We start from the raw sequence: 57,671 nt of genomic DNA on the forward strand, positions 1-57,671 counted from the left end.
CCACAGGCTTTCAACCGCCTGTGCCATCTGGCTTGCCGCCTTGCCGGCGCCGATGACGACCGTGCGGCCTTTTGGTCGCACTGGGAGATGGGCGCGGATCGCCTCCAGCGGATCGGCCGCGCGAACGGCGGCGTGGAAGAGCGACGCGAGGAATGCGCGCGGGGTCTCGATGGGCATCAGGGTCTGACCTTCCTGGGCGTGACGACACCTTTTTGTGGCAAAGCCGACGGCAGAATGCAAAGCCGCATCATCGGCTCAGCGAACATGCGTGCGCGCACGGGGGCGCTGGTCGTTGCGCTCGTCGGCAAAGATCGTCGCCGGCAACGGATCGAGCCCGCGAATGATGTCGGCACCTTTCTCTCCGACCATGATGGTCGGGGCATTGGTGTTGCAGGAGGGCACGCGCGGCATGACGGAGCTATCGCAGACGCGTAAGCCCTGCAACCCTCGCACGCGCAGGTCGAGCCCCACGACCGCATCCGCCCCGGTGCCCATTCGGCAGGTGCCGACGGGATGGTGATCGGTCTTCGCGTTCGCGCAGCCATAATCGAAAAGCTCGGCCTCCGTGCGCACCTTCGGCCCGGGCAGGCGCTCGGCCAGAATATAGGGCTTCAACGCCGCCTGCTCGAAGATCTCGCGGGCGATCCGCAAGCCTTCCAGCGACATCTTCCGGTCATGCGGGTCCGACCAGTAGTTCGGGTCGATCAGCGGGGCTGCGGCCGGATCGGACGCGGAGAGCCGCACCGTGCCGCGCGATCGCGGATGCAGATAAGCCGAATTCAGCGTCACCCCGGCATTTTTCAACTTTTCCACGCCCGCCTCGATGCCCGAGCCGAGACCGAGATGGAACTGGATATCCGGGGATCGCGCGTCCGGATCCGCATACCAGAAGCCGCCGGTTTCAAACAGCGACGAGGCGACGGGGCCTGTGCGGAACAGCACGTATTCGAGGCCGGCCCAGAGCGTGCGATGCAGCTTCGCAACGCCGTCATAGGTGTGGTCGCCGGTGCATTCGGCGATGACGAAGAGGTCCAGATGGTCCTGCAGATTGCCGCCGACGCCGGGCAGGTCATGCGCCACGGGAACGCCGACGGACGTCAGATGATCGGCCGGGCCGATGCCCGATTGCAGGAGCAGCTTCGGCGAACCGATGGCGCCCGACGTTACGAGCACCTCGCGCCCGCAGCGCACGATCTCGCTGCCCCGGCTGGTGGCGATCTCGACGCCGACAGCCGTCGTGCCCTCCAGCACGATGCGCGACACGCGGGCGCCCATGCGGATCGTCAGGTTCTTCCGGTCCTTGATCGGCGAGAGGTAAGCGAGCGAGGTGGAAGAGCGGCGGCGGTTGCGCTGCGTCAGCTGGTAGAAGCCGACGCCCGCCTGCTGGCGCCCGTTAAAGTCGTGATTGTAGGGAATGCCGAGCTCCTGCCCCGCCCGGATATAGGCGTCGCAGATCGGCAGCGCGGACACCGGCATGGAAACGCCGAGTGGCCCGCCATAGGCATGATAGTCGTCGGCAAAGCGCTGGTTGTCCTCGGCCCGCTTGAAATAGGGCAGCACGGAACGGTAGTCCCAGCCCTCGCAGCCGTCTTCGCTTGCCCAGAGATCGTAATCGGCGGCATTGCCCCGGGTGTAGAGCTGCGCGTTGATGGACGAGCCGCCGCCGATGACCTTGGCCTGTGTGTAGCGCAGGACACGACCGTTCATGTGCTTCTGCGGCACGGTCTCCCAGCCCCAGCTGGCCACGCCCTTCGTCATCTTGGCAAAGCCGGCCGGCATGTGAAAGAGAGGATTCCAGTCCCCGCCGCCCGCTTCCAGCAGCAGCACGGTGACATCGGGGTCCTCGCTCAGCCTGTTGGCGAGAACGCATCCGGCGGGCCCTGCCCCGGTGATGATATAGTCGAAGCGCATGGTTTCCATTCCTGTCACAGACGCGGGATCGAAAGGCCGCCATCGGCATCGATCACGGTCCCTGTTGCAAAGGCGAAGCTGCCCGAGGCGAGCGCTGCGCAGATGGCGCCGATATCGCCGGCTTCCCCCCAGCGCCGCATGGGCACCAGGCCCCCGGCGATCAGGGCATCGTATTTCGGCGTGACGCCGGCGGTCATGTCGGTCCGCACGATGCCAGGCCGTACCTCGAAGACCGCGACGCCATCGGCGGCAAGCCGCAATGCCAGCCCTTGCGAAAAGGCCGCAAGCCCCGCTTTGCTGATGCAGTAGTCGAGGCGCTCGGGGGAACTCGCCTGCGCCGAGACCGAGGTGATGTTGATGATCGACCGGGAATGGTCGGGCGCGGTCGCCAGCATCGCCTTCACCACGGCCTGGGTGAAGAAGACCGTCCCTTTCAGGTTGGTGGCCATGATCAGGTCGTAGTGGTCGGGCGAAAGGCCGAGGAAATCGCCGCGCACGACAGAAGCCATGCCCGCATTGTTGACGAGGCAGTCGATGCGGCCGAATCGGGCCATGACGTCGTTGACCGTCGCTGCGTGTCCGGCGACGTCGCAGATATCGGCTTTGATGTAGATGGCGTCCGCCTGGCCATCGGCGCGGAGCTCCGCCAGCGCGTCCTTTGCCGTTTCCGGACCGCCGATGCCTGTCACGACGATGTCGTAGCCGGCAGCGGCAAGGCACGAGGCGATACTGAGGCCGATCCCCCGCCGTCCGCCGGTCACCACCGCCACCGGTCTTTGCCGCCGTTCGCTCATCATTGCAGGTCCTTCGAGACGATGTGATCTGCGACCCGCAAGGCTTGGGCCGCAACCGTTAGCGCCGGATTGACAGCGGCCGAGGTCGGCAGGCAGCTCGCATCAACGACGAACAGGTTGTCGTGGTCATAGGCGCGGCAGAAGGGATCGAGCGGCGCCGTTGCGGGATCGTTGCCGATGCGCACCGTGCCGCACTGATGGGACGGCGTGCGTTTGTCGAACGGCCTCGACAGCACGAGGGGAAAGCCGATCGAGCGGAGAACGGCCTTGAGTTTTGCCACCAGCGACAGATGCGCGTTCCAGTTGGTGCGATGCCATTTGAGGACGATCCGCTGGCCATCGACCATGACCCGGCTTTCAGGGTGCGGAATATCCTCGCTCATGGCGTAGAAATCGATCGCATGCGCCGACATTCGGTCGAGCAGCCGCTCCGGGATGCGCGGCAGGCTGCTTTTGAGGATCGCCCCGGACACGCGGCCGAGAAGCTGGACATTGCCGAGTGGTGGCCCACCCTCGCCATCCGACAGGTAGAAGTCGTTGAAGGCGAAGGTCTTCTGATAGACCGACGTGTTCCGGTAACGCGGCGACAGAGCGAGCACGGCGGACGAATTGTGGTTCATGAAGTTGCGCCCGACCTGGTCTGAGCTGTTGGCAAGGCCATCGGGAAAGCGCGCATTGGCCGAGCGCAGCAGCAGGACGGCCGACTGGACCGCGCCGGCGGCGAGCACCACGAGCTTCGGCGAGACGCTGCTTGTGTCCCCGGCCACGGTATAGACGACGCGCTCGATGCGGCCGCCGGAGGCGCCCGTTTCGAGCAACCGGACGATCGCGCCCGTTTGCAGCGTGACATTGGGATAGCCAAGCGCGACGGCGAGGGCGGCACTTTCGGCATCCATCTTGCCGTCGTCGGAATTCGGATGGGCATCCCACGGCGTGCGCCCCTTGGCGAGCCACCGGTCGATATCGACGCCGAGCGGCAGGGAGAACGGGTGGAGCCCCTTCTGCTTCAGGCGCGCGCGGACGTCGGCAATCGACGGTTCGTCCGGCACCGGGGGAAAGGCGTAAGGCGTGGAATGTTCGGGCTCGGTCGGGTCGTCCCCCAGCGCGCCGCGCACCTGATACATCCGCTCGGCCGCCCCGTACCAGGGCTCGAGCTCGGCGTAGGGAAACGGCCAGGCGGGGGAGACGCCCTCCTGATGCTGCATCTCGTCAAAATCCTCGCGCCGGTAGCGCGACAGTACCGCCCCGTAGAATTTCGAGTTGCCGCCGACATTGTAGTAATTGCCCGGGTTGAACCCCCTGTGCTCCCTCTGGCTCTGGCCCTGCCATTCGTACCAGGTCTCCTTCGGGCGGAAATACCCCCGCTGGAAGATCGCGCGCTGGTCGCGGTTCACAGGCGTGTCGGCAATGTGCTGGCCGGCCTCCAGGATCAGGATCTCGCAGCCGGACGCGGCAAGGCCGGCGGCCAGCGTCGCCCCGCCGATACCGGAGCCGATGATGACGATGTCGGGGGTTCTGCTCATCTCGGTCCCCCCGCTCACGCGATGCGCTGCTGGCTTTGCGGATCGAAATAAACGGCCTTGTCGAGGTTGAAGGCGAGCCTTGCCGTCTGTCCCGCATGGATACGGGCATCAGCCCGCAGGCGCGCGACCACTTCCTTGCCGCCGAGCCGGGTAACGGCGAAGGTGTCGGCACCGGCCGGCTCCACGACCTCGATCAGGCAATCGCCTTCCGCGATCGTGCGCGCATTGCGGTCCGCACCGTCGATGTCGGTCAGCGCCTCGGGCCGGATGCCGAAGACGATCTGGCGGCCGAGATGGCTCTCCAGTCGCTCCTGCCCTGCCGCCACCGGCAGTTTCACCAGCGCGCCGTTCGGGCGGGCAAGCGAGACGGAAAGGCCGGCCGAATCCTTCTCCACGGTTGCCGAGAGCAGGTTCATGGCGGGCGAGCCCATGAAGTCGGCCACGAACATATTGGCCGGATTGTTGTAGATTTCCGCTGGCGAGCCGAACTGCTGCAGAACGCCGTCCTTCAGCACCGCGATCTTGGTCGCCAGCGTCATCGCCTCGATCTGGTCGTGGGTGACGTAGACGATGGTCGTCTTCAGACGCTGGTGCAGCCGCTTGATCTCGGTGCGCATATCGACACGTAGCTTTGCGTCCAGATTGGACAGCGGCTCGTCGAACAGGAAGACCTGCGGATTGCGCACGAGCGCGCGGCCCATGGCGACGCGCTGGCGCTGGCCGCCGGAAAGCTGGCTCGGCTTCCGGTCGAGCAGATGGCCGATCTGGAGGATATCGGAGACCTCCTTGATCGCCTTCTCGCGCACGTCCTTCGGGACCTTGCGGATCTCCATGCCGAAGGCGATGTTGCCGGCCACCGTCATGTTCGGATAGAGCGCATAGCTCTGGAACACCATGGCGATGTCGCGCTGCGACGGCGGCAGACCCGCAATCGAGCGGCCCTTGATGGCGATCTCGCCGGACGTGATCGGCTCCAGCCCGGCAATCGTGTTCAGCAGCGTGGACTTGCCGCAGCCGGACGGGCCGACCAGCACGAGAAAGCCGCCTTCCTCGATTTCGATGTTGATGTCTTTCAGGATTTCCAGCGCGCCATAGGATTTGCGCAGATGCGAGATTTTGAGAAACGACATGATGATCAGCCTTTCACGGCGCCGGACATCAGGCCGCGCACGAAGTAGCGACCCGAAATGATGTAGACGATGAGGGTGGGCAGGGCGGCGAGGATCGCGCCGGCAAAGTGGACGTTGTATTCCTTCACGCCCGTGGATGACTGCACGAGGTTGTTGAGCGCGACCGTCATCGGCGTCGAATTGGCGCCGGCAAATGAGGCGCCGAACAGAAAGTCGTTCCAGATATTGGTGAACTGCCAGATGACCGAGACGACGATGATCGGACCGGACGAGGGCAGCAGGATGCGGCGGAAGATCTGGAAGAACGTCGCGCCGTCGATCTGCGCCGCCCGCACGAGTTCGGTCGGAAAGGCCTCGTAGTAATTGCGGAAGTAGAGTGTGGTGAAGCCGAGACCGTAGACGACATGCACCAGCACGAGCCCGGGAATGGAGCCGGCAAGGCCGAGCATGCCGAGGATGCGCGCCGTGGGAATGAGCACGATCTGGAACGGGATGAAGCAGGACAGGAGCAGCATGCCGAAGACGATGTTCGACCCGCGGAAATGCCATTTCGTCAGCACATAGCCGTTGAGCGCACCGACCACGGTCGAGATGGCCACGGCGGGGATGACCATAAGGATGGAGTTGATGAAGAAGGGCTTGAGGCCTGTCGGCTGGATGCCGATCTGCGCGGTCGACCAGGCCGACAGCCACGGCTCGATGGTCCAGACCTGCGGTAGATTGACCATGCCGCCCTGGCGGATTTCTTCCAGCGGCTTCAGCGAGTTCACCACCATGACGTAAAGCGGCATGAGGTAGAACATCGCAAAGGCGATGAGCGCGGTATAGATCAGGGCCCGGGTGAGAAGGCTGTGCGACATCGCGTTCTGCGGATTGGCGGCGCCGCTCATCAGCGTTTTCCTCCACGGATTTCGGAATAGAGATAGGGAACGATGATCGAGAAGATCATGACCAGCATGATGATGGCGGAGGACGCGCCGATGCCCATCTGGTTGCGGGTAAAGGTGTAGGAATACATGAAGGTGGCCGGCAGTTCGGTCGCCTGCCCCGGGCCCCCGCCGGTCAGGGCGACGATCAGGTCGTAGGCCTTGATGGCCAGATGGGCGAGCACGACGAAGGCCGACAGGAAGACCGGGCGCATCAGGGGAATGATGATCCGGCGGTAGATCGTCACGGTGCCCGCACCGTCGATCTGCGCGGCCTTGATCATCTCGTTGTCGACGCCGCGCAGGCCGGCGAGGAACATCGCCATGATGAAGCCCGAGGACTGCCAGACGGCGGCCAGCACGACGCAGTAGATCGCCATCTTGCTGTCCTTGATCCAGGTGAAGGCGAAGGTCTCCCAGCCCCAGAGATGCATGGTGTTCTCGATGCCGATGCCGGGATCGAGGATCCACTTCCAGGCGGTGCCCGTGACGATGAAGGAGAGCGCCATCGGATAGAGATAGATCGGGCGCAGAAAACCTTCGCCGCGGATCTTCTGGTCGAGCATGATCGCCAGGAACAGGCCGAGCACCGAGCAGATGAGGATGTAGAGCGAGGCGAAGATCGCCAGATTGGCGATGGCCCGCCACCAGTGCGGCAGGGCCCAGAGCTTGCTGTAGTTCGACAGGCCCACGATGTTGTAAGACGGCAGCATCTTGCTGTCGGTAATCGACAGGAACCCTGTATAGGCGATGAAGCCGTAGACGAAAATCACGATGACCAGGAAACTCGGCGCGAGCACGATTTTCGGCAACTGGTCCTGTAGGAAGCTGCGGCTCTGCATGGCTTTGTTCCCCTCCCCTCGCCCGGAATGCGGGTGCACGGCCTCAGGCGCCGGCCATCATGGCCGGCCTTTCGGCGCACCCGGTATCCCCGGCAGTCTTGACGTATCGGATGGTGTGATGGCGGGAGCTGCGGGCGCGAAGACCCGCAGCTCCCAGCCCTTACTTTGCGGCTTCGACCGCGCTGACCAGCTCGGTCACCGCGTCGTCGGCCGTCAGGTCGCCGTTGAACTGACGGGTCACGACGTCGTAGATCGCGTTCTTCACGGCTGCCGGATTGGCGTGGCCATGGGCCATGGAGCCGATGAGCTTGCCGCTCTTGTCGGCTTCGGCCGCATCCTTGATGGCCTTCTTGCCGCAATCGTCGAAGGCGGCGTCCGACACGTCGGTGCGCACGGGTGCCGAACCCTTGACCACGTTGAAAGCCGACTGGAATTCAGGGCTTTCGATAGCCGTGGCCATCTCCATCTGTGCCGGCACCTTGGCGTCGGCGACCTTGAACATGACGAACTGGTCGGTGTTGAAGGTGACTGCACCCTGCGTGCCGGGGAAGCGCATGCAGACATAGTCCTTGCCCGGCGTCTTGCCGGCCTTGGAGAATTCGCCCTTCGCCCAGTCGCCCATGAACTGCACGCCGGCCTTGCCGTCGATGACCATGGCGGAGGCGAGGTTCCAGTCGCGGCCCGAGAAGTTGGGATCGACATAGGAGCGCAGCGTCGTCATGCGGTTGAAGGCTTCCTTCATCTTGTCGCCGCCGAGCGCCTTCGGGTCGAGATCGATGAAGGCGGACGTGTAGAAATCGACGCCGAGCGACAGCACGACGGCGTCGAAGACGGTCGCGTCCTGCCAGGGCTGTCCGCCGGCGGCAACGGGGATGATGCCCTGCGCCTTGAAGTTGTCGAGGAGGGCGATCAGCTCTTCCCAGCTCTGCGGCTCCTTGCCGCCGGCCTTGTCGAGCGCCGCCTTGTTGATCCACATCCAGTTGGTCGAATGCAGGTTGACGGGTGCCGCGATCCAGTGGCCGTCATATTTCGAGAACTTCTGAAGCGCCTTGGGGATGACGTTGTCCCAGTTCTCCTTGGCCGCGACCGCATCGAGGTTGCCGAGCGAACCTTCCTTGGCCCAGTCGAGAATGTCGAAGCCGAGCATCTGCACCGCGGTCGGCGCGTTGCCGGCCGTGACGCGGGCGCGCAGCACCGTCATGGCTTCCGTGCCGCCGCCGCCGGCGACCGGCATGTCCGTCCAGGAGATGTTCTTGGCTTCGAGGTCCTTCTTGAGCACTTCCAGCGCCGAGGCCTCGCCGCCGGATGTCCACCAGTGAAGCACCTCCACGTTTTCGGCAGCCTGCACGGCGCCGGCCATCAAAGCGAGACCCAATGCAGTCGATGTCAGAAACTTGCGCACGATGTTTTCCTCCCATGAGCACAGTGAAGAGCGAAACCCATTTCCGCTCCCGTGCCGCCGCCCTCCTCGAGCGTCGGCGTCAGCCGGCTTGTTCAGCCGCATCCCGTCTTCCCGACCGCGTGTTGCGCGCCCGGGCGGGATGCTTCAGGCCAGCTTTTCCGTCTGCGGCATCCACCAGTTCGTGCGGCCGCCGATATGCATGTTGAGCGTCTTGGTCTCGGTATAGTCCTCCACAGCGTGGCGCCCGAGTTCGCGGCCGAGACCCGACTGCTTGTAGCCACCGAAGGGCAGTTCGGAGGCGCCGTCCATGAAGGTGTTCATCCACACGGTCCCTGCCCGCACCTGCCTTCCGATCGTCAGGCACGTGTCGAAATCCTTGCTCCACACCCCGGCAGAGAGCCCGTAATCGACAGCATTGGCGATCTCGATCGCCTGCGCCGTGGTCTCGAAGGTGAGCACGGAGAGAACCGGGCCGAACACCTCCTCGCGCGCGACCGGCATGTCCGGCGTCACATTGGCAAGGATCGTCGGCGCCATGAACTGGCCGCGGCCGAGATCGAGCGCCTTGCCGCCATGGGCCACGTCCGCGCCACCGTCTGCTGCCCCTGAAATATAGCCGGCGATCTTCTCCAGATGCTGCGGTGTGATGATCGCGCCGACCTGCGTCTGCGGATCGAGCGGATCGCCGACCCGCACCTTTTCCGAAAGGGCGGCCACCCGCTTCACCACGTCCTCGGCGATGCTCTTGTGGAGGATCAGCCGCGAGCCGGCATTGCAGCACTCGCCGGCGTTGAAATAGGCGCCGAACACGGCGGCATCGATGAAGCCGTCGAGATCGGCATCGGGAAAGACGATCTGCGGGTTCTTGCCGCCAAGCTCCAGCGACACCTTCTTCAGCGTCTGCGCGGCATTCGCCATGGTCAGCTTGCCGACGCCGGTGGAGCCCGTGAACGAGACCATGTCGACATCGGGATGCGACGTCATGACCGCCCCCACCTCGGCGCCCGTGCCCGTGACGATGTTGACGACGCCCTTTGGAAGGCCGGCTTCCTCGAGGATCTCGCCGAGCACGACGGTCGAGCCGGACGAGAGTTCCGATGGCTTGACGACCGTGGTGCAGCCGGCGGCCAGCGCGAAGGGCAGCTTCTGCCCGACGATCAGGAAGGGGAAGTTCCACGGCGTGATGATCGAAACGACGCCGATCGCCTCGCGCAGGACCACGCCCAGCGTGCCGTCGCCCAGCGTATTGTAGCTCTCGCCATGGAGATCGCGGGCAAGGGCCGCGGCATAGCGCCAGATATCGACCGAACCGGCGATTTCGCCGCGCACCTGTGAGATCGGCTTGCCGGCTTCCACCGCATCCAGAAAGGCGAGTTCCTCGGCACGCGCGGCAATGAGATCGGCGGCCTTCAGCAGGATGCCGGAGCGCTCCGACGCCGTCATCCGCGGCCAGGGTCCGGTGTCGAAGGCCTTGCGGGCTGCAGCGACGGCGCGCTCGGCATCCCCCCGCGTTCCCGCCTGGAACCGGCTGACGACGACGCCATGGCCGGGCGCGACCCGCTCGATCGGATCGGCCGCCCCCTCGCTCCACCGGCCGTCGATCAGCATCTTGAAGTCGCGCGGGACATGATCCACGAGCGCCTTCGGGTTTACCAGAACCGTCATTACCATTCTCCCTTGAACTGTGCGGCACGCTTCTCCTTAAAAGCGGAAACGCCCTCCTTGAGGTCGGCCGTCTTGGCAGCAAGGATCGACCCCAGCGCCTCCACGGCCGTCCCGTTGTCCTCCCCGTTGGCGCTTGCGATCATCAGCTTGACGATTTCCAGCGCCGCCGGCCCGCGCGCGGCGATGCCTGTTGCCATGTCTTTTGCAGCGGCAAGCGCATGTCCGGTCGCGGTCACCCGGTCCACGAGCCCGAGTGACAGGGCCTCCTGCGCCGTAAAGATCTCGCCGCCAAGCGCCATCCGCCGCACGGGCTGAGCGCCGAAGCGCTTGACCAGCCGCTGCGTGCCCGACCAGCCCGGCACCATGCCGAGGCCCGTTTCCGGCAGCCCGATCCGGATGTGTTCCTCGGCGATGCGGATGTCGGCGATGCCGGCAAGCTCGAGACCGCCGCCGAGCGCGTGCCCGTTCAGCGCCGCGATCAGCGGCATGCGCAGCGTTGCAAGCCGCTCGAACACGCGGTGCCCGTAGCGCACCCAGCCATGGCCGAACGCGTCCGGCCGCATGCCGCCCCAGGCGGTGATATCGCCGCCGGCCGAAAACCCCGACCCCTCGCCGGTGAGGATCGCGACGCGAACGCGCGCGTCCGCTTCCACCGTATCGGCCACGGACACCAGCGCCTTGAGCATGTCGAGATCGAGCGCATTGCGCTTTTCAGGCCGGGAAACGGTGAGGATGGCGATGGGGCCTGCGATGTCGAGGCGTACCTCTCCCTTAGACATGGGCACCCTCCAGAACGCGCGGCGCCTTGGTGAGCAACGAAAGGCCGATGCGCGCCTCGCCAAACAGCGCGGCATCCATCAGCTTCAGGTCCGGCGAGACGATCAGCGGGAATTCGGACTGATCGAGCACCTGCGTCTGCAGGTCGACGCCGGGTGCGATTTCGCTCAGCACCAGCCCTTGCCGCGTCAGCTTGAGCACGCAACGCTCGGTAACATAGGTGATGTCCTGCCCCTGCGCGATGGCTCGGCTGCCGGAGAAGGTGACGTGCTCGACCGCCTCGACCAGCTTCTTCAGCTTGCCTTCCTTCTCGATCACCAGCTTGCCGTTGACGATCGACAGTCTGGCGCCGGCATTGAACATGCCGGAAAAGACGATCTTGCGGGCGCGGGCGGTGATATCGACGAAGCCGCCGGCGCCGGCCGTCACATGCGGACGGAACGACAGACGGGAGACATTGACCGAGCCGTCGCGGCCGATTTCGAGGAAGGAGAGCAGCGAGGCATCGAAGCCGCCGCCTTGGAAGTAGGTGAACTGGTAGGGCGAGGGCATGTAGGCATCCGCATTGGACGCGCAGCCGAAGGCAAAATCGAGCAGCGGCACGCCGCCGACGGCTCCCTGCTCGATGACCCAGGTGACCGCGCCGTGCAGGCCCTCCTCCAAGAGGATACGCGGCACGTTGGCGGAGATGCCGAAGCCGAGATTAACGCAGCTGCCGGCTTGAAGCTCCTGTGCCACCCGGCGCGCGATGACCTTCTGGATGTTGAAATCCGGCACGGAGAAGCTTTCGAGCGGCCGGAAGATCTCGCCAGAAATGGCCGGATCGTAGTCCGTCAGCGTCGTCTGCTTCTGGTCGGGATCGACGATGACGTAATCGACCAGCATGCCGGGAACCCGCACGTCGTGCGGCTTCAGCGCGCCCTGCTTGGTGATGCGCTTGACCTGCGCGATGACGATGCCGCCATTGTTGCGCGCCGCCAGCGCCTGGTCGAGCCCGCCGAGCGTTGCACCCTCGTGCTCATAGGTCAGGTTGCCGTGCTCGTCGGCCGTCGTTGCGCGGATGATGGCGACCTGCGGCACGATGGCAGGGAAATAGAGCCAGTCCTCGTTCTCGAACGACACCCGCTTGACCACCGGCGTCTCTGCTGCCAGCGCATTCATGGCGCAGCCCTGCCGCTCAGGGTCGACGAAGGTTTCGAGCCCGATCTTGGTGATGACGCCGGGACGCTTGGCCGCGGCCTCGCGGTGCATGTCGAAGAGGATGCCCGAGGGGATGTTGTAGGCCGGGATTTCGTTGGCCGTAATCATCTGCCAGATCAGCGGTGGCTCGGATGTCGAAGGCCCCGACGGATAGGAGCCGGCGAGGATCCGCTTGAGGAGACCCTTCCTTGCAATATGATCCACACCCTTGATGCCGCTCATGTCGCCGGCTGCGATCGGGTGCAGGGTGGTGATCTCGCTTGGATGACCCGTCGCCGCGAAGTGCTCGCCGATCGCCTTCAACATGAGATCGGGGCAGCCGAGCCCGCTCGAGGAGGAGACGGAGACGACGGCGCCGTCGGGGATCATGGCGGCTGCTTCGGCCGGAGTGATGTGCTTGCCCATGATCTGACTCAAAGCCCCGTCTCAACCGTGACGGCGCGGCCGGACCGTGCCGCCTCGACGACGGCAAGCCCTGTTGCCAGCGACCAGATGCCGTCTTCCGCCGTTGCGGCCGGAGATCCCCTGCCGGCTATTGCCGCATGAAAGGCCGCAAGGCCCGTCTCATAAAGGTTGCGCCCGTCAAGCGGCAGCGTCTGTTCGCCCTGCGCGTCGCGCAGCACCACCGTGCCAACGGGCCGCTGCGTCATGACGTTGCGGGCAATGAGCGATCCCTCGGTTCCGTGAACCTCGAAGCCGGTCTCGGCATATTTCGTGGTGAACCCGTCATGGAACTGGGCGATCAGCCCGTCCGCAAACCGCATGACGCCCATGACGGCATCTTCGAGCCCTGCCTTGCCGAGCCCGCCGGACTGGCCAAAGGCCGTGACCTCCACCGGGTCCTGCCCCAGCACGAAGCGCAGCGTATCCGTGTCGTGCACGGTGATATCCAGGATGACGCCGCCGCCCGCCTTGGGATTGTCGAGCCGCCAGCCCTGCAGATGCGGCGGCAGATAGACCGCGTGGAAGACCCGTGCCGAAAGCGGCTTGCCGATCCGCCCGGCGGCGACCGCATCCCGCATCGCGATATGGCTGGCCGCATTGCGCAGGTGGTGGTTCGTCGCCAGCACCACGCCGGCCGTCCGTGCCGCGTCACGCATGCGGTGGGCATCCTCCAGCGTCATCGCCAGCGGCTTTTCGCAGAGAATATGCTTGCCGGCCCTGGCGGCAGCGATTGCCTGGTCGCGGTGAAGCTCGTTGGTGGTCGAGATATAGACCGCATCGATATCGGGATCCGCGAGCACGGCATCGAGATCCGAAACGGCCTTGCCGATCCCGTTTTCCGAGGCGTAGGTCGCGGCACGCTGCGGGCTGGAACTCATCACGGAGACGACCTCCCCGCCCGTCGCGCGGATCGCGCCGATCACCCATTCCCGTGCGATCGTGCTTGCGCCGATCAATCCCCAACGGTTCGTCATGCAGATCGCCTCCCCGGCTTCATTCTGTTCACGCCGCAGCTTTCCCGCACGACCAGCCGTACGGGCGTCACCACGGCCTCCGCCTCCGCCTTGCCGGCATTGATCTGCTTGAGCAGCAGCTGGGCGGCACGCCGGCCCATGCCCTGCGGATCCACCGCGATGGTGGTGAGCGCCGGCACGGATGTGCCCGCCTCGATCACGTCGTCGAAGCCGACGATCGCGAAATCGACGCCCGGCTCCAGCCGCCGCGCCCGCAATCCGTCATAGACGCCGAAGGCGACGGCATCGTTGAAGCAGACCCCGCCCGTCGGCCGGTCGTCCGCCGCCATCGCCCGCGCCACGGCCTTTGCCCCTTCCGCCCGCGAGGGTGCGCAGGCAAAGACGAGGCCTTCGTCATAGCCAAGCCCCGCCGCCGCGATCCCGTCGCGATAGCCGGCAAGCCGCTCCTGAAAGATCGCGGTATCCTCGAACCCGCCGAAGAAGGCGATGCGCGTGTGGCCGAGCTTGGCCAGATGCTCGACGGCTGCGAACATTCCGGTGTGGTTGTCCGACATGAGCGAGGACACCTTGGCACCCGGCACGGGGCGCACCACGGCGACGACCGGCATGCCGGCCGAGACCAGCGCCTTGAAATCGATGGCCCGCGAGCCGCGGGCGGGCGACACGACGAGGCCGGAAATGCCGTGCTCGCGCATGGAGGCGATGACCTCCGTCTGCCGGTCGAGGCTCTCGCTGGTATTGGCGAGGAACTGCACGAAGCCCGCATCCTGCACGACAAGGTCGATGCCGACGGCAAGCTCGGCAAAGAAGCTGTTGGTCAGATCGTTGACGACGACGCCGATGATCTTCGACTTGGCGCTGGACTGCCGGAGATTGGCCGCGCCGCGATTATAGACATAGCCGAGATCCCGCATGACGGCATTGACCTTGGTCCGCGTGCCCTCGTTGACGAGCGGCGAACCCTGTAGGACGAGCGAGACTGTGGATTTCGACACCCCCGCCGCCTTCGCAATATCGATGACCGTGACCCGTCCGTTCGCCATGAACTCTCATGCGCCTCCATCTTGACCCTCTCAATATTTGGATCGTTCCAAAATATCAAGGGCCATTTCCGGGGTGTTTGCAGATTCTTTGAAAGACCTGTCTCAAAGGCATATAGGCTCCATTTGATGTGCATTGCAGCATTTACAGTGCATTTCACCCGTCATTGGCTGCAATGTCGATGATCATCCATCGGAAAATAGAGCCTTGCAATTTGGATCGATCCAAATTATCCGGTTGACATTCCGAGGAGGCATCATGACTCAGGTTCTCAATCTGCCGACATCCGCAGGCGCGGTCGAAGCGTATCGCCTTGTGGGCACGCCGATCGCAAGGCCGGCAACGACCCCCGTCTTCAACCGCATCGCCTATGCCGCGGCGCATGTCGTTTCCGCGCCCGAGCGGGACGCCGATCCATGGAACCGCCCGGCCATCGACTGGGACACGACGCTTGCCTTCCGCCATCATCTCTGGAGCCTCGGCTTCAAGATCGCCGAGGCGATGGACACGTCGCAGCGCGGCATGGGTCTCGACTGGGCCGGCGCGCAGGAGCTCATCGCCCGCTCGCTCGCAGAAGCGCGCACGGTGGAGGGAGCCGACCTTGCCTGCGGCGCCGGCACGGATCATCTCGACCCGACCGACGCCCGCACGCTGGACGACGTGATCGGGGCTTACGAGACGCAGATCGAGCATATCGAAAAGCATGGCGGCCGCGCGATCCTGATGGCGAGCCGGGCGCTCGCCCGCATCGCACGCTCGGCCGACGATTACGCCAAGGTCTATGGCCGCATTCTCTCGCAAACGAAGGACAAGGTGGTGCTGCACTGGTTGGGCGACATGTTCGACCCGCAGCTACGCGGCTACTGGGGAAGCACCGACTTCGAGCCGGCGCTCGATTGCGCGCTGCGGATCATCTCAGAGAATGAGCGCAAGATCGAAGGCATCAAGATCTCGCTGCTCGAACACGAAAAGGAAATCGCCCTGCGCGACCGGCTGCCGGAGACCGTGCTCTGCTTTACGGGCGACGATTTCAACTATGCCGGCCTGATCGAGGGCGACGGGCGGCGCCACAGCCATGCGCTGCTCGGCATCTTCGACGCCGTCGCACCGGCTGCCTCGAAGGCGCTGGCAGCGCTTGCCGCGGGCGATAGCGCGACGTTCCGGGCGGTAATCAACCCGACGGTTCCCCTCTCCCGCAAGATCTTCGAGGCGCCGACGCAGTATTACAAGGCCGGCGTGGTTTTCCTCGCCTGGCTCAATGGCCACCAGTCGCATTTCAGCCTTCCGGCCGGCATGCAGTCGGCGCGCGGCATCAACCACTATGCCGATATCTTCCGCCTTGCCGATCAGGCCAATATTCTCGACAGGCCGGATCTGGCAGCCGAACGCATGCGCCACTTCGCTGGCGTCTACGGCATCGCCTGATGGCCGCACGCTGCGCGCGACGGCAAAAGGCCGTGCATCCCGCAAGGACGCACGGCCATCCGCATCGCTCGCTCCCCTCCCGAAGCCGGTGCCGGCGTCAGGACGAGCGCAGGAGGCTCAGCTCCAGGCGTGGAGCGGTGGCTTTTCGCCGTTGAGGAAATACTTGCCGAGGATGGCGTATTTCCAACGCACCGGATCGTGCAGCGTGTGGGTGCGGGCGTTGCGCCAGTGGCGGTCGAGGCCGTGCTCGGCAAGCGTCGAGCGCGTTCCCGCCAGCTCGAAGAGCTTGTTGGTGGCGGCGATGGCGATCTCGGTGGAGAGGATCTTCGCCTCCGCCGTGACGATCTGCGCTTCCGCCACGCTCTCGGCATTCGGGTCGAGGATCGCCCGGTCGATGGCGTATCCGGCCTTTTCCAGAAGCGCCTGCGCCGCATGCAACCGCAGCGTCAGGTCGCCCACCGCCTGGATCGTGTAGGGATCGTCCCAGGCATTGTCGACGCCCGAATCCACCCAGGCGCGGCTCTTGGTGCGCACGAAGGACACGGTCTCGTCGATCGCAGCCTGGGCAATGCCCGAATCCACCGCCACCTGGATGATCTGGAAGATCGCGCCGTCGGCGGTTGGAACCTCGTAACCCTTGTAGCCGGGCACGAGATGGGTCTTCGGCACCTTCACATTGTCCAGCAGCACGGTGCCCGACAGGGTCGTGCGCTGACCGAAGGCGGACCAGTCGTCGATGACGGTCAGGCCCGGCGCATCGCGCTCGGCAATCGCGTACCAGGCCCGGCCCTCGTCATCGAGCGCGACGATCGGCACGAGATGGGCGAGCAGAGCGCCCGAGGCGTAAAACTTCTGCCCGTTGACGACCACATGATCGCCGGCATCCACGAAGCGGGTCTCGAAATCCACCGCGCGCTTCGATCCGAACTCGGAGAAGGCATTGCCGAAGCGGGTGCCGCGCAGCACCTCGCCAAACAGCAGCGCCTGTTGCGCTGGATCGGACACGGTGCGGATGGCGGCGACGACGCCCAGATGGTTCTGCGCGACCTGCCCGATGGAGGGGTCGGCCGCCGAGATGATCTCGATCACCCGGGCGAGCGTCGCATAAGACAGCTCCGGCCCGCCGAAGGCCTTGGGCACGTTGATCGACCAGAGGCCGCTCTGCGAGAAGGCATCCAGCTCCTTGACGGGCCAGATCCGCTCGCGGTCGCGCAGGGCCGCCTCCTTCACGAAGTCGGCGGCGAGCTGCTTGGCAATCGTGATCGCCTCGGCATCCGTCGAGATGATGTGGGCAGGCTCTGAGGGGCGCGGAACCGGTGGAACGGCTTTGGCGGCATTCTCTGTTTTGATGTTGGAAATCGTCATGTCGATATCTCCTTTGACATCTGTTAGCCGGCGAAAGCCGGGGGTGAGGACGCTACGGATGTGGACGGCCCTGGGGCCTTGTGGCCGAGGTAGAAGGCCTTGATGTCGTCGCGGGCCTTCAGGTCCGAGGCCGTACCGGAGAGAACCGTGACGCCGTTTTCGAGCACGATCGCCCGATGCGCGAAGCGCAGCGCCACGGCCGCGTTCTGCTCGGCCACCAGAATGGAAAGCCCCTCCTCGCGGTTGAGCCGGCGCAACGTCCGGCAAATGTCCTGGACGACGATCGGGGCGAGGCCCGTGGAGGGTTCGTCGAGAACGAGGAGGCGCGGGCGCGACATCAGCGCCCGGCCGATGGCCGTCATCTGCTGCTCGCCGCCGGAGGTGAGGCCGCTCAAGATCCGGCGCTTCTCGGTCAACCGGGGAAAATGCGCATAGACCTTGTCGAGGTCGCTTGCGATCTCCCGCCGCGTGGCGCCGCGCCCGAGACCGCCGGAGACGAGGTTTTCCTCCACCGTCAGGCTCGGGAAGCAATGGCGGCCTTCCAGCACCTGCACGAGACCCGCGCGAACGAGATCTGCGGGCCGTGTGCGGGTGACGTCGAGGCCGGCAAAGCGGATGTGGCCACCCGTGATCTGGCCGCGCTCGGCGGGAAGCAGGTTCGACAGGGCCTTGAGCGTCGTCGTCTTGCCGGCCCCGTTGGCGCCGAGCAGCGCCAGGATCTCACCGCGTGCAAGCGTAAAGCCGACGCCGTCGAGCGCCGTGATCGCGTTCACATAGGTCGCCTTCAGGCCTTCGACGGCAAGGAGGGAGGGGTCAGACATCGTGGGCGTTCCTCTGCCGCATGGTGCGGGCCGGATGGGCGGGAATGAAGGGTCCGCGCCGTTGCCGGCGCGGAGGTGCCGCGCCGTTGCCGGCGCGCCGGGATGGCGATCAGTTCAGGGCCGCTTCGGCCTCTTCCGCGGTGCGCAGTTTGATGCCCTTTTCCGCCGCATAGGCCTGCGAGGATTTCTCGATGATCGGCCGCAGCAGCGCCCAGTCCGGAGCGATCCAGTCGGAGACAACCTTCCATTTCGCGCCGTCCCACTGCTGGAAGGTCACGTAGCCATTGCCCTCGTGATTGTCCCAGGTGACGTTGATCGAGTGGAACAGCCCCTTGGCGCCCAGCGCCTCGACACGCGCAGGGTCGAGCTGCAGGTGCTCGAAGCCCCAGCGGACCTCATCGCCGGTCAGCGTGCGGTTGCCGAACTTCGCCTGCGCGATGCGGATCGCCTCGACGTTCAGGATGCCGTTGACGATGCCCAGATTGTGGTAGACCGAGCCGATGCGCTTCTTGTCGTCGAGATTGCCTTTGCCGGCGTCATAGACCGTCTTCACGATCTCCTGCACCACGGGATATTCCGTGCCGGAGGCCTGGGTGGTGATCGCGGTATAGCCCTTGGCGGCGGCGCCTGCGGGAATGGCGTCTTCTTCCGAGTTCGACCAGACATTGCCGATGATATGATCGACCGGGAAGCCGGTCTTCGCCGCCGTCTTCAGCGCCACCGGGTTCATCACGCCCCAGCCGCGCAGCACGACGTAATCGGGCTTGGAACGGCGGATCGTCAGCCATTGCGACTGCTGCTCGTTGCCGGGATGGGGAACCTCGATCTGCTGCAGCTCGAAACCGTATTTCTGCGCCAGCAGCTCATAGATCGGAATGGTTTCCTTGCCATAGGGCGAGCCGTGATAGAGCACGGCAATCTTCTTGCCCTTCAGCTTCTCCAGCCCGCCTTCCTTGCCGGCGATGTAGTTCACGATGCCGGATGTCTCGCTGTAGGGGTTGAGCAGCAGCGGAAAGACATAAGGGAAGACGCGGCCGTCGGTGGAGTCCGTGCGGCCGTGATTGATGGTGATCAGCGGCACCTTGTCGGCGGTTATCCGGTCGATCATCGCATAGGCGATGCCGACGGACAGCGGGTTCCAGGCGGCAACGTTCGGGTTGCTCTTCAGCCGCTCGTAAGCCTCGACGCCGCGCTCCACCTCGTACTGGGTCTCGGCCTCCGACCATGTCAGCTTGACGCCGTTGACGCCGCCGTCGCGGGTGTTGATCAGGTTGAGATAGTCGATGAAGCCCCCGAAGAAGCCGGTGCCGCCGGCCGCATAAGGCCCGACGCGGTAGCTCTGCAGCGGGAAATACTGCTCGTCGGCATGCGCGGCCGGCATGCCGGCTGTGAAGCCCACCGTGAAGGCGAGGCCCGCGGCAAGCGTCGCGGTTCTGAATTTGCTGAGGATGGTCATGTCTGGGCACACTCCTGGTATCGGCCGGCGCGATGCCGGTCCTGTTTGCGTTTGAAAGTCTGGTGTTGACGTAAAGGCGCGGTCAGCGTCGCCTGAGGGCCGTGCCGATGCGGCGCCGGAGGCGATCCGCCAGCGCTGCGAGCCCGTCGGGTTCCAGCACCAGAAAGAGAATGATCAGCGCGCCGAGCACGATGCGCTGGCTCATGTCGAGCACGCCGGAATCGAACACGTCGCCGAGCAGGAAGGATCCGAAACGGGAGAGCACGAGCGGAAAGGCGACGATGAGGGCCGCGCCAAAGAAGGCGCCGCGAATGGTGGCGAGCCCGCCGATGATGACGATGAAGAGGATCTGGAACGACCGGTCGAGATTGAAGCCGGCCGGCTCCACCGTGCGCAGATAGGCGAATGCCCAGAGCACGCCGGCAACCCCGATGATGAAGGAGGAGACCGCAAAGGCCAGAAGCTTGGTCTTCAGCACGGGAACGCCGATGATGCGTGCCGCCGTTTCGTTGTCGCGCACCGCGATGAAGTTGCGGCCCGTCTGCGAGATCACCAGCCGGTAGCTGAGAAAGGTCAGCACGGTGACGACGGTGAGCGCGAAGAGATAGCGCCCGACAGGCCCCTCCACGGTCAAGCCCGCCACATGCAGCGGCGGCGCATCGATGACGCCCGAGGCGCTGTCATTGGAGAACCAGCTGAATTTCGTCAGCGCCCATTGCACGAAGAACTGGGCGGCGAGCGTAGAAACGGCGAGATAGAAACCCTTCAGCCGCAGGCTCGGCAGGCCGAAGGCGAGCCCGATGGCGGCGGCCGACAGGCCCGCGAGCACGATGCTGCCGATCAGCGGAAGCCCCTCGACGCGCAAATTGAAATTATACGCCGCATAGGCGCCAACGGCCATGAAGGCGGCACTGCCGAGCGAGACCTGGCCTGCATAGCCTGTGAGAATATTGAGCCCGACGCCGGCCAGCGACAGCGCCAGAAAGGGCAGAAGGATCGCCTCGAAGAGGTAATTCGTCGCAAGCAAAGGCACCGCGAGATAGGCCACAGCAAGCGTTGTCACGGGCAAAGCCCAGCCGGGCAGGCTGCGCGAGAGGCGGGTTTCGGGCCGGCTTCCTGGAATGAGATCGGTCGCAAAGGCGGTCATGGTCACACCCTTTCCACACGCTTCTGGCCGAACAGGCCGGCGGGCCGCACGAGCAGCACGACGAGCGCCAGCACATAGGCAAACCAGCTCTCGATGCCGCCGCCGAAATAATCGCCGAGATAGACTTCCGCGAGCTTCTCGGCCGCGCCGATCAGCAGGCCGCCGACGATGGCGCCCGGAATGGAATCGAAGCCGCCGAGCACCAGCACCGGCAGGGCCTTCAGCACCACCAGCGACAGGGAGAACTGGACGCCGACGCGCGCGCCCCAGAGAAGCCCCGCCACCAGCGCGACAAGACCTGCCGCCGCCCAAACGGTCGCCCAGATCACGGGCAGCCGCAGCCCGACGGCGAGTGCCGCGAAGGGATCGTCCGCCACCGCCCGAAAGCCGAGGCCGATGCGGGTATAGCGGAAGAAGACCGAAAGCACGGCCACCAGAGTGGCGGCGACGGCGGCGGCGAACAGATCGAATTGACTGATGAAGACGCCGCTGACATCGAAGGGTACATCCTCGATGCCGAGATCGAGCCCGTGCACCTGCGTGCCCCAGATCAGCTGTGCCGCACCCTCGATGACGTAGGACAGGCCGAGCGTCGCCATGAACAGGGTGATCGGTGGCCGGTTCGTCAAGGGCCGCAGCACCGTCCGCTCGATGGTGATACCGAGCACGACCATGATCGCGAAGGTGATGGCAAAGGCGAGCGGAAACGAGATGCCCCGTTCCGTCAGGCTGACGAAGGTCAGCGCGGCAAAGAGCAGCATGGCCCCTTGCGCGAAATTCAGCACGCCGGAGGTCTTGTAGATCAGCACGAAACCGATCGCGACCAGCGAATACATCACGCCGGAAAGCAGCCCGCCGACAAGAACCTCGAGGAAGAACAGCCCGTCGAACCCCTCCATCACAGGTCCTCCCCGCGCGCGACGTCGTCGTCCCCATCATCGGCATCGGCGATGCCGAGATAGGCATCGATGACACGCGGGTCGCGCTGCACCTCGGCCGGCGTTCCCAGCGCGATGTTCCGGCCGTGGTCGAATACGGCGACGCGGTCGGACAGGCTCATGACGACGCCGATGTCATGCTCGATCAGCACGACCGTCGTGCCGAACCTGTCGCGCGCGGCCCTCACGAAGCCCGCCATCTCGTTCTTCTCGGTCGCCGTCATCCCGGCCATCGGTTCGTCGAGCAGCAGGATATCCGGCTCGGCGACGAGCGCGCGGGCGAGTTCCACGCGCTTCTGCAGGCCATAGGGCAGCGTCCCGACCGGGCGATCGACAAGGGAAGAAAGCTGCAAGAAATCAATGACATCGATGGCTCGCGCCCGTGCATCGAGCCTCTCCCGCCGCGCCCGACCGAAGCCTGCGATCTGCTCGATGAAGCTGGAGCGCACCCTGTGCGCCCGGCCCGCCACCACATTGTCGAGAACGCTGAGACCCGGAAACAGCGCGAGGTTCTGGAAGGTGCGGGCGACGCCGAGACCCGCGAGCCTTTGTGTCGGAACCTGCCCGTAGCGCTGCCCCTTGAGGAGAACGTGGCCGCGATCCGCCCGGTAGACGCCGCTGATGATGTTGACGATCGAGCTTTTGCCGGCCCCGTTCGGCCCGATGATCGCCAGGATCTCGCCCCGCCGCACCGAAAGATCGACCTCCGACAGCGCCGAGACTCCGCCGAAGGAAAGGGAGACGCCGACGAGCTCAAGCACGGCATCGCCCGCACTCGGAGCGACGCCGACCGGCAGCTTGGCAGCGGGATGCACCTGCGCATCCGCATCCGCATCTGCCGCCAGGCTCGGCCGTGCGCGCGGCGCCGTCTCGAAGGCCACGGCAGAGGCCGCGATCCAGGCCCCGGCCGAGGCTCCTGTCAAAACCAGTGTCATCGCGTCCGCGCCCTTTGCCCGAAAACGCGCTGCCGACAATCCGAACTGGGCTCGTCGCGCGCGCAAAATCCCCTTCGCAGGGCCTCGTGACCCTGCGTCTTTCAATGTTCCGATTGTCGGATGCCTGTCGCGGCGACCGTCAGCCGGCCGCCGCTCTCATGGCGTCATTCCGCCGCGATGGCGCTCGCCGCCTCGGCATTCTCGATCTCCCGCACCAGCGGAATGACGTGTTTACCGAAATATTCGACCTCTTCCTGGAAGTGGAGGAAGCCGAGAAGGATGAGATCGGCGCCGGCGCGCTTCAGGTCCACCACGCGCTGCGCCACCTGTTGCGGCGTGCCGATGAGGTTGGAGCGGAAGCCGTCATTGTACTGCACGAGGTCGTCGAAGGAGGATTTCGCCCAGTTGCCCTCGCCCTCGGGCGATGACTTGCCGGCATTCTTCACCTCGTGGCCGAAGGCGTTGACGGCCTCCGGATTGGCCTTCTCGATGATTTCGGCAAGCACCGCCCGCGCCTCTTCCTCGGTATCGCGCACGATGGCGAAGGCGTTGACGCCGACGCGCACGCTGTGGCCGTTCTCCTTCGCCTTGCCCTGGATGTCGGCCACCTGCTTGCCGATTTCCTCCGGCGTATTGCCATTGGTGAAGTACCAGTCCGACACGCGCGAGGCCATGTCGCGGGCGGCGCGCGAGGAGCCGCCCTGGAAGATTTCCGGCTGCGGATCGATCGGCTTCGGCTTCAGTGAATAATCGTTGAAGCGATAGAAATCGCCGTGGAAGGTGAAGTTGTCTTCCGTCCAGATGCCGCGAAGCGCCCGGATGAACTCCTCGGAGCGCCGGTAGCGCTCGTCATGGTCGAGCCAGTGCTCGCCGATGGCATGGAATTCGCCGCGAAACCAGCCGCTGACGACGTTGACCGCGACGCGGCCGTTGGTCAGATGGTTGATCGTGGCAATCTGCTTGGCTGCCAACGTCGGGTTCCACGGCCCCGGCAGGATCGCCGCGATGACCTTCAGCGTCGTCGTGGATTCCAGCAGCGCATGGCTGAAGGAGACCGACTCGTGCTGGAACTCGGCGCCGTAGCCGGCGGTGAAGCGGATCTGGCTCAGCGCGTATTCGAACCCGTTCGCCTCGGCGATCTGCGCCAGCTTCCTGTTGTAGTCGATCGACCAGCTCGTCCGCTGCTCGATATCGGAAATGACGAGACCGCCCGAGACATTGGGCACCCAGTAGGCGAATTTGACCGGCTCTCGGCTGGTATAGGACATGGTGTTCTCCTCTTGAAATCGATTAAGCAGACGCCGCGCTCAGCAGCGGACGCGATGTGCGCCCCGCATCGGTATGGACAGTGTCGGCATGGGCGTGGGTCGCATCGGGGGGCAGCACCCGTTCCAGCTCCGAAACGGCCCGTCCGATCCGGGTCCGCAAAGCGGGATTGGTGATGGTGTGGTCGGTAAAATCGGCCTCGGTGGCATAGATCGCCGTCGGCAGCGTCAGCGCGTTGAAGAAGCCGAACAGTGGCCGCAACTGGTGCTCCGTCATCAGCCCATGCAGCGGCGTGCCGCCGGTGGCCGCGAGAATGACCGGCTTGCCGGCCAGTGCGCGGTAATCGACAAGGTCGAACAGATGCTTCAGAGCGCCAGTATAGGACGCCCGATAGACCGGAGATCCCACCACCAGCACATCCGCCGCCTCGACCGCATCGATAATCGCCTGCCCTTCGTCATCAAGCTGGTCCGCCCGCAGCGCCCGGAACAGAACCGGCGCCGCATCGACAAGCTCGATGACGCGCGATACAGCGCCCCGCGCCTGCCCTCGCACCCCAACGGCATCCACGATTGCCGTGACGAGGGCCGCAGTGCGTGACGGCCGTTTGATATTGCCCGACAGGCCCAAAATCTTCATCGCTGGAAACACCTCATTTGCCCCCATACTCTATGGATTTTATATTTTTCGGGTAACAATCGCTTGCTAATGTTCCGGTCGATTGTGGAATAATGATCTCGCGCCGCAGAGCCGAAAGCGGATGATTAAACTCCGCCCGCTGGAAACGGCGATGTGTGGTGATGGCGGAGCCCATACCCACCGGACCTCATGGGACCAGACGGTTTCTCGTCAAATCGCCTCCCCCTGCGAAATATCCGCATCATGGCGCGCCGTCCCAGCCCCCTGCTCATCCCAAGGCCTTCAACATCGGGGTGATCGAGAAGCGTCCCTGTTCGGCCTTGGCGGTGAGGTCGCGCAGATAGCCGCCCGGCGAGCGGATGACGGTGCTGCGTTGCAGGATGGCGGCAATGACGATGGCGGCGGCGATGTCGCCCATGGCGGCACGGGCTGCGGCCATGGCGCTGGGACTGATGCGGAGCATAGAGCGGACGACCTCGGCCGCACCGATCACATCCTGCCAGCGGGAAATGCCGCCACGGGCGTAATCGGCGATATCGGGGCAAAAGTTGAGAAAATCCTTCAGCGCAAGGCCTGTCGATGTCCGCTTCGGCGCCATCGGTTCTCCGACTTCGTCCTCTGTTTTCCGTCTTTGGCCGTTTTTATCAAAAGAGAGATCTGATTCTGAATTCTGAATATGGTGCTCAGAATGACGCTCACTGGCGCTCATTTCCTCGTCGGTAAGTGCGTTGAGATAACCGGTTTCCACCTCCGCACGCAGCCGCACAAGCGCGTTGCAGCGGGCCGACAGATCCGCTTCCGTGCCGTTGCGCTGGACCCGGCCGGAGAGGTCACGCAGCCGTTCGACGAACCCCTGCCAGCGATCGGCACAGCGTTCGGTCCGACCTTCGGCAAGGGCGGCAGCGATGGTCTTGGCGATATCGCGCAGGTGCAGCGTGATTTCGGCGCGCAGGCGGGAGATGCGGCGGGCAGCGTCGCGGGACGTGGCAGCGGTTGCGAGAATGTCTTCGGCCCGCAGCGCCAGCGGTGCGAGATCGAAGCCGAAGGCGGTCTCGACGTCGCCGTGATCGTCGCGACGGCAGTAACGCTTGCCGTTGGCGCTATCGCGGCGCAGGATCAGTCCAGCCTCCACGAGGCTTGCGAGATGGCGCCTGAGCGTGGCGGGCGACATGCCGCGTGCCCGGAGCGACAATTCGGCATTGGAGGGGAAGACGATGATCGGCGCGCGACCGTCGAGATGGCGGTCCTGATGAAAGCTCGCCAGCGCCTCAAGCACGGCGATCGCCCGGTCGGAGAGGTTCCAGACAGTGCGGGCTTCACTAAGCGCCCGGATGATCTGGTATTTCTCCGCCTGGCCGGTCGCATTGCCGCCCGCGCCGTCTCTTAAACGCGCCTGTCGCTTCTCCAAGTCGGCCCGAAGCGCAAAATTGCGCGCAGTCAACCGTGCGCCGCCGAAAGGCGTCGTCGCAAATTTTTCCATCTCTCCATCTCCGTTGGGAGGCAAGCCTCCCCCGGCACGGCACACGTCTTCCTTCGCTGACACCCTTGTTTTCAGGCGTTCAGGCACGGATGTCCTCGATATCAGAAGGCTTCACCGGACGACCGAAAACGTTCGGTCAAAGCTCCGCCGTTCGGCATTTCTACCGCTGACTCTTGACTTTGATGACTGGAAGTGATTCTCTCGAACTGCTTAGATTGAAGAGGGCTTCCATGACGGTGACGTTTTGGGGGCCTTTTTTCTTGCTCTCTTGGTCGTCCTTTTCTGGTTCATGTCGTTTGAGGCCGCCCCGGTGTTCGAGGCGGCAAGGTCGTTGCGCGTTGGGCTCAGCTTTCGCCGTCCGCCTCGCGCTCGAAGGTTTCATGCGCCTCGGCCAGAAGAGCCGCAGCGGCATCGATAAAGGCCGGCGGCGTGCCCTCGGCAAATTCGATCCGCGTCGCGCCGTTCTCCACCTTCAGTCGGGCAAAGACCCGGCCACGGGCATCCGTCAGCGATCTCACATCTCCGCTCTCAGCCTGCCCTGCCCTGCGCTTGGTCTTCATCGGCTTGCCCAGGGCGTCGAGATGGGAAAACAGGATCTGGAAGCGCCGGTCGCTGTCGGCCGCCTTGAACCGGTCGGAATAGACGACGTCGAGGGCCTGTACCTGCCGGGCGTCTTTCGAGAGGATCTCGCCGAGCTTCATCCAGCGCTCCCGCCCGACCTTCGGTGCCGGACCGATGAAGCGGATGAACCGGTCGGGCACGCCCTCGGCCACCTGCATCAGCCGCGAAAGCTCGCTCTTCTGCACGGCCAGCGCATCGCCGATGGTCTTGCGGTCGAAACCGCGTTCCGTGAGGTTGCGGGCAAAGAGCGCGCGCTCGATGAAGGAGAGGTTGCGGCGCTCGGCATTTTCCTTGCCTTGCGCCAGAACCAGTTCGTCGTCGGTCAGCGCGCGAATGATCGCCTTAACCGGACGACCGAGGCGGGCGGCAGCGCGGATACGGCGGTGACCATAGGCCGTCTGGTAGACGCCGTGCTTCTCCGGGTGCGGGCGCAGAAGCACCGGCACCTGCTGACCCGCCTCGCGCACGCTTTCCACCAGCGCTTCGAAATCTTCGTCCGCCGGCCCGTCGATCACGAGCCGATCCTCGACGAACGAGGCCTCGATCCGTGCGGGGTCGATGCCGACGACGTGCTCGCCTTCCGACAAAGCTTGCCGCAGCGCGCGGGCTTCCTCCGCCTCGCGGGTGATCGCGTTCAGCGAGAGGCCCATGACCTTGACCGCGCCGGATGCGCTGCGCGTGTGGGGTGTGAGCGGCACACCCTCCCCCGGTGTCCCCGGTGTCCCCGGGTTTGTAGGGTTCTCGGCCGATTTCTGTTCAGGCGCCGGGCCTTCGCTCGGACCAGGCTTTTGCGCTTCCGCCGCACGCACGACGTCGGCCGGGCTCAGCCCGCCCCCAAACAGCGCCTTCAGTTCGCTCTTGCGGTTCCCCGCCATCATCCGATCCCTTTCCGCGTTCCCGGCCCGAAAGCCGCTCGCTCAACTCGTCTGCAACAGCGAAGCGCCCTGCGGCCGCTTGCCCATTCCCGTCCCTGACCCCGTCAGCGGTTCCACACCGCGTGCACCAGCGTTTCGATCTCGCTGTTGACGGCATTCATCGATTCCACCGCGCGGTCGTAGGTCGCGCGGGTAAAGTTCTCTCGGCCGACCTCGTAGAGCGTCTGCTTGGTCAGACCCGCATCCGACACGGCGGTCGATTTCACCATGGGTGCCGTCAGCACGCGCTCGCCGAAAAGCGAGCGCATGAAGCCGACGATCTGCGCTTGCGGCCCGTCATTCGGCTCGAAGCGGGTGACGAGGTAGCGGAGGAAATCGAAATTCAGCGTGCCCCCGGCGTCCCGCACGACGGACAGCAGATCGGCCGTCATGAACAGGAACTGGTTCATCGAGGCGATGTCCAGCATCTGCGGATGCACGGTGACGATGACGGAGGTCGAGGCGCAGAGCGCCGACAGCGTGAGATAGCCGAGCTGCGGCGGGCAGTCGATCACGACCACGTCGTAGTCGGTCTCCACCGTTTCCAGCACCGCCTGGATCCGGGCGAAGAACAGGGGACCGCCCCCCGTTGCCCCTTCCCGGCCGGACTGCCGGTCGGCCAGCGCCTGCGGCGTTACATGCTCGAATTCCTGCAGCTCGATATTGCCGGGCACGAGATCGAGGCCGGGGAAATAGGTCTGGCGGATGACGTCGGACAAAGGCCGCTGCTCGGCATCGTAGCGGATGGCACCATAGAGCGTGTCGTTGCCGGTCAGGTCCAGTTCCGGCTGGTAGCCGAAGAGCGCCGACAGCGAGGCCTGCGGATCGAGATCGATGGCGAGCACCCGGTGGCCGGTCAGCGCCAGATATTGCGCCAGATGCACGGCGGATGTCGTCTTGCCGGAGCCGCCCTTGAAATTGGTGACGGAGATGACCTGCATCCGTTCGCCGGCCTCCGCATCCCGCCGCGGCAGGTAGCCCCGCGCCTTGGCGGTATTGCCTTTGGCGAGCGCCTGTTCCGACAGGTGCAGGCGCAGCGCGTTGATATCGGACAGCGAATAGAAGCGACGACCGCCCGCGCCGGTTTCCGGCTGCGGCCCCTCGCCGGCCAGAGACAGCTGGCGCAGATAGCCATCGGAGACGCCGATCAGCTTGGCGGCCTCGCCGGAGGAGAACGACCGCAACGTCTTCGTCGCGGTCGGCGGAAACAAACGCTCGCGCATCGCCTTCAGCTGTTCCGACAGCGCGCTCGCATCCGCCGCAATCGTCAGATCCGCCGATGGTGTCGGCGCCGCATCTTTCGGGCCGGTGCGTGTCGTGTGGGCCGTTGGGGCCATGTCGTTTCTTTCCTCAATGTCTGGCCGGCGTGCCGCCGGCTTGCGGACGGGCTGCGTCCGGGGGATGGTCGATGTCTGCCATGTTCTCGCCCGCGCGGCGGCGATTCTCATGCGTCAGTGTATACGTCGCGCCATCACATATACAGAGGTGGCGGCCTGTTACGCCGGAGGCGCATGTATCTGCCTCCAACCGTTAGAGGTTGAGGGCTGTTGCTGAGTCGCGTCAAGCGATATTTGAAACGTGAAATCCGAATCATTCTTCCTGTCCACAGTGCCTCTTCGCGGCCATTCCGTCGTGGTGGCGCGCTGAGAATAGACGAAAGGGTGAATGCGGGGAGAAAGAGGGGTAGGCGACATTGAAACGGAAGGCTGATTCCGCCGTTTTATCCCCGCCTCCCGCCGCTGGGAAACGCGAGTTGACAGCTGTCAACTTTTGAATTGGGGTGAGTCGCGTGTTAGGCCAAAGTTGACAGCTGTCAACTCGCCCGCGCCACCGGACGCAAACCCCACTGCCCCACCATGTACCCCCGCGCCCGCTTCTGCCGGAGAAGCGCCATCATGGCCGCCGTCGCCGCCCGCTCGTCCGCGAAGAACTCGACACGAGATCGCCCCGCAGATCCGATCCGGCCCCAGCGACGAACGAGCACAATCTCGCCGAAGAGCGAGGGCTCCAGCGAGAGCGCGTAGAAACGCGCCATGTTGCGCGATGGGTCGCAGCGTTCCAGATGCAGGCGATAGGACGGGGTTTTCATGCGCGCAGAGTCTCGCTCTGGGGAGGCGACGTCCAACGAGACTTATGAATCGATCCGGCGTGATCGATTCATAGCTGTGATCGAACGGACCTCTCTCATCCTCCGTGCTGCCGAAAAGGCGCGGCTAAAAGCCGGCTTGACCGCGGCCACGGCTCCATGCAACCTTCCGCATATTCACCAGGGGGGTCCCGGCAAGGGGCTGAGATACTGCTATCGCGCGCAGTGACCCGTTGAACCTGATCCAGCTCATACTGGCGGAGGGACGGTGCGATGCTTGCAGGCTCTTGGGTGGATCTCCGCCTGGTAGCCGGCATGCGTCTTCTCATCATTCCAACACTGGGACTGGGTCTCCAACCTCGGAGAGCCTTGCCATGACTGTTGCCACTTCCAAATCTGTGCCGAGCGTCACCACCGGCCCACTGCCGGCCTCAACCAAGGTGTTCAAGCCTGGGCTGCTTCACCCCGGCATCCGTGTGCCGATGCGCGAGATCGCGCTTCACCCCACGGCCGGCGAACCGCCGGTCACGGTCTATGATCCCTCCGGCCCCTATACCGATCCGGCCCATGCCGTCTCCATCGATCGCGGCCTGCCGCGCATTCGGGAAGCGTGGCTCAGCGCGCGTGCCGACACCACGGCTTATGAGGGGCGGGCGGTAACCTCGGCCGACAATGGCTTCGTTGCGGGCGACCGCCTGACGCCCGAATTTCCCGTCCGGGCCACGCCGCTGAAGGCTGCGGGATCCCGCGCCTTGACGCAGCTGGCCTACGCCCGCGCGGGCATCATCACCGCGGAAATGGAGTTCGTCGCGATCCGCGAGAACCTCGGGCGGCAGAGGCAGTGCCAAGCTCTTGCGCGGGACGGGGAGGGTTTTGGCGCCGAGGTGCCGGATTTCGTCACACCGGAATTCGTCCGCCGCGAAGTGGCGGAGGGCCGGGCGATCATTCCCGCCAACATCAACCACCCCGAGCTTGAGCCGATGATCATCGGCCGGAACTTTCTCGTGAAGATCAATGCGAATATCGGCAATTCCGCCGTAACCTCCTCCATGGCGGAAGAGGTGGACAAGATGGTCTGGGCCATCCGCTGGGGTGCCGATACGGTGATGGACCTCTCCACCGGCCGCAACATCCACAATATCCGCGATTGGATCCTCCGAAACGCCCCGGTGCCCATCGGCACCGTACCGCTCTATCAGGCGCTGGAGAAGGTCAACGGCATTGCCGAGGCTCTCACCTGGGAGGTCTATCGCGACACGCTGATCGAACAGGCGGAGCAGGGGGTGGACTATTTCACCATCCATGCCGGCGTGCGGCTTTCCTATATCCCGCTGACCGTGAGCCGGGTGACCGGCATCGTCTCGCGCGGCGGCTCCATCATGGCGAAGTGGTGCCTGCATCACCACCGGGAGAACTTTCTCTACGAGCATTTCGAGGAGATCTGCGAGATTGCACGCGCCTATGACGTCTCCTTCTCGCTCGGCGACGGTTTGCGGCCGGGCTCGATTGCGGACGCCAACGACGCCGCGCAGTTTGCCGAGCTGGAAACGCTTGGCGAACTGACGAAGATCGCTTGGGGCCGCGATTGCCAGGTGATGATCGAAGGGCCCGGCCATGTGCCGATGCATAAGATCAAGGCCAATATGGACAAGCAGCTCGCCGTCTGCGGCGAGGCGCCGTTCTATACGCTCGGACCGCTCACCACCGATATCGCGCCCGGCTACGATCATATCACCTCCGGCATCGGAGCAGCGATGATCGGCTGGTTCGGCACGGCCATGCTCTGCTACGTCACGCCAAAGGAGCATCTGGGCCTGCCGGACCGCAACGACGTGAAGACCGGCGTCATCACCTACAAGATCGCCGCCCACGCCGCCGATCTCGCCAAGGGCCATCCGGCCGCGCGCCTGCGCGACGATGCGCTCTCCCGCGCGCGCTTCGAGTTCCGCTGGGAAGACCAGTTCAACCTCTCGCTCGACCCCGACACCGCCCGCGCCTTCCACGACGAGACCCTGCCGAAGGACGCCCACAAGGTCGCGCATTTCTGCTCCATGTGCGGCCCGAAATTCTGTTCCATGCGGATTTCTCATGACATCCGCGCGGAAGCGCAGAAGGAAGGTCTGGAGGCGATGGCCGCGAAGTACAGGAATGGCGGCGATCTCTACATGCCCGTGGGAGAGGACGCGGGGAGGGAAGGGGAGGCGTGAGACGGCTTCGGGCGGATGCCTTGGGGATGAGGGGGGCTTCGGCATCTGCCTCTAGGGATGGTTTGAATGAGGGTCCCCGCACGCTCTGTCATTTCCGTTCCCGATCCCGTGTCGGAACCCGCGCAGCCTTGCCTTTCTCCCGCTGCGAGGGTTCAATGCTGAACGGTCCGAACCTTGCGAAAGGCTGTCATGGGAACCCTCGTCGCCGCCGTCTTCCTGCTCATCTTCCTGTTCGGCTGCCTGCGGTCTCCCGGCCAGGCGACCATACTCGCGGGTCTTCTGATCTTTGCCGCGGGTCTCGTGCCCCTGGCGCTGATCACCGACATCCACCCCTATTTCCTCCTCGCCGTCCTGCAAGCCCTCACGACCACCCCCGCCGTTCCCATCGGCATTGCGCTGATGGCGCTCGGCCGGCTGGTCGTTCAGGCCGAACGACGCGAGGCGGCGCGGCAGCGCGATCGTCCTTGAATATCGGTCGCGGGCATCTGGCTTCGGCAACAAGAGGGGAGGGCCCCGCAGGATGTCTCTGTGGCAGCGCCGAGTATTTCTACAGACGATCCACAGGCCGCGACAGACTTGTCTTACCCTAAATATCGGGTAGACAGCGCTTCATCACGTTGAGCCCCGCGTCACGTCTTGACGTCATCACGACGCGGCGGTTCCGTTAAACGTATTTCAACCAAACCTTTGTAAAACAGGGAGAATGGACAGCACTGTGCCGTCCCGACCGACTGTGTGCCCGAGTTTATCGCCGACCCGTTGAAGCAAAGATCGCGTTTGGAGACGCCGGATGTTCCCAAAAACGGCCACGGGCCGCAATATGTTCGCCATCGTCGCCACGGGGGTCGCCACCACGGTGGCAACGGCGGGCATTCTTCTCTACCTCGCCTATCACGAGGTCCGTGCGCGTTCGATCGCCGAAATGACCAATGCGGCCGCCACCAGTGCTGCCAATGTCGAGACCCGCTTCGGCGCACTGAAGACGCTCAGCTTCAACATGCGGTCGTATCTCGTTGCCGCAGCGCAGGGCGGCGCGCCCTCCCGCGAGGCGACGGATGCGTTTCTCCGCCAGCTCCTGGTCGATAATCCCGCGGCCGTCGGCGTCAGTACCGGCTGGGAGCCCGACGCCTTCGACGGCAAGGATGCCGACTACAAGAGCAAGCCGGGCCATGACGCGACGGGTCGCTACGTTCCCTATTTCGCACGCTCGGGCGAAACGATCCTGCACGATCCGCTGGTCGACTACGACAAGCCGGGTGCCGGCGACTATTATCAGGTGCCCAAGCAGACCGGCCGGGACTTCTTCACCGAACCCTATCAATACGCCATCGACGGCAAGAACGTTCTCATGACCTCCTTCATGGTGCCCCTGTTGAAGGACGGCCGCTTCGTCGGTGTCACCGGCGTGGATACCGCCCTCGACAGCCTGTCCAGGGACCTTTCGGGCCTGAAGCCGCTGGGGGCGGGCTTCGTCGCGCTGATCAGCCAGGGCGGCAGCATCGTCGCCTATCCCGACCAGGCGCTGCTGGGGAAATCGCTTAAGGATTCCGGGCTCGATGCCGCGGCCTGGGATCAGGTGGTCGCCCATCCCGGCACGCCGGTGGAAATGACCAATGCCGACGGGTCGCAGAACCTCGCCGTCGCCGTGCCGGTCAACATCATTCCGGGAACCACATGGTACACGGTCGTCTCCGTGCCCGTTCCCGCCCTTTTTGCCGGGCTGAAAAGCCTTGCCATGACCTCGCTGATCGTCGTCGGCATTGCCACCGTGCTTCTGGTCGCCGTCGCCACCGCACTTGCCAACCGCTTCCGCAACCGTCTCGGCAAGGTGATCGCGGCGACGAATTCCATCGCGGCCGGCCGGTTGGAGGCGGCTCTCTTAGACACGACGGCCAAGGACGAGATCGGCGACATGGCGCGATCGCTGGAGGTGCTGCGCGACAGCAATGTGGCCCGGATGCGGCTGGAGCAGGAAGCCGCGGCCCATCGCAGCCTGAGCGAGGAAGAACGCCAGAGCAAGGCCGAGGCCGATCGTATCCGCACGGCCGATATGGCGCAGGCCACGGCGGGTCTCGGCAAGGGGCTGAAGCATCTGGCGGACGGCGATCTGACCTTCCAGCTTGCCGACCCCTTCGCAGCCGATTTCGAAACGCTCCGTGCCGACTTCAATGCCGCGGTGACGCAGCTTTCGCAGACGCTGCGGGACGTGGCGCAGGCAACGGACGCCATCGACACCGGCAGCCGGGAGGTCAGCAGCAGTGCCGACGACCTCTCCAAGCGCACCGAACAGCAGGCCGCATCGCTTGAGGAGACGGCCGCCGCGCTCGACCAGATCACCGTCAACGTCGCCAATTCGTCCAAGCGCGCCGACGAGGCCCGCAAGGTCGCCGTTCTTGCCAATGACAGTGCCGCCCAGTCAGGTCGCGTCGTCGCCGATGCGGTGGACGCCATGCAGAAGATCGAGGCGTCCTCGAACGAGGTCTCCAACATCATCGGCGTCATCGACGAAATCGCCTTCCAGACCAACCTTCTGGCGCTCAATGCGGGCGTGGAAGCCGCGCGGGCAGGGGAGGCGGGCAAGGGCTTCGCTGTCGTCGCACAGGAAGTGCGCGAACTGGCCCAGCGTTCGGCAAAGGCCGCAAAGGACATCAAGGACCTGATCCGCATTTCCTCCAACGAGGTGCAGAACGGCGTGAAGCTGGTCAGCGACACGGGCGAGGCGCTGAGGATGATCGAGGGTTACATCATCACCGTCAACCAGCACATGGCCTCGATCGCGACATCGGCCGGAGAACAGTCCGTCGGTCTGGCCGAAGTGAACACGGCCGTGAACCAGATGGACCAGGTGACCCAGCAGAACGCGGCGATGGTCGAGGAAACCAGCGCGGCCGGCGCGACGCTCGCCACCGAAAGCAGCCGACTGCGCGAACTGGTCTCCCGCTTCCAGCTCGGCAGCACGCACCGCCACACTGCCACCCTCATGGCGGCAAGCCCGGTTCAGCGGCAACCTCAGCGCCCTCTCGCCTCACCCGTCAGTAGGCCTGGCGGAAAGGTCACCCGCTCCATCGCCGGCAATGCCGCCGTGCAGGAAAGCTGGGAAGAGTTTTAAGAGACGGCAGCATCCGCCGGACCGCTGTAAAAGCCATTGAATGAGACGTCAGGACCGCATGCCGTGTCGCACACAAAGGCCGGCATTCTTCTCTATCGCGCCGGTCACAAGGTCCGGTCTCCGTCAAAACCTTCAGTCCTGACGGTGGCACAAGCTCACGGCTATCTCGGCATCCGGGCCGAGACCGAACCGTACGCCGCCCTCTTGCAGGGCATTGCGAATGGCCTCGACGTGAGGAAGCCTCGTCCGGTTTCCCGTGCCATGTTCCAGGCGCCGGATCGTCGAGACGGAGACGCCGGCCTTGAGCGACAGGTCTTCCACGTTCCAGTCCAGAAGCGCCCGCGCCGCGCGAATATGCGCTCCGTCCAGTGCCTTGACGGCATCGACGGGTGGCGCGGGCACGGTCGAAGTCAGCGGTGCTGTCTCGATGAGGACACCAATCCACTCCCGCACCGACCCATCTGCGTTGCAGAGCGGCGCACCGCGCATCAGGTAGCGTCGAAAGCCTCCAGCCAGACACCGGATACGAAGATCGATGGAATAGGGTTGGCCGGTCCGTGTGCACTCGGCCCAGAGCGCGCGAATGCCATCCCGCTCATCCGGGTGAATGGCCTCCAGCCATCCCCAGTTGTCCGCCGCCTCCAAGGTCTGTCCAGTGAGGTCTTCCCATCTCAGCAAGGACAGGATCTTGCCATTGGGTAGAATGCGCCATTTCACCTCGGCAATGGCCGATATCAGGCGTTGATAGCTCTGCCATCCTTCGCCCGCCAAGATCCGCGCCTCATATTTTTCGGTGACATCCGTCAGCATTCCGAGCGCGCGCGTGGGAACGCCGTCCGGATCAACGAGCGCCTCAGCCCTGTTCTGGATCCAGCGCAGGGTTTTATCGGGACGGATAATGCGAAATTCCCGTTCGATCGCCTGACCCGAGCGGATGATCGCCATCATATCGGCGTTCGCGCCCCGGTCGGCCGGATGGATCATCCGGATCACATCGGCAAATTCGAGCCTGGTGAAAGGCAAAAGCCCCAAGAGCCGGAAGAGCCCCACCGAACCGTTGATCTGACCGATGTCGAAATCGATCGACCAGAAGCCCACCCGGCCCTGATCTTCCAGCAGCTTCAGGAAATGCCGCGAGGAAATGCCCGACAGACGGTGACCACGCGTCTCCTGACCGAAGGCCGCACCGGTCGCGTCGTCTCCCAACAGGCTCGTCGTCGGCATACCGCTCCATCCTTCCCGGCCGCTTTGGCGTTGATGAAGGGGTGCGTGACCGTTTTTCGCTCAGTTTCAGCTTAGGTCCGGCATCGTCCGTCGAAAACCACCAATTCCATGCGTCAAAAGCGCAAATCGCGTATTTTCTTAAATCAATGATTATATGAAACACAACAAATTTATTGAATAATCAGACATTGCGTTCAGCGAGGGGCAGAGCGTTTCAAGTCGATCGCCAGAAAGACACGTCCTTAAACGTGCCTGCCGAAGCGCCTTGAAGCAGAGCCATCATTCCTAGCGAATTGCGATACGGACATGATCTCCGTGTTTCCCAAAGCCTCTGGCAGAATGACTTTGCCTCTTGGCGTTTGTCCATCGGACACGACACAGACATACATCGACTGGAGATCCTTATGTCAGTACTGCAGAATGCCAAGGTCGGAACCAAGTTGCTCGTATCATCGGGGATCGGCATTCTGCTGATCCTTGGCATGATCACCAATCAGCAGGTCTCCAGTCATCAGGTCGACGAAGCAAACGCGGTCGTCGGACGCGAACAGACGATTCTCAGTGGCGTTGTCAACGCAGAGCTCGCGCTCGCCCGGATGCGCTATGCCGCAACACGCATGAATCTTGCCCGGACCAAAGATGAAGCGGACACAGCCCTTTCGAATGTCAAATCGGACTTCGAAGCCGGCTGGGACGGTCTTGCGCAACCCATTGCGCTGGCGATGATCCCGGACGTTCTCGTTCAGATCCGGGACGGGCTTAAAAGCTACACGGACGCCACGGAAAAACGGGCAACGTTCGTTGTGGCGTCCTTCCAGAAGAAGGCAGACGGTCAGATCTCGGCAGAGGACATGAACAAGGCACTCGTCGCGTCTGCCGCCGAAAGCGGAAAAATTGCCGATGACACGGGGATAGCAATCGACAAGGCGAAGAAGAATGCCACCGGCTTCACGGCCGGCGCGAGAGAAACCCGGAATGCCACGGTTGCACAGGCAAATTCGGTGGCGCTCGGCATCGGTCTTGCGATCGTGCTCGTCCTTGTCCTATCCGCCATCATTCTCATCAAAAGTGTCGGTCAGCCCATTCGCGTCATGACGCAGGCCATGCGGAAGCTCGCGGACGGTAACACCGACGTCGATCTCGCCCATACGAACAGAAAGGACGAGATCGGTGACATGGCCAGCGCCGTCGAGGTGTTTCGCCAGGCAGCGATCAACAACAAGCGTCTCGAGCAGGACGCCGAAGCGGCCCGCCTTCAGGCGGAAAAGGATCGCGTTCGCCTGACCGCGGATGCGGAAGCCGCTGCGAGAGCGCTCCTCCAGGAAGCGACGTCCGGCCTTGCCTCCGGTCTTCGTCGCCTTGCCGCCGGCGATCTCGGTTTCCAGCTCAACGAAGCCTTCGCGCCCGATTTCGAGGCCCTGCGTCACGATCTGAACGGAGCAATCGCACAGCTTGCGGAAACGATGCGGGCTGTGGCCAATGCCAGTACGCAGATCGACACCGGCACGCGCGAGATCAGCGCCAGCACCGAGGATCTTTCCAAGCGGACCGAACAGCAGGCCGCCTCGCTGGAGGAAACCGCTGCGGCGCTCGACGAGATCACCGTCAATGTCGCCAACTCCTCCAAGCGCGCCGAGGAAGCCCGCAAGACGGCCCTGCTTGCCAATGAAAGTGCGGCACAGTCCGGCGCGGTCGTCGCCAATGCCGTCGATGCCATGCAGAAGATCGAGCAGTCCTCCAACGAAATCTCCAACATCATCGGCGTCATCGACGAGATCGCCTTCCAGACCAACCTGCTGGCGCTGAACGCGGGTGTCGAGGCGGCTCGGGCGGGCGATGCAGGCAAGGGCTTTGCCGTCGTCGCGCAGGAAGTTCGCGAACTCGCCCAGCGCTCGGCCAAGGCCGCCAAGGAGATCAAGGATCTGATCCGCAACTCCTCCCAGGAGGTGCAGAGCGGTGTCAGGCTGGTCAGCGAAACCGGTCAGGCGCTCAAGACGATCGAAGGCTATATCGTCACCGTCAACCAGCATATGGACGCCATCGCCACATCCGCCCGCGAACAGTCCGTAGGCCTTGCCGAAGTCAACACAGCCGTCAACCAGATGGACCAGGTGACACAGCAGAACGCCGCCATGGTCGAGGAAAGCAACGCCGCCAGCGCGACGCTGGCCACTGAAGCCCAACGCCTGCGCGAGCTGATCTCGCAGTTCCAGCTGGGCGGAGCGCTGCGCCAGACCGCAGCTGCCATGGCGGCAAGCCCGGCCCATCGCCCAGTGGCCTCGCCGGCGAAGCGACTGGCGGGCAAGGTCGCGAAGGCCTTCTCCGGCAACGCCGCGATCAAGGAAACATGGGAGGACTTTTGATGAGCGGTTTGAACCCATCCACATCCGGCACCGGCGGCACGCTTGAGATCATCGCCTTCAGGCTGCACGGGCAGGAATTCTGTGTCCGCACGACGACCATCCGCGAGATTCGCGGATGGGGTCCGGCGACCCCGATCCCGCATGCCCCGCCGGATGTCATCGGCGTGATGAACCTGCGCGGCACGGTGATCCCGATCATCGATCTGGCCAACAAGCTCGGTATGGCCAGCACCGAGCCGACCCCACGCAGCGCCATCGTCGTGGCCGAAATACACGGCATGGCGATGGGCCTCATCGTCGATGGCGTCTCCGACATCCTGACGGTCTCCGAAAACCTGCTGCAGCCGGTCCCCGAAATCAGCATTTCCCCCGGCATGCACTATGCCGACGGTATCATCGCCCAGCCGGACGGAATGATCTGCTTTCTCAATCTGGAACGCATGTTCGAGAAGGGGGAGACCGCAGAGATGGTCGCGGCGTAAAGCCTCCGATCTGGCGAACGCCTAAGAAGGCTTTCGCCAGATTTCGACTGTGCATTCGCTACTCGTTACGGAAAAATAGCACGCCTCACGGAAGGGGCGTCAAAGACACGCCCGTTTCTGCATCGAACAGATGCATCTGGTTCATGTTGACGGAGAGAACGATGTCCTCTCCCGCCCTGGCGGCCGCTTCGGGGTCGATGCTGGCGCAGAGGGTGGTCGTTCCCACGTCGAAATAGATCATGGTCGAGGGACCGAGCGGCTCCACAAGGTCGATCCGGGCGGTCAGCGCTGCGTAGCCCGAGCGCTGCTGTGCGGCGCTCACGGCTTCCGGGCGGATGCCGAAGGTGACCGGGCGACCTGTTCTGGACGCGTAAAGGGCGGCGCGTTCCGACGGCACAGGCAAATCGGTGCCGTCTTCGAGGCGAACGACGAGCTGGCCTGCGACGTCGACAAGTCGAGCCTCCAGAAAGTTCATGGCGGGCGAGCCGATGAAGCCGGCGACGAAGCGGGTGGCCGGGTGATGGTAGAGACGCTGCGGCGGGCCGCATTGCTCGATCAATCCGCCATTCATGACGACGACGCGGTCCGCCATGGTCATCGCCTCGATCTGGTCATGCGTGACATAGACCGTGGTGGTCGGCAAGACTTGATGTAAGCGCTTGATTTCGGTGCGCATCTGCACGCGGAGCTTGGCATCGAGGTTCGAGAGCGGTTCATCGAACAGAAACACTTTCGGATTGCGCACGATCGCCCGGCCCATGGCGACGCGCTGGCGCTGCCCGCCCGAGAGCTGGCCGGGGCGGCGGTCGAGAAGTTCCTCGATGTGCAGCGTGCGCGCGGCGTCAAGGATCCGCGTCTCGATCTCGCTCTTCGGCAGTCGTTGCTGTTCGAGGCAAAAGGCGATGTTCTCGCGCACGGACATATGCGGGTAGAGTGCATAGTTCTGGAACACCATGGCGATGTCGCGTTTGCCCGGCCCAAGGCGGTTGACCACCTGATCGCCGATGATGATGTCGCCGCCGGTGATGTGCTCGAGCCCGGCGATCATCCGGAGCGTCGTCGATTTGCCGCAACCGGACGGGCCGACAAAGACGACGAACTCCTTGTCCTCGATCTCCAGATCGATGCCGCGCACGGCCTCGTAGATGCCATAGGATTTGACGACGTTTCGCAGTTCGAGCCGGGCCATCGTCTGTCTCCTACTTCTCGTTCAGCCACACGAGCATCGCGCCAGGGTCGCGGTTTGCCCAGAGATGGTAGGGAATCGCCTTGAAGGCGCGGGGTTTGAGCGCCGGCGGGGCCGTGCGGTAGAGCCCGTTCCAATCGCTCGTCTCAGCCTCCAGCGCTTCGCCCGTCAGCACGGCAGCGCCGCCCAGCAGGTTCGGATCATAGGCAACGTCGAGCCTTGCCTCCGCCGGTAGCCGTAGCCGCTGGGGCTCGGTGCCGATGTCGGTCTCCTCGACGCAATAGACCACGGGACCGCGCTTCAGCGCCACCCGACCGGCGTCCTCGCCGACGGCCGGATGCGCATAGAGCCGGTCGACCGGCATGTCGAGGGACAACCGCACCTCGTCGCCATCCGCCCAGGGGCGCCGGATCGCGACATAGCCTTTTGTGACGGCCGCTTTCACATCGACGGCCTCGCCATTGACCGTCACCCGTGCCGCCCGGCACCAGCCGGGGATGCGCAGATGCAGCGTGAAGGACGAGGGTGTATCGAGCCCGAGTGCGAGCCGGATATCGCCATCCCAGGGATAGCGCGTTTCCTGCGTCAGCCGGACGATGGTCTGCCCAAGCGCTATCTCCGCCGTGTTGGCGCCGTAGAGATGAACTGCCAGATCCGCATCCGTCGCGGAATAGACGTACTGGCCGAGCGAGGTGATGAGGCGGGCGATATTGGTCGGGCAGCAGGGGCAGTAATGCCACTTCCAGCGGCGGTTCTGGCCGTGGCTCTCCAGCACGTTTTCGTAGAAATAATGCTCGCCGTCGCGCGAGATACCGGACAGCGCGCCGTTGAAGAGCACGGTTTCCAGCTTGTCGGTGTATTTTGCATCCAGATCGAGCTGCGCCATGCGGTGGCTCCAGAACCCGAGCGCGACGGCAGCGCAGGTTTCGGCATAGGCCGTCTCGTTGGGCAGGTCGTATTCCCGCGTGAAGCCCTCGTTGGAGGCCGACGGACCGAGCCCGCCCGTGACGTAGAGCTGGCGGCCGGTGAGGTTGTCGAACAGCCGCTCGCAGGCTGCCTTCAGGGTCGGATCGTCATTCTCATGCGCGAGATCGACCATGGCGGAGAAGAGATACATGGCGCGCACGGCATGGCCAACGACCTGTGTCTGCTCGCGCACGGGCATGTGCGCCTGGCTGTAGGCATAGGTCTGGTAGACGTAATCCTCCGGGTTCTCACCGCGATGGCGGGCCTCCTCGTCGTAATAGGAGGGCATCTGGCCGCGCTCGTTGACGAAGTAGGTCGCAAGGGCCAGATGGCGTGGATCGCGCGTCACGCGGTAGAGCTTGACGAGCGCCAGTTCGATTTCCTCATGGGCATCATAGCCGCGCAGCTTGGTGGGCTCCGGGCCGAACGTGTCGATGATGTGATCGACGGCGCGGATCATCACGTCGAGGAAGCGTCGCTTGCCGGTCGCTTCGAAATAGGCGACGGCGCCCTCGAGCAGATGCCCCATCGAATACATCTCGTGAAGATCGCGCAGGTTCGTCCAGCGTTTCTCCGGCTCGCGGCGGATGAACCAGCTGTTGAGGTAGCCGTCGGCCATCTGCCCTTGTTCGAGCTTCTCGACGATCGCATCGATCTTTTTCTCGATATCGGCGTTCGGATGCGCTTTCAGCGTGTAGCTTGCGGCCTCGATCCACTTGCCGAAATCGCTGTCGAAGAAATGCTGCATCGACAGCCCGCTCGGCTGGATGCGGCGCACCAGCGGCGAGGGCGGCTTGTCGAAGTCGAGGACTTCCAGAAAGCCTTCCTCTTCCAGCCGCATATGCTGGGTGGGGATGGTCACGTCTCGCACGGTGTTCGACCAGCTTTCCCAGAACCCGCCGGTGAAATCCACGCGGGTATGATCGACGGGGATGAAGCGGCGGGGCGGGGTCAACGGCTGGACGCGCGGGGAGGCGGGCGTGGACGACATGGGAGAAGCCTTTTGGGAATGCACGATGCTCATTTCACGGCGCCGGCGGTGAGACCGCGCACGTAATAGCGTTGCAGGAGAAGGAACAGGATGATGCAGGGGACCATGGTGACGGTTACGCCCGCCTGCAGCGCACCCCAGTCGATGATGCCGTAGATGCCGGAAGAGACGTTGACCAGCATGATCGGCAGCGTGAACTTGTTCTGGTCCGACAGGAAGATCAGCGCGGCAAGGAACTCGTTCCAGGAATTGAGGAAGGCGAACATGGCGATCGTCGCGACGCCGGGCAGGGCGATCGGCAGCATGATCCGCCTGAGAATCGTCCATTGCGACGCCCCGTCGATCCGCGCCGCCTCGATCAGGGCGCGGGGCACCGCATCGAAGGCATTGCGCATCATGAAGATCGAGAAGGGAAGCTGAAAGGTCACGTAGATCAGCACGAGGCCGAACAGATTGTTCTGAAGCTTCAGCACCTTGAGAATGAGGAAGAGCGGTGTGAGGATCGACTGGAACGGGATCATCATCGTCGCCATCACCACGATGAAAAGTGCGGACTGACCGGGAAAGCGGAACTTCGAGAAGCCGTAGCCGGCGGGAACGGCGACGAGCACTGTCAGCACCACGGTTCCGAGCGCAATCATGACCGAGTTGCCGGCATAGACGGTCCACCCGGCACCGACGGTATTCAGCCGCCTGTAGTTCTCCAGCGAGAAGGCCTTGGAAAACAGTGCGACGGGATGGGCCAGAGCCTCGGCCGCGGGCTTGAAGGAGTTGGCGAACGACCAGACGATCGGCAGCAGGAAGGACAGCGCGAAGACGACCGAGACGAGGATGAAGGCGGCAAAGCCGAGCCGTTCGCGTGCCGGCATCGGCGCGGATGTGGGAAGGGTGCGGCTCATCAGCTTTCCTCCGGCCGCTGGCGCAGGAAGGCGAGCTGGATCGAGGAGATCGCGACGAGAACGACGAGCAGCACGAAGGACATGGCCGAGCCGTAGCCGAGGCGATAGGAGGAGAAGGAGGCGAGGTAGATCGAGAACACGGCGGAGATGGTGCTGTTCGACGGGCCGCCCTGCGTGATGATGAAGAACTGGTCGAAAGCGAGCATCGACGACGTCACGTTGAGCACCAGCGCCAGAAGAAGCGAATTGCGCATCAGCGGCAGCGTGATCCGCCGGAAGCGGCTGAAGACGCCGGCGCCATCGATCTTGGCCGCTTCGGTCACGTCGGCGGGAATGGCCTGAAGGCCGGTGAGAAGGATGACCATGGTGAAGCCTGCCGTCTTCCAGACCACCATGAGGATGATGACGCCGAGCGCTGGCCAGAAGCTTTCGAGCGGCCGCGGCGCGCTGTCCACGAGGCCAAGGCCCCGCAGCAGATGGGCAAAGACGCCATTGTCGGGATTGAGCAGCCACATCCACAGGGTGGAGGCTGCACCGAAGCCGATGACGACGGGCATGAAGTAGACCGTGCGGAAGAAGCCGGCAAGCCTGAGCGGCCGGTCCACCAGCAGCGCCAGGGGCAAGGCGACGGCCATGATGGCGGCGGTGACGAGCACGGTATAGAGCAGCGTGAATCCGAGGGAATGCCAGAGCTGCATGTCTCCCAGCAGTTCCGCATAGTTGCCAAGCCCGATGAACTTGCGGCGTCCGAGCAGCGGCCAGTTGTGAAGGCTCATCCAGAGCGCCATGACCAGGGGCACGACGAAGAGGCCGAGAATAAAGACGAGGCTTGGCGCCATGAAGGCGAGGCCGAGCCAGCCCTTCGGTTCGGGGTCGTTGCTCGCCGTCACCGTTTGCGTCGATCTTTGGGCCGTCGAAGCCAAGATTTCGCTCCTTGGTTGATGATGGGACGGGGTTGATGATGGGACGTGCGGGGTGCGTGATTTTTAACGTTTCGGTCGCAGCGGCCCCTCATCCGCCTGCCGGCACCTTCTCCCCGCGCGCGGGGAGAAGGGACTCGGAGCAACCTTGTGGCACGTCCCCTCTCCCCGCATGCGGGGAGAGGGCTAGGGTGAGGGGCAGACAAGACCTCAGGCCTTGGAAAAGGCTCTGCGGCAGGTCACATCCGACAGCTGGATCCCCTTACGGGTTGGTCCGCTCGAGGACCTTGGTGAAGGCGTCCTGCGCAGACTTGATCGACCCATCGACGTCTTCCCCGAAGATCGCGCCCTGGATCAGGTTGACGAAGGGTCCGGTGCGGCTGACGAAGAGTTCGTCCGAGGAGAAGGTGTAAGGTGTGCGTGCCTTCGACAGGATGTCATAGGATACCAGATTGCGCTTGTCGAAGCTCGCATAGGCATCGCCTGCGAGATCGGTGCGCGAGGGCATGCCGGATTCCTTGGTGATGTAGACCTGCTGCTCCGGCGTCATGTAGAAATCGACGAAGTCGAGCAGGACCTTCTTCTTTTCCTCGTCGATGCCTTTCATGACGGCCAGCGTATCGCCACCGGCAAAGCTTGAGGCGCCGCCCTTGGGGCCGGGGATCGGCGCGACGGCGAACTTGACGTCGGGATATTTGCTCGTCAGCAGGTTGACGATGTAGGAACCGGTCATGAGAACGCCGACCTTGCCGGAGGCAAACGCCTCGACCGCATTGTTGCCGTTGCCGGATCGCGAGGTCGGATGGATCGCGCCAGCCTTCCACATATCGCGATAGGCGGCGATCGTCTCGCGCAGAGCCGGCGTATCCACGGTTGCCGTACGGCCGTCCTCGGTGAGGATGTCGGCGCCCGCCGCCCAGAGATGCGGCAGGAAGTCGTAGATCAGCCAGCTGCCGGAATTGGCGACGAAGTAGAAGCCGTAGGTCTCGTTGCCGAGCGCCGCGATCTTCTTGGCGTCGGCGGCAATCTCTTCCAGAGATGCCGGCGCCTTGTTCGGATCGAGACCGGCCTTTTCGAAGAGGTCGGTGTTGTAGGCGATGATCGAGGCATCGGGGAGGGCCGGTACGCCGTAGATCTTGTCCTCATAGGTCGCAAGGCGGATATGGGACGGGCTCATGGCGCTCGCATAAGGGCGGCTCTTGACGAACTCGGTAATGTCTTCCAAGCCATCGGCTGCGGCAAATGTCGGCAGATAGATCAGGTCGAGCACGGCGCCATCGGGTGCCGCACCGCCGGCAATGGCCGCGCCCAGCTTCGGCACCATCTGCTCGGCCGTGATCTGCGTCACGACGATCTTGTCGGAATGGGAGGCGTTGTAATGATCTGCGAGGCCTTGGAGGACGGCGCCGGACGAGGTGCGAACCCACAGGGTGACATCGGTTGCATTCGCCAGCGTGGTGCTGGCAACAAGCGAAAGCGCGGCGAGCGCCAGTTTGATTTTCAGCATGGAGCGTTCCCTTTTTCGTTGTCGCCAACTCTCCCTTGGACATGCCGGGACATTGACGTGAAACGGACGGTAATCGAGAATATTTGTATTGTCGACAGCGTGAACACAGCGAAAGACGGATGAAATGCTAAAACCTTTTATCACTTGAGATATTTCTTGATGAAACCTTTTATCAAGCCAACTTCAGGGTGCCGATGATGACCACTTCGCATGGGCGACGAGCGACGATCCGCGACGTGGCGCTTGCTGCGGGCGTCAGCATTTCCACCGCTTCAAACGCGCTGAATGGACAGGGCCGCACGAATGCCGAGACCCGTGACCGGGTAAAGCACATTGCCGAAAAGATCGGCTTCCGGCCGAATGCACTCGCGCGCGGGTTGCTCAGTCGACGCAGCCATTCGATCGGCATGATCACCAACGACACCTATGGACGGTTGACCTTGCCGATGACGGCCGGCGTTTCCGAAGCGCTCGTCGATCATGGCGTGTCGGTTTTTCTCTGCGCCACCAACAACGATCCAAGACTTGCCCGCCTTCACCTGGAAGCGCTGCTGGATAAGCAGGTGGATGGGATCATCTTCACGGCCACCCGGCTCGATCTTGCGCCGCAGGTCGATCTCTCCCGCCTGCCCATACCGGTGGTCTATGCCTTTGCGGAAGGGCCGGACACCAGCGTGTCATTCGTTCCCGATGATCACCAGGGCGCTCGCCTGGCGGTCGAGCATCTCCTGTCGCTCGGGCATCGCCGGATCCTGCACATTACGGGACCTGAGGACTTTGCCGCCGTTCGCCGTCGTGCCGCGGCCTATCGTGCCTGTCTGGGGGGCGAGGGCGAGGTCATGTTTGGACCCTGGGGTGAAGACTGGGGGCACGAAGCCGTTCACAGGATACTCAAGCGCCCGGAGCCGCGCCCGGATGCGATCTTCTGCGGGAGCGACGAGACCGCCCGCGGCGTCATCGATGCCTTGCGTGACCACGGACTTACCGTGCCCAGCGACATGGCGGTCGTCGGCTTCGACAACTGGCATGTCGTCGCCGCCCAGACCCGCCCGGCCCTGACGACGATCGACATGGGCCTGAAGGAACTGGGCAGACGGGCGGGTTTGGCCATGCTGGACCTCACCCAGGGCAAGCCTGTGGAGTCGGGGATCAACTATATCGCGTGCGAACTCGTCGTGCGAGCATCTTGCGGCACCGACCTTGCTGGTCAAAGTTTGATGTCGTCGTAAGGCACTCAGGTGTAAAACCGCTGGAGCCGATGGCCCGTTGGTGCCCTCTGCACTGGGGAGAGTAGGGGGGTGGGAATTCCCTGTCGGTTGCGTCAGACGCATGCCGTGTCCTGCGGCAGGAACCGGCACGATCGGCTCGAACTGATCACGGTAGGGGCGTATCACCCACGAGAGCGCCGTCCGTTCACGCCTGTTCATAAAACGTAAACGATGACGTCAAATTACGCGAGTGAAAGGATTCTACACCTAAATCGCGTTCATTTTCGTGATGTGTCGCCGCAGGGTGCGGGTTGAGATGTCGTATTGTCTGGCGATGGCGTCGATGTCTTCGCCGGCATTCATCGCTCTCAGGGCCTGTTGCACGTCGGTCGTGCTCATGGATGGCTGTCGTCCAAGATGCGTGCCTTTCATGCGGGCTGCCTCCATTCCCGCCTTTGTTCTTTCGCTGATCAGCGTTCGCTCGAACTCCGCCAATGCGCCCATGATGTGGAAGATGAGCCGCCCTCCGGAGGATTTGGTATCGATGTTTTCGGTCAGCGAGAGAAAGGCAATGTTCTGCTTTCCCAGCTGGTCGATGAAGTCGATAAGTTTGGGAAGAGATCGGCCCAGTCTGTCCAGTCGCCAGACGACAAACATCTTGCCAGGGCGGAGACTCGAAATCGCGTTACCAAGTCCAGGTCGCTCGAATACCTTGCCCGAGACGCCCTTGTCGAAGAATATCTTACTGCAACCCGCCTTTTGAAGAGCATTGATCTGAAGATCAAGGTTTTGATCGTCCGTTGAAACGCGCGCATAACCGATCACATGCAGTTCCCCTAAACATGCGTAAACGCTGGTCACAGAATCATCTTAAATCCCACTCCCCTTATTTAGTTTTTTTAGTTAAACGTAGTCTAATTTTCTATAAGTCGATACTTACAGTCTGCTTTTCCGGACTGTCAATACCCTAGAATTCTCCGCCGGAGCCTTTCGAAGCCATATCAGGGGGCCTTTCCTTTGCTGAATGACCCATTGCGGGACGGACCTGCAATGGGTCGTGGCAGAGTGCGATGATCCTCGACTGAGGCGCTTCGCCTTTACATCGGACAGAGATCCGGCCCGCAATTTGCCTGCAGGGAGGCCGTACCAAAGTCTCTGGCCCTGGCGATCATGCGCCGCAGGGAGCGGAGCGAGACATTGTTTCTGATCGCCGCGTCACGAAGGCTTTCTCCGCGTTCGTTGATCGCCTTGACGATGGCGGCCAGCTCGTCATCGGTCAGGGATGGAGGGCGGCCAAGCCGCTGACCGTTGTTGCGCGCGGCCGCCATGCCGGCCCGCGTCCGTTCACTGATGAGCGTCCGCTCGAACTCGGAAAGAGCGGCAATCATGTGAAACATCAGCTTGCCGCCCGAGGAGCTCGTATCGATGTTCTCGGTCAGCGAGTGGAAATGAACCCCTCTCTGGCGGAATTCGTCCATCACCTGCACCAGCTTGACCAGCGACCGGCCAAGACGATCCAGCCGCCAGACGACGAGGGTGTCACCTCTTTCGAGCCTGCTCAAAGCCTGCTCCAATCCTGGCCTCTCGAAGGATCCACCGGAGTACCCGTGATCCGTGAAGATGATGTCGCACTCCGACTTGTTCAGAACCTGTGTTTGAAGATCGAGCTTCTGATCCTCTGTTGAAACCCGTGCATAACCAATTCTCATGACTGCGTGTTTTCTCCGACGTGGTCTTTTTCTCCCCTTCACCCGCCGGGCGATTTTTTTTGTATGCCCGGCGAAGGATTGCCGACTTAAAGTTGACAATAAAGGGTCCCTTCTGTCCGCCCGCCTTTCGGCCACTTTCCATGACCGAAACATTGGATAATCGCCGTTTTCATCACAGAAACGCCTTGATATGAGGGGATACCAGAACGGACCCCTTTATGCAGCGAAGCTGTGCGATCTCCGATCTGATCAGGGTTGACGCCCACGCCGTAAAGACGGCTGGCGCACGCACAGACACCCCCGCTTCACTGGCCCTCCCGGATGCACTTTCCCGCGTTTCCCAGCGCGATCGGACACAGTCCGTCACGGAGGGCGCCCGATGACACAGCCCGTCGCGCTGATGACCACCGACAGGCCTGCACTGGCCGACAAGGGCACCAGAACGTTTCACTATGTCATTCAGAACATTGACGATATCGTTTCGGTTTACGGCCATGGTCTCGCAGGACGCGTCCTGGTGGAGGTGGCTGCCCGTGCGGATCTTGCGTTTGCGAACCGGTCTTGGCCGGCCGTGATCGAAGCCTGGGGCGTGACCCTCGTCTGCTATGATTTCGATGACGGCGTGGATGACTGGACCATGCTCGAGTCCAGTCTTGTCGCCATCTGCGGCGACGCCATCGTCGTGGGTGGACACGCCGTTTTCGTCTCGCTGACCCTGCTGGAAATGTCGAATATCGCCCGTCTCGCCACATCGCGACAAAGAGGACGCATGGTCAACGCGTTCGAGTTTCGCGGCGATATGTGCGTGGCGGCATCGATCTATCGCGCGCTGGCGCGTTCGGGCATCTATTTTTCGGAAGGTCGCGTCACGGCCAGCGATGGTGGCGCTGATCTCTACAGGCCGCTTCTGCCGCACGTGGTCTATGGCGACGGCCACGAAATCGCTGACCGGCAGGTCAACGCCCGGGACTTCATTGTGGCCCTCGACCGGGTCGGACTGACGCGCGTGTTCGACCGGATCGTCGTTCTCGCGGCGATCGATCGCCTGCGCCATCACCCCGAGGAAACGCTCGGCTGCAGCATTTCCGCTCTCTCGGCGATCGATGACGTCTGGTGGCATTCCACGCTGGTCATCCTCTCCGCGCAACCGGCCATCGCTGCCCGCCTCATTGTCGAAATCGAGCGCCTGCATCTCTTGGCCCATCCTGAGCCCGTCGCGCTGTTCGCCGCGGCGCTCCGCGCGCGCGGGTGCAAGGTGGCGATCGGCGATTTCGACGGCACCGCGGCGGCGTTGGCGCTCGCTCGGGACGGCGTCATCGACCTCATCAAGATCGATGCAGGGCGCGGTACCGATGGCCGTCCTGCGACGAGGCGCGCCGACGTCAACGCACTGATACGGCAGGCGAGCCATCTCCAGGCGGCGGTGGTGGCTGCGAATGTGGAGAACGAAACAGATTTTGCGGAGGTGCTGGCAGCGGGAGCGCGCTGGGTTCACGGACCCTTTATCGGCTGACCCACTGTAGATCCTCTCGTTTGTTTGGCGCCTCCGGTGCCGACGTGAACATGAACCGGTTTGGAGTTTGGGGAAATGGTCCAGTACGTGAATATCTTGGAACGTGTACGAAGCGAGCAGGTCATTGCCCCGGTTCAGTTCGATCGCCGGATCTTCCGCGAGCCCTATCCCGAGATCCCGCTCAGCGACTATGAACAGGTCGCCGCGGAATTTGACGAAAGTTTCTACCAGAGCCAGGTTCTCGAACCGATCGGCCCCGAGATCGATCTCATCGAACACTTCCTGTCGACGGGGTGGAAAGAGGGCTACGATCCGTCACCGGCCTTTTCCGTGAAAGCCTATCTCAAGGTGAACCCCGACGTTCGCGAGGCCGGGCACAACCCGTTCGTCCATTACCTGCGATGGGGACGGGACGAGGGACGATCGGCACCGCTTATGCCGGACATCGGCGAACCGCCGGCCGAAACAGAGCATGCCCCGGCGGCGGCGATCGCGGCGGTCGCGCCCAGCGACTATGAATGCGTGGCCGAGGAGTTCGATCCTGCCTTCTACCTGACCTACTTCCTGCAGCCGCCGGGGCCCGAGATCGACCTGATCGAGCATTTTCTGTCGAAGGGCTGGATCGACGGTTACGACCCGAGCCCGGCATTTTCCGTCTCCGCCTATCTCGAGGCGAACCCGGATGTGCGAAGCAAGGGGGTCAACCCCTTCGTTCACTATCTGCAGCGCGGACGGCTGGAAGGACGGCGTTTCGCGCCGACCGCCGCGGGCCGCGACAGCGACATCGCCAATATCGAGCTCAGCGACTACGAATGGGTCGCACCGGAATTCGACAGCCAGTTCTACCTGCGGCATTTTTCCGAGCAGCCGGGAAGCGAGATCGACCTCATCGAGCACTTCCTGTCCAAGGGCCATCTCGCCGGATTCGATCCGTCACCGACCTTTTCCGTTTCGGCCTATCTCGACGCCAATGCGGACGTACGCTCGTCCGGCTTCAACCCTTTCGTCCACTATATCCGATGGGGACGACGCGAGGGCAGAGACCTTGCAAGACCGGTCAAAACCGGGGAGCAGGACCAGCGAACCTTCGATCTGAGCGACTACGAACTCGTCGCTCTCGAGTTCGATAATGCCTTCTATCTCGGCCATTTCCCCGATCATCCGGGAGAGGATATCGACCTCATCGAGCACTTCCTGTCGAAAGGCTGGTCCGACGGCTGGGATCCGTCCGCGTCCTTTTCGCTCAGCGCCTATCTGGAGGCCAATCCCGACGTCAGCGATAGCGACTGGAATCCCTTCGTCCACTACCTCAGATGGGGGCGGGCGGAAGGGCGCAGCTTCTCGGAAGTTTCCCATGCCGGCGAGCGGGAGGACGAGCGCGTGCGCGCCGCCTTCGACGAGGATTACTATCTCGCGTCATCGCCGGACCTGCAGGGCTCGGGGCTCGATCTCTTCGAGCATTATATGAACCATGGCTGGCGCGAGCTTCGCGATCCGAGCCCGACGTTCAATACGCGCTACTACCTGGAGAAGAACGAGGACATCAAGAACGGCGGTGGCAACCCGTTCAAGCACTTCATCCTGCATGGCATCAGCGAAGGTCGTCGCGCGATCCGCTACGAAACGCATCTGGCGCTGAAGAGCTACGCGCCTCTCGTGACCGCCATCGTTCCCAATTTCAACCATGCACGGTTCCTCCAGAAGCGCCTCGACTGCATCCTGAACCAGACCTACGAGAACCTGGAGGTGATCATCCTCGACGACTGCTCCACGGATGACAGCCGGACGGTCATTGCGGACTATGCCGCGCGCTATCCGCAGATACGGACGATCCTGAACACCGCGAATTCGGGCGGCGTCTTCAAGCAGTGGCGCAAGGGGATCGAGAGTGCCGCAGGCGAGGTCATCTGGATCTGCGAGAGTGACGACTTCTGCGAGCTGGACTTCCTCGAGCACTGCGTGCGGCCGCTGGTGGACGAAAGCGTCATGGTTGCCTTTGGGCGCATCCAGTTCTCCGACGCCGTGGGCAATATGAGCCCGGGCCTCGACGACTACCGCGAACGTGCCGCAGCCGGGATCTGGAGCCAACCGTTCAAGCGTCCGGCCCACCAGTTCTTCCGCGGCGGCTTCGGCAAATCCAATCTCATTCCCAACGTCGGCGGCTGCGTCTTCCGCAACCAGAGCATCCCGGAAGAGGTGTGGGACGAACTCGTCTCCTACAAGATTTGCGGCGACTGGTATCTCTACTCGATCCTGGCGGGCGGCGGTCAGATGGCCTATGCGCCCGAGGCCGTGGCGTATTTCCGCCAGCACGGCAAGAACACCTCTGTCAAAGGCTTCATTCAGCCGAAATATTATGCGGAGCATCAGAAGATCATGGTGTCGCTGCGCGAACGCTGGGGCACGCCGGATGATGTCGCCCTGGAGTTCTACTTCAACGTCTACCGCCAGTTCGTCTATTCCGGGGCCGAGAAGCACATCGGCGCGCTGACGATGCACTATCATAACGAAAAGGTTCTGAGGACCAAACGCTCGACCAAGCACGTTCTCGTCGCAACGCTCGGCTTCCATCTCGGCGGCGGCGAGATCTTCCCCATCCATCTCGCCAATACGCTGGTGGAAATGGGATATCTCGTCTCGTTCCTTATCACCGACGGATGGAAGCAGAACGCGAACGTTCGCAACCTGCTCGACCGGCGCGTCGCCGTCTACGACGCACACTGGGTCACCGAAGTCGGCATCGATCACTTCATTGAAACGGCCGGCATCGATCTGGTGCATTCCCATGTCGCATCGGTCGAGTATTTCTTCTTCGGCGCCCGGAACCGCTGCGACCACAAGGTGCGCTACGTCGTAACGCTGCACGGCTCGTACGAAGTCACGCCCATGGGCGACGACATGCTGTTTCGGCTCATTCGGGGCGTGGACCACTGGACCTATCTGAGCGCGAAGAATTTGGCCCATCTCGACGGTGTTCCGCTCGATCCAAACCGGGTGACCTTCATTCCGAACGGCATGCCCTCCGACGACCGGCCGTTCCCGATCTCGCGCGCAGAGCTTGGCGTGCCCGAAGGGGGTGTGCTCTTCACGCTCGCCTCCCGCGCCATCAAGGAGAAGGGCTGGCGCGTCGCCATCGAAGCGAAGCGTATCGCGCAGCGGCATTCCGAGGTGCCCCTGCACCTGATGCTGTGCGGCTCCGGGCCGGAACTTGCGGTGCTGCAAGAAGAGTTCTCGGAGGAAGAGGGCGTCCACTTCGTCGGCTATCAGGAGTGCATCAACGGCGCCTATGCCATCTCCGACGTTGCCATCCTGCCATCCCGGTTCGAGGGTGAATCGTTCCCCCTTACCCTCATCCAGGCGATGCACATGGGCGCTCCCATCATCGCCACGGATATCGGCGAGATCCGCAAGATGCTGACGGCCGCAGAGAAGACGGCGGGCATCCTGGTGCCGAACACCGCGGCGGACGACATATTCACCACCGATTTTTCCAACGCAATGATCGAAATGACCCGGAAGGACGTGCGCGACCGCTTCTCCAATGCCTCGCTGTCCGTCGGATCGTCCTACACGATCGAGGCAGTCGCCAAGAAATACACGGAAATATTCAAGAAATACCTGAAGTAAACCGACCCGTGACGTCACCCACGCGTCCGGCTCGGTGCGACGATCGTCCATCGCGTTGCCGCTACGGCTCCAGATAAAGCAAAGGAATGTCTCTTGTTCAAATCTCCTCTCGTCCTTGGAATCAACGTTCGCGGCGTCCTCAATAACGGCTTCACGGTCGAAAAGTGCCTGAGTGTGGCCGGCAACAACACCGGCAACCTCATCTTCTCGGAATCGCTCTTCCGGGTGATCCGCAACGGCGTCATCTCCTCCTACCACTTCACGCCGGAGGTCGCCAAAGGCCGGGACGCGGTCGTGGTCGCTGCGGCCAACTGGCTGAACCCACATAGCGATTTCGGCGTGCTGGCCGAGCGTCTGGAGGCCTTGAAACTCCCGGTCATCCTTGTCGGGCTCGGCGCGCAGCCGAGTAGGGGCCGAGAGCATCCAACCCTGAAGCCGGGTACGGAGCGTCTCGTGCGGCTGGCGGCCGAAAGCTCGAAGATGATTTCCGTGCGGGGTCCGTTCTCGGCCGAGGTTCTCAACGGCTTCGGCGTGAAGAACGTCGAGGTGACCGGATGCCCGTCGCTTCTCCTTGCCAGCTATGCACGCGGGCCGCTCTCGAAGGTGTCGAAGAATCCGCAGCGCGTGGCGTTCCACTCCACGCGGCACCTCATGCACGATACGAGCCCCCTGCAGGACTATTTTTACAAGGAAGCCTACCGCCAGCGCTACGATATCGTCCTGCAGTCCGAGCTTGCCGATTTCTATTATGCGCTGGGCCGCACCGTGAACAAGGAGATCATGGCAAAGGTCGATCCCATCGTCTGCAAGTCTTACGGCGACAGCGACGCCGAGGCGGTCGGGCGGTATCTCCGGCTGCACGGCAAGGTGTTCTATGACCTCGAGAAGTGGACCGACTACGCCCAGACGCAGGACCTGTTCGTCGGAACGCGCATCCACGGAACCGTTGCGGCCCTGCTGGCGGGAACGCCCGGCATCCTGATGACGCACGACGCCAGAACGGTCGAGCTCGCCCAGACGCTGAACATTCCGTTCGTGCCCGCCGAGAGCGTCGACATGACGCGAAGCCTCGACCTGCCGGCGCTTATCGAACAGGCCGATTTCAGCCGCTTCGAGGCGCGGTACGGCGCCTATCTCAGGACCTTCACGGCGTTCTTCAAGAGCAACGGTCTGGAAATGCGCGAAGAACAGGAAATCATGGCCGCCTGAGGCTGCTTTGCATCGCATCGTCCGGCGGGCGGCGCAGTCGCTTCGCCCGGACGGGCTCTGGGCTTTTAGAGCAGGATCGCTGCCACATGGGTTTTACAGCTATGAGAACGGAGACACGCCGGCAGGACAAAGTGTCTGTGCGGCGCATCGTGCTCGGCTTTACGGCCGCGCTCTGCCTGCTCATCCCGGTCTATGCCTCGGCTTTGCAGGACACGAGCCCTCAGGGTCCCGCAGTCGAGAACGAGGCGGAGTTCGCGGAGATCCGGGTCCGCCTTTCCGAAGGCCGGTCGGTGTTTCTGGAGAACCGAGGCCGCCCCTACAGGATCAACGGGACACTGACATTTGCCCGCAATGCCAGCCTTCGCGGTGCGATCGGAACGGTTCTGATCTCCGAGGGCGATGGTGCCGCGTTCGACGTGCCGCCCAGTGCGACGCATGTCGCGATCGAGAACATAACCTTTCGCCAGAACGGCCGGAGCCGGACCCTCGGCGCCGTTCGTGCGGGCAATTTTCGCCTGACAGGGGGAGGCGCGGTCGATGCGGGAACGTTGGTCTTCTCCAATGCCCGCAACGGGCGCGTCGAACGCGCGCGCTTCGAGAACGGGGTGGCCGCCAACGCGATCGCCATCACCAATGGCTCCTCCGGCATTGCCATCGAAGGCAACGAATTCGAACGCAATGCCGGCTTCGGCATCCAGATCGACAATGGTGCGAACGGCAACGATATCTCCAACAACTGGACGCGGGCGAACGGCATCGAGCTCGTCGGCATTCGCTACAACGCCTTCGGCAACGTGATCGCCTACAACAGGGCCGAAGGCACGGGTGACAACGGGATCTCCGTGACCGGCGACCGTAATGTCGTGCTTGGCAACCGCGTCTCCGGCAATGCGTTGAACGGGATTGCGATCTATGGCGACGAAAACACGGTTATGGGCAACGTCGCCCTCGGCAACGGGCAGAACCTCAACCCGCGATCTCCGCTGCACAACCCGCAGGACACGAGCGTCTATGCCGGCATCCTCGCCAACGGCGCATTTGGGGGCGGCGGCCGAAACAATGTGATCGTCGGCAACATCATCGCGGACGACCAGGCGCAACCGACGCAGTTGCGATGCGTCATGGTCGGGCAGGGCTATGGTCGATGGAGGGCCGCAACGGACTATACCGCGAGACGCTTCATCTATGCGGATGGCGAAATCTATCAGACGGAGAACGCTGGCACCTCCGGTACGCTCGCGCCCTCGGGCGAGGGCGTCGTGACGGACGGCCGGATCGCCTGGACGCATATCCGCACGCTCGCCGGAAACGGACGCCCCTCGGGCAACATGATCGCGAACAACCAGACGTCAGGCTGCGACCATGCTCCCGCGCGGGCGGAGACCTCCGGACAGCCATAGCTGCCGCGCCTGCGGGGTTGCGCCGGGCGGCATCATGATGGGGCTCTTTCACATTCAGCTTTTCAACGGGGGACGAGGACATGACATTTTCCGTTGCGAACGCCATGGAATTGTTGGGGGGATCGCCGGGCATGCACGAGACGAGGCGATGACACAGCCGCGCCGCCGCATCGTCGTCACGGGACGACACGGGCAGGTCGTCAGCGCGCTCCTCGATCGCGCAGCCGTCAACGCCGATCTCGACATCATTCCCCTCGGTCGTCCGGAGCTGGACCTGTCGGATAGCGGGTCGATCGGCCCGTCCGTGGCGGCAGCAAGGCCCGAGATCATCGTCTCTGCGGCAGCCTATACCTCCATCGAACAGGCCGAGGCCGACGAAGGGCTCGCAACCCTTGTCAATCAGACCTCTGCCGGGGTCCTCGGGCAGGTGGCGGCCGCACTCGGCGTCCCGATCATCCACCTCTCGACCGCCTGCGTCTTCGACGGCACGAGGTCGGGAGGCTATGCGGAGACAGACACCGTGGCGCCTCTCAGCGTCTACGGCCGATCCAAGCTCGGCGGCGAGCGGGCTATCGCATATGCGACCGCTGATCATGCAATCCTGCGCACCGCCTGGGTGTTCAGCCCCTTCGGCTCGAACTTCCTGAAGACGATGTTACGGATTGCCGAGGGGCGCGACTGCGTCAATGTCATCGCCGACGAGTTCGGCACGCCCACTTCCGCCTTCGACATCGCCGACGCCATACTGTCGGTCGCGCGGAACCTGCTGGCGAGCGACGAGCCGGGCCTGCGCGGCACGTTCCACATGAGCGGCAGCGGGCAAACGACCTGGGCCGGATTTGCTGAGGAGATCTTCCGAGCGTCCAGGGCGCGCGGAGGTCCGTTCGCCGCCGTCAACCCCATTCCCTCGTACACCTATTCGAGCGCCGTCGAGCGACCGGCGAATGCGGAACTCGACTGTCGCAAGCTGAAGGCCATGCACGGCGTCGCCATGCCGGGCTGGAGACCCGCGACGGAACGGGTGATCGAACGACTTTTCAACACGATGCAAGAGGCAACGCCGATGAAGGAGAGGCATTCATGAAGGGTATTATTCTGGCAGGTGGCAGCGGGACGCGCCTGCATCCGATGACGCTGGTTACATCCAAGCAGCTGATGCCGGTCTACGACAAGCCGATGATCTACTATCCGCTGTCGACGCTCATGCTGGCCGGTATCAAGGACATCCTGATCATCTCGACCCCGGTCGACCTGCCGAACTTTCGGCGCCTTCTCGGTGACGGCAGCAAGTGGGGACTGAAGCTCACCTATGCCGAGCAGCCGTCGCCGGGCGGCCTCGCGCAGGCCTATATTATCGGCGCCGACTTCATCGGCTCCAGCCCCTCCTGCCTCATCCTCGGCGACAACATCTTCTACGGTCACGGCATCG

Annotated in this window: 46 protein-coding genes and 1 riboswitch (2 of these 47 only partly in view); of the genes, 13 read left to right on the plus strand and 33 right to left on the minus strand. The window is 63.5% G+C overall.

What is annotated here, in order from left to right:
• The 13 genes from C8J33_RS13440 to C8J33_RS13500 form a co-directional block, all read right to left on the minus strand.
• On the minus strand, nucleotides 1-177 hold the start of the coding sequence (locus C8J33_RS13440) for a glycerate kinase type-2 family protein (RefSeq protein ID WP_110807824.1). Its footprint begins 1,089 nt before the window's first position; 177 of the gene's 1,266 nt are visible here — the first part of the coding sequence; it begins with the start codon at nucleotides 175-177; its stop codon lies off the left edge, out of view.
• 78 nt (nucleotides 178-255) lie between these two features.
• On the minus strand, nucleotides 256-1,911 hold the full coding sequence (locus tag C8J33_RS13445; RefSeq protein ID WP_110807883.1) for a GMC family oxidoreductase: 1,656 nt from the start codon (nucleotides 1,909-1,911) through the stop codon (nucleotides 256-258).
• Nucleotides 1,912-1,925: 14 nt separating this feature from the next.
• Nucleotides 1,926-2,705 (minus strand): 3-ketoacyl-ACP reductase, encoded by a 780-nt coding sequence (locus C8J33_RS13450; protein ID WP_110807882.1) that lies wholly within the window; start codon nucleotides 2,703-2,705, stop codon nucleotides 1,926-1,928.
• Entirely contained in the window at nucleotides 2,705-4,228 is a 1,524-nt protein-coding gene (locus tag C8J33_RS13455) for a GMC family oxidoreductase (protein ID WP_110807823.1), read from the minus strand. Before C8J33_RS13455 ends, C8J33_RS13450 begins: the two co-directional genes overlap by 1 nt.
• A 14-nt stretch (nucleotides 4,229-4,242) precedes the next feature.
• On the minus strand, nucleotides 4,243-5,358 hold the full coding sequence (locus tag C8J33_RS13460; protein WP_110807822.1) for an ABC transporter ATP-binding protein: 1,116 nt from the start codon (nucleotides 5,356-5,358) through the stop codon (nucleotides 4,243-4,245).
• A 5-nt stretch (nucleotides 5,359-5,363) separates the two neighbouring features.
• Nucleotides 5,364-6,248: a carbohydrate ABC transporter permease gene (locus C8J33_RS13465; RefSeq protein WP_110807821.1), complete on the minus strand. Its 885-nt coding sequence runs from the start codon at nucleotides 6,246-6,248 to the stop codon at nucleotides 5,364-5,366.
• The gene (locus C8J33_RS13470; protein ID WP_110729148.1) at nucleotides 6,248-7,126 is read right to left on the minus strand and encodes a carbohydrate ABC transporter permease; all 879 of its coding nucleotides are present in this window, start codon (nucleotides 7,124-7,126) and stop codon (nucleotides 6,248-6,250) included. Before C8J33_RS13470 ends, C8J33_RS13465 begins: the two co-directional genes overlap by 1 nt.
• A 160-nt stretch (nucleotides 7,127-7,286) precedes the next feature.
• The gene (locus C8J33_RS13475) at nucleotides 7,287-8,486 is read right to left on the minus strand and encodes an ABC transporter substrate-binding protein (RefSeq protein ID WP_165906812.1); all 1,200 of its coding nucleotides are present in this window, start codon (nucleotides 8,484-8,486) and stop codon (nucleotides 7,287-7,289) included.
• A 186-nt stretch (nucleotides 8,487-8,672) separates the two neighbouring features.
• The gene (locus tag C8J33_RS13480; protein ID WP_110729146.1) at nucleotides 8,673-10,193 is read right to left on the minus strand and encodes an aldehyde dehydrogenase family protein; all 1,521 of its coding nucleotides are present in this window, start codon (nucleotides 10,191-10,193) and stop codon (nucleotides 8,673-8,675) included.
• Nucleotides 10,193-10,972 (minus strand): enoyl-CoA hydratase/isomerase family protein, encoded by a 780-nt coding sequence (locus tag C8J33_RS13485; protein ID WP_132664634.1) that lies wholly within the window; start codon nucleotides 10,970-10,972, stop codon nucleotides 10,193-10,195. Before C8J33_RS13485 ends, C8J33_RS13480 begins: the two co-directional genes overlap by 1 nt.
• A complete protein-coding gene (locus C8J33_RS13490; RefSeq protein WP_132664635.1) occupies nucleotides 10,965-12,575 on the minus strand; it encodes an acyl CoA:acetate/3-ketoacid CoA transferase in 1,611 nt (536 codons plus the stop codon). The genes C8J33_RS13485 and C8J33_RS13490 overlap by 8 nt, the downstream gene beginning before the upstream one ends.
• Nucleotides 12,576-12,583: 8 nt before the next feature.
• Nucleotides 12,584-13,588, minus strand: a complete 1,005-nt coding sequence (locus tag C8J33_RS13495; protein ID WP_110807818.1) for a Gfo/Idh/MocA family protein — start codon at nucleotides 13,586-13,588, stop codon at nucleotides 12,584-12,586.
• A complete protein-coding gene (locus tag C8J33_RS13500; RefSeq protein WP_110802097.1) occupies nucleotides 13,585-14,631 on the minus strand; it encodes a LacI family DNA-binding transcriptional regulator in 1,047 nt (348 codons plus the stop codon). The genes C8J33_RS13495 and C8J33_RS13500 overlap by 4 nt, the downstream gene beginning before the upstream one ends.
• A gap of 256 nt (nucleotides 14,632-14,887) precedes the next feature.
• Here C8J33_RS13500 and C8J33_RS13505 point away from each other — a divergent pair, with 256 nt between their 5' ends.
• On the plus strand, nucleotides 14,888-16,054 hold the full coding sequence (locus tag C8J33_RS13505; RefSeq protein ID WP_110802096.1) for a dihydrodipicolinate synthase family protein: 1,167 nt from the start codon (nucleotides 14,888-14,890) through the stop codon (nucleotides 16,052-16,054).
• Between the two features lie 117 nt (nucleotides 16,055-16,171).
• Here the strand turns inward: C8J33_RS13505 and C8J33_RS13510 are convergent, their stop codons facing one another.
• The 12 genes from C8J33_RS13510 to C8J33_RS13565 all read right to left on the minus strand — a co-directional run bounded on the left by C8J33_RS13510 (nucleotide 16,172) and on the right by C8J33_RS13565 (nucleotide 29,725).
• Complete coding sequence (locus tag C8J33_RS13510; protein ID WP_110802095.1) at nucleotides 16,172-17,419, minus strand: SfnB family sulfur acquisition oxidoreductase; 1,248 nt, start codon at nucleotides 17,417-17,419, stop codon at nucleotides 16,172-16,174.
• Nucleotides 17,420-17,442: 23 nt separating this feature from the next.
• Nucleotides 17,443-18,240, minus strand: a complete 798-nt coding sequence (locus C8J33_RS13515; RefSeq protein WP_132664636.1) for an ABC transporter ATP-binding protein — start codon at nucleotides 18,238-18,240, stop codon at nucleotides 17,443-17,445.
• A 109-nt stretch (nucleotides 18,241-18,349) separates the two neighbouring features.
• Entirely contained in the window at nucleotides 18,350-19,696 is a 1,347-nt protein-coding gene (locus C8J33_RS13520) for an ABC transporter substrate-binding protein (protein ID WP_110807817.1), read from the minus strand.
• Nucleotides 19,697-19,778: 82 nt separating this feature from the next.
• Nucleotides 19,779-20,843, minus strand: coding sequence for a branched-chain amino acid ABC transporter permease (locus C8J33_RS13525; protein ID WP_110807816.1), 1,065 nt, complete (start codon nucleotides 20,841-20,843; stop codon nucleotides 19,779-19,781).
• Between the two features lie 2 nt (nucleotides 20,844-20,845).
• Complete coding sequence (locus tag C8J33_RS13530; RefSeq protein ID WP_110807815.1) at nucleotides 20,846-21,742, minus strand: branched-chain amino acid ABC transporter permease; 897 nt, start codon at nucleotides 21,740-21,742, stop codon at nucleotides 20,846-20,848.
• Nucleotides 21,742-22,716, minus strand: coding sequence for an ABC transporter ATP-binding protein (locus tag C8J33_RS13535; protein WP_110802249.1), 975 nt, complete (start codon nucleotides 22,714-22,716; stop codon nucleotides 21,742-21,744). Before C8J33_RS13535 ends, C8J33_RS13530 begins: the two co-directional genes overlap by 1 nt.
• Nucleotides 22,717-22,880: 164 nt before the next feature.
• Complete coding sequence (gene sfnG / locus C8J33_RS13540; protein WP_110807814.1) at nucleotides 22,881-23,984, minus strand: dimethylsulfone monooxygenase SfnG; 1,104 nt, start codon at nucleotides 23,982-23,984, stop codon at nucleotides 22,881-22,883.
• A gap of 22 nt (nucleotides 23,985-24,006) precedes the next feature.
• Nucleotides 24,007-24,621 carry an FMN reductase gene (msuE, locus tag C8J33_RS13545; protein ID WP_110802092.1) on the minus strand — a complete coding sequence of 205 codons (615 nt, stop codon included), beginning with the start codon at nucleotides 24,619-24,621 and terminating at the stop codon, nucleotides 24,007-24,009.
• 268 nt (nucleotides 24,622-24,889) lie between these two features.
• The gene (repC, locus tag C8J33_RS13550) at nucleotides 24,890-26,101 is read right to left on the minus strand and encodes a plasmid replication protein RepC (protein WP_110807813.1); all 1,212 of its coding nucleotides are present in this window, start codon (nucleotides 26,099-26,101) and stop codon (nucleotides 24,890-24,892) included.
• Between the two features lie 344 nt (nucleotides 26,102-26,445).
• On the minus strand, nucleotides 26,446-27,600 hold the full coding sequence (repB, locus tag C8J33_RS13555) for a plasmid partitioning protein RepB (RefSeq protein ID WP_110807812.1): 1,155 nt from the start codon (nucleotides 27,598-27,600) through the stop codon (nucleotides 26,446-26,448).
• A gap of 101 nt (nucleotides 27,601-27,701) precedes the next feature.
• Nucleotides 27,702-28,973, minus strand: a complete 1,272-nt coding sequence (gene repA, locus C8J33_RS13560; RefSeq protein WP_110729132.1) for a plasmid partitioning protein RepA — start codon at nucleotides 28,971-28,973, stop codon at nucleotides 27,702-27,704.
• A gap of 476 nt (nucleotides 28,974-29,449) precedes the next feature.
• The gene (locus C8J33_RS13565; protein ID WP_110807811.1) at nucleotides 29,450-29,725 is read right to left on the minus strand and encodes a WGR domain-containing protein; all 276 of its coding nucleotides are present in this window, start codon (nucleotides 29,723-29,725) and stop codon (nucleotides 29,450-29,452) included.
• A gap of 169 nt (nucleotides 29,726-29,894) precedes the next feature.
• Nucleotides 29,895-30,006: riboswitch (TPP riboswitch) on the plus strand.
• A gap of 90 nt (nucleotides 30,007-30,096) precedes the next feature.
• On the opposite strand from C8J33_RS13565, the gene thiC reads away from it, so the two are divergent.
• From thiC to C8J33_RS13580, 3 genes are all read left to right on the plus strand, one after another.
• Nucleotides 30,097-31,929: a phosphomethylpyrimidine synthase ThiC gene (gene thiC, locus C8J33_RS13570; protein WP_110807810.1), complete on the plus strand. Its 1,833-nt coding sequence runs from the start codon at nucleotides 30,097-30,099 to the stop codon at nucleotides 31,927-31,929.
• A gap of 189 nt (nucleotides 31,930-32,118) precedes the next feature.
• On the plus strand, nucleotides 32,119-32,397 hold the full coding sequence (locus C8J33_RS13575) for a hypothetical protein (RefSeq protein WP_110807809.1): 279 nt from the start codon (nucleotides 32,119-32,121) through the stop codon (nucleotides 32,395-32,397).
• A gap of 322 nt (nucleotides 32,398-32,719) precedes the next feature.
• Complete coding sequence (locus C8J33_RS13580) at nucleotides 32,720-35,038, plus strand: methyl-accepting chemotaxis protein (RefSeq protein ID WP_132664637.1); 2,319 nt, start codon at nucleotides 32,720-32,722, stop codon at nucleotides 35,036-35,038.
• A 132-nt stretch (nucleotides 35,039-35,170) separates the two neighbouring features.
• Here the strand turns inward: C8J33_RS13580 and C8J33_RS13585 are convergent, their stop codons facing one another.
• Complete coding sequence (locus tag C8J33_RS13585) at nucleotides 35,171-36,262, minus strand: PAS domain-containing protein (protein WP_110802084.1); 1,092 nt, start codon at nucleotides 36,260-36,262, stop codon at nucleotides 35,171-35,173.
• Between the two features lie 404 nt (nucleotides 36,263-36,666).
• On the opposite strand from C8J33_RS13585, the gene C8J33_RS13590 reads away from it, so the two are divergent.
• Both C8J33_RS13590 and C8J33_RS13595 read left to right on the plus strand, forming a co-directional pair.
• Nucleotides 36,667-38,625: a methyl-accepting chemotaxis protein gene (locus tag C8J33_RS13590; protein ID WP_110802083.1), complete on the plus strand. Its 1,959-nt coding sequence runs from the start codon at nucleotides 36,667-36,669 to the stop codon at nucleotides 38,623-38,625.
• On the plus strand, nucleotides 38,625-39,107 hold the full coding sequence (locus C8J33_RS13595; RefSeq protein ID WP_110729126.1) for a chemotaxis protein CheW: 483 nt from the start codon (nucleotides 38,625-38,627) through the stop codon (nucleotides 39,105-39,107). The genes C8J33_RS13590 and C8J33_RS13595 overlap by 1 nt, the downstream gene beginning before the upstream one ends.
• A gap of 85 nt (nucleotides 39,108-39,192) precedes the next feature.
• Here the strand turns inward: C8J33_RS13595 and C8J33_RS13600 are convergent, their stop codons facing one another.
• The 5 genes from C8J33_RS13600 to C8J33_RS13620 form a co-directional block, all read right to left on the minus strand.
• The gene (locus C8J33_RS13600; RefSeq protein WP_110802082.1) at nucleotides 39,193-40,296 is read right to left on the minus strand and encodes an ABC transporter ATP-binding protein; all 1,104 of its coding nucleotides are present in this window, start codon (nucleotides 40,294-40,296) and stop codon (nucleotides 39,193-39,195) included.
• Between the two features lie 10 nt (nucleotides 40,297-40,306).
• Nucleotides 40,307-42,250: a glycoside hydrolase family 127 protein gene (locus tag C8J33_RS13605; protein ID WP_110802081.1), complete on the minus strand. Its 1,944-nt coding sequence runs from the start codon at nucleotides 42,248-42,250 to the stop codon at nucleotides 40,307-40,309.
• A gap of 29 nt (nucleotides 42,251-42,279) precedes the next feature.
• A complete protein-coding gene (locus C8J33_RS13610) occupies nucleotides 42,280-43,149 on the minus strand; it encodes a carbohydrate ABC transporter permease (RefSeq protein WP_207904036.1) in 870 nt (289 codons plus the stop codon).
• Nucleotides 43,149-43,988, minus strand: a complete 840-nt coding sequence (locus C8J33_RS13615) for a carbohydrate ABC transporter permease (RefSeq protein WP_110736883.1) — start codon at nucleotides 43,986-43,988, stop codon at nucleotides 43,149-43,151. The genes C8J33_RS13610 and C8J33_RS13615 overlap by 1 nt, the downstream gene beginning before the upstream one ends.
• A 343-nt stretch (nucleotides 43,989-44,331) precedes the next feature.
• Nucleotides 44,332-45,576 carry an ABC transporter substrate-binding protein gene (locus tag C8J33_RS13620; RefSeq protein WP_110802080.1) on the minus strand — a complete coding sequence of 415 codons (1,245 nt, stop codon included), beginning with the start codon at nucleotides 45,574-45,576 and terminating at the stop codon, nucleotides 44,332-44,334.
• Between the two features lie 197 nt (nucleotides 45,577-45,773).
• Here C8J33_RS13620 and C8J33_RS13625 point away from each other — a divergent pair, with 197 nt between their 5' ends.
• A complete protein-coding gene (locus C8J33_RS13625) occupies nucleotides 45,774-46,805 on the plus strand; it encodes a LacI family DNA-binding transcriptional regulator (RefSeq protein WP_110802247.1) in 1,032 nt (343 codons plus the stop codon).
• A gap of 246 nt (nucleotides 46,806-47,051) precedes the next feature.
• Here the strand turns inward: C8J33_RS13625 and C8J33_RS13630 are convergent, their stop codons facing one another.
• Both C8J33_RS13630 and C8J33_RS13635 read right to left on the minus strand, forming a co-directional pair.
• Complete coding sequence (locus C8J33_RS13630; protein ID WP_245420174.1) at nucleotides 47,052-47,645, minus strand: recombinase family protein; 594 nt, start codon at nucleotides 47,643-47,645, stop codon at nucleotides 47,052-47,054.
• A gap of 236 nt (nucleotides 47,646-47,881) precedes the next feature.
• Complete coding sequence (locus C8J33_RS13635) at nucleotides 47,882-48,592, minus strand: recombinase family protein (protein ID WP_422038214.1); 711 nt, start codon at nucleotides 48,590-48,592, stop codon at nucleotides 47,882-47,884.
• Between the two features lie 280 nt (nucleotides 48,593-48,872).
• Here C8J33_RS13635 and C8J33_RS13640 point away from each other — a divergent pair, with 280 nt between their 5' ends.
• The 6 genes from C8J33_RS13640 to rfbA form a co-directional block, all read left to right on the plus strand.
• Nucleotides 48,873-50,006 carry an EAL domain-containing protein gene (locus C8J33_RS13640; protein WP_110802078.1) on the plus strand — a complete coding sequence of 378 codons (1,134 nt, stop codon included), beginning with the start codon at nucleotides 48,873-48,875 and terminating at the stop codon, nucleotides 50,004-50,006.
• An 87-nt stretch (nucleotides 50,007-50,093) separates the two neighbouring features.
• Nucleotides 50,094-53,633, plus strand: coding sequence for a glycosyltransferase (locus tag C8J33_RS13645; RefSeq protein WP_207904037.1), 3,540 nt, complete (start codon nucleotides 50,094-50,096; stop codon nucleotides 53,631-53,633).
• A gap of 93 nt (nucleotides 53,634-53,726) precedes the next feature.
• Nucleotides 53,727-54,842 carry a polysaccharide pyruvyl transferase family protein gene (locus C8J33_RS13650; RefSeq protein ID WP_165929809.1) on the plus strand — a complete coding sequence of 372 codons (1,116 nt, stop codon included), beginning with the start codon at nucleotides 53,727-53,729 and terminating at the stop codon, nucleotides 54,840-54,842.
• Nucleotides 54,843-54,928: 86 nt separating this feature from the next.
• Nucleotides 54,929-56,242, plus strand: coding sequence for a right-handed parallel beta-helix repeat-containing protein (locus C8J33_RS13655; RefSeq protein ID WP_110802075.1), 1,314 nt, complete (start codon nucleotides 54,929-54,931; stop codon nucleotides 56,240-56,242).
• A gap of 148 nt (nucleotides 56,243-56,390) precedes the next feature.
• On the plus strand, nucleotides 56,391-57,326 hold the full coding sequence (gene rfbD, locus C8J33_RS13660) for a dTDP-4-dehydrorhamnose reductase (RefSeq protein ID WP_110802074.1): 936 nt from the start codon (nucleotides 56,391-56,393) through the stop codon (nucleotides 57,324-57,326).
• Nucleotides 57,323-57,671: the start of a glucose-1-phosphate thymidylyltransferase RfbA gene (rfbA, locus tag C8J33_RS13665; RefSeq protein ID WP_110802073.1), read on the plus strand. It continues 551 nt past the right edge of the window; 349 of the gene's 900 nt are visible here — the first part of the coding sequence; it begins with the start codon at nucleotides 57,323-57,325; the stop codon falls past the right edge of the window. The genes rfbD and rfbA overlap by 4 nt, the downstream gene beginning before the upstream one ends.

The sequence above is a fragment of the Rhizobium sp. PP-CC-3G-465 genome, from assembly GCF_004343445.1.
Lineage (GTDB): Bacteria > Pseudomonadota > Alphaproteobacteria > Rhizobiales > Rhizobiaceae > Ferranicluibacter > Ferranicluibacter rubi.

Coding starts and splice junctions, on each gene's coding strand:
- rfbD (WP_110802074.1), top strand. CDS start 56,391: ATGACACAGCCGCGCCGCCGCATCGTCGTCACGGGACGACACGGGCAG.
- C8J33_RS13580 (WP_132664637.1), top strand. CDS start 32,720: ATGTTCCCAAAAACGGCCACGGGCCGCAATATGTTCGCCATCGTCGCC.
- C8J33_RS13445 (WP_110807883.1), bottom strand. CDS start 1,911: ATGCGCTTCGACTATATCATCACCGGGGCAGGGCCCGCCGGATGCGTT.
- C8J33_RS13620 (WP_110802080.1), bottom strand. CDS start 45,576: ATGCTGAAAATCAAACTGGCGCTCGCCGCGCTTTCGCTTGTTGCCAGC.
- C8J33_RS13460 (WP_110807822.1), bottom strand. CDS start 5,358: ATGTCGTTTCTCAAAATCTCGCATCTGCGCAAATCCTATGGCGCGCTG.
- C8J33_RS13450 (WP_110807882.1), bottom strand. CDS start 2,705: ATGAGCGAACGGCGGCAAAGACCGGTGGCGGTGGTGACCGGCGGACGG.
- thiC (WP_110807810.1), top strand. CDS start 30,097: ATGACTGTTGCCACTTCCAAATCTGTGCCGAGCGTCACCACCGGCCCA.
- C8J33_RS13475 (WP_165906812.1), bottom strand. CDS start 8,486: ATGGCCGGCGCCGTGCAGGCTGCCGAAAACGTGGAGGTGCTTCACTGG.
- C8J33_RS13480 (WP_110729146.1), bottom strand. CDS start 10,193: ATGACGGTTCTGGTAAACCCGAAGGCGCTCGTGGATCATGTCCCGCGC.
- C8J33_RS13590 (WP_110802083.1), top strand. CDS start 36,667: ATGTCAGTACTGCAGAATGCCAAGGTCGGAACCAAGTTGCTCGTATCA.
- C8J33_RS13525 (WP_110807816.1), bottom strand. CDS start 20,843: ATGACCGCCTTTGCGACCGATCTCATTCCAGGAAGCCGGCCCGAAACC.
- C8J33_RS13575 (WP_110807809.1), top strand. CDS start 32,119: ATGGGAACCCTCGTCGCCGCCGTCTTCCTGCTCATCTTCCTGTTCGGC.
- C8J33_RS13510 (WP_110802095.1), bottom strand. CDS start 17,419: ATGACGATTTCCAACATCAAAACAGAGAATGCCGCCAAAGCCGTTCCA.
- repC (WP_110807813.1), bottom strand. CDS start 26,101: ATGGAAAAATTTGCGACGACGCCTTTCGGCGGCGCACGGTTGACTGCG.
- C8J33_RS13565 (WP_110807811.1), bottom strand. CDS start 29,725: ATGAAAACCCCGTCCTATCGCCTGCATCTGGAACGCTGCGACCCATCG.
- C8J33_RS13500 (WP_110802097.1), bottom strand. CDS start 14,631: ATGGCGAACGGACGGGTCACGGTCATCGATATTGCGAAGGCGGCGGGG.
- sfnG (WP_110807814.1), bottom strand. CDS start 23,984: ATGTCCTATACCAGCCGAGAGCCGGTCAAATTCGCCTACTGGGTGCCC.
- C8J33_RS13605 (WP_110802081.1), bottom strand. CDS start 42,250: ATGTCGTCCACGCCCGCCTCCCCGCGCGTCCAGCCGTTGACCCCGCCC.
- repB (WP_110807812.1), bottom strand. CDS start 27,600: ATGATGGCGGGGAACCGCAAGAGCGAACTGAAGGCGCTGTTTGGGGGC.
- C8J33_RS13585 (WP_110802084.1), bottom strand. CDS start 36,262: ATGCCGACGACGAGCCTGTTGGGAGACGACGCGACCGGTGCGGCCTTC.
- C8J33_RS13520 (WP_110807817.1), bottom strand. CDS start 19,696: ATGACCATCCTCAGCAAATTCAGAACCGCGACGCTTGCCGCGGGCCTC.
- C8J33_RS13485 (WP_132664634.1), bottom strand. CDS start 10,972: ATGTCTAAGGGAGAGGTACGCCTCGACATCGCAGGCCCCATCGCCATC.
- C8J33_RS13625 (WP_110802247.1), top strand. CDS start 45,774: ATGACCACTTCGCATGGGCGACGAGCGACGATCCGCGACGTGGCGCTT.
- C8J33_RS13615 (WP_110736883.1), bottom strand. CDS start 43,988: ATGGCGCCAAGCCTCGTCTTTATTCTCGGCCTCTTCGTCGTGCCCCTG.
- C8J33_RS13470 (WP_110729148.1), bottom strand. CDS start 7,126: ATGCAGAGCCGCAGCTTCCTACAGGACCAGTTGCCGAAAATCGTGCTC.
- C8J33_RS13610 (WP_207904036.1), bottom strand. CDS start 43,149: ATGAGCCGCACCCTTCCCACATCCGCGCCGATGCCGGCACGCGAACGG.
- repA (WP_110729132.1), bottom strand. CDS start 28,973: ATGGCCCCAACGGCCCACACGACACGCACCGGCCCGAAAGATGCGGCG.
- C8J33_RS13655 (WP_110802075.1), top strand. CDS start 54,929: ATGGGTTTTACAGCTATGAGAACGGAGACACGCCGGCAGGACAAAGTG.
- C8J33_RS13595 (WP_110729126.1), top strand. CDS start 38,625: ATGAGCGGTTTGAACCCATCCACATCCGGCACCGGCGGCACGCTTGAG.
- C8J33_RS13535 (WP_110802249.1), bottom strand. CDS start 22,716: ATGACACTGGTTTTGACAGGAGCCTCGGCCGGGGCCTGGATCGCGGCC.
- C8J33_RS13600 (WP_110802082.1), bottom strand. CDS start 40,296: ATGGCCCGGCTCGAACTGCGAAACGTCGTCAAATCCTATGGCATCTAC.
- C8J33_RS13495 (WP_110807818.1), bottom strand. CDS start 13,588: ATGACGAACCGTTGGGGATTGATCGGCGCAAGCACGATCGCACGGGAA.
- msuE (WP_110802092.1), bottom strand. CDS start 24,621: ATGAAGATTTTGGGCCTGTCGGGCAATATCAAACGGCCGTCACGCACT.
- C8J33_RS13490 (WP_132664635.1), bottom strand. CDS start 12,575: ATGGGCAAGCACATCACTCCGGCCGAAGCAGCCGCCATGATCCCCGAC.
- C8J33_RS13455 (WP_110807823.1), bottom strand. CDS start 4,228: ATGAGCAGAACCCCCGACATCGTCATCATCGGCTCCGGTATCGGCGGG.
- C8J33_RS13530 (WP_110807815.1), bottom strand. CDS start 21,742: ATGGAGGGGTTCGACGGGCTGTTCTTCCTCGAGGTTCTTGTCGGCGGG.
- C8J33_RS13505 (WP_110802096.1), top strand. CDS start 14,888: ATGACTCAGGTTCTCAATCTGCCGACATCCGCAGGCGCGGTCGAAGCG.
- C8J33_RS13515 (WP_132664636.1), bottom strand. CDS start 18,240: ATGTCTGACCCCTCCCTCCTTGCCGTCGAAGGCCTGAAGGCGACCTAT.
- C8J33_RS13465 (WP_110807821.1), bottom strand. CDS start 6,248: ATGAGCGGCGCCGCCAATCCGCAGAACGCGATGTCGCACAGCCTTCTC.
- C8J33_RS13640 (WP_110802078.1), top strand. CDS start 48,873: ATGACACAGCCCGTCGCGCTGATGACCACCGACAGGCCTGCACTGGCC.